Annotated in this window: 51 protein-coding genes (2 of these 51 running past the window's edge); 36 read left to right on the top strand and 15 right to left on the bottom strand. The window is 55.6% G+C overall.

Annotation, left to right across the window (positions count from 1 at the left end; translation table 11 throughout):
* From AACW87_RS00795 to AACW87_RS00765, 7 genes are all read right to left on the bottom strand, one after another.
* Positions 1-531: the 5' portion of an FRG domain-containing protein gene (locus tag AACW87_RS00795; protein WP_241326317.1), read on the bottom strand. The gene continues 192 nt to the left of window position 1, outside the view; 531 of the gene's 723 nt are visible here — the first part of the coding sequence; its start codon is at positions 529-531; its stop codon lies off the left edge, out of view.
* Positions 532-1,118: 587 nt separating this feature from the next.
* Positions 1,119-1,925, bottom strand: coding sequence for a tryptophan synthase subunit alpha (gene trpA / locus AACW87_RS00790; protein ID WP_241326316.1), 807 nt, complete (start codon positions 1,923-1,925; stop codon positions 1,119-1,121).
* Complete coding sequence (trpB, locus tag AACW87_RS00785; RefSeq protein WP_098983376.1) at positions 1,922-3,115, bottom strand: tryptophan synthase subunit beta; 1,194 nt, start codon at positions 3,113-3,115, stop codon at positions 1,922-1,924. Before trpB ends, trpA begins: the two co-directional genes overlap by 4 nt.
* A 47-nt stretch (positions 3,116-3,162) precedes the next feature.
* Entirely contained in the window at positions 3,163-4,683 is a 1,521-nt protein-coding gene (gene trpCF, locus AACW87_RS00780) for a bifunctional indole-3-glycerol-phosphate synthase TrpC/phosphoribosylanthranilate isomerase TrpF (RefSeq protein ID WP_241326315.1), read from the bottom strand.
* Positions 4,683-5,696 (bottom strand): anthranilate phosphoribosyltransferase, encoded by a 1,014-nt coding sequence (gene trpD / locus AACW87_RS00775; protein WP_043134228.1) that lies wholly within the window; start codon positions 5,694-5,696, stop codon positions 4,683-4,685. The genes trpCF and trpD overlap by 1 nt, the downstream gene beginning before the upstream one ends.
* Positions 5,697-5,706: 10 nt before the next feature.
* Entirely contained in the window at positions 5,707-6,306 is a 600-nt protein-coding gene (locus tag AACW87_RS00770; protein WP_005319135.1) for an aminodeoxychorismate/anthranilate synthase component II, read from the bottom strand.
* Positions 6,299-7,936: an anthranilate synthase component 1 gene (locus AACW87_RS00765; protein ID WP_241326314.1), complete on the bottom strand. Its 1,638-nt coding sequence runs from the start codon at positions 7,934-7,936 to the stop codon at positions 6,299-6,301. Before AACW87_RS00765 ends, AACW87_RS00770 begins: the two co-directional genes overlap by 8 nt.
* 424 nt (positions 7,937-8,360) lie before the next feature.
* Between AACW87_RS00765 and rnm the strand changes: the two genes are divergently transcribed.
* The 6 genes from rnm (at position 8,361) to tesB (ending at position 13,801) form a co-directional block, all read left to right on the top strand.
* Positions 8,361-9,242 carry an RNase RNM gene (rnm, locus tag AACW87_RS00760; protein ID WP_241326313.1) on the top strand — a complete coding sequence of 294 codons (882 nt, stop codon included), beginning with the start codon at positions 8,361-8,363 and terminating at the stop codon, positions 9,240-9,242.
* Between the two features lie 133 nt (positions 9,243-9,375).
* The gene (locus AACW87_RS00755; RefSeq protein ID WP_043134223.1) at positions 9,376-9,996 is read left to right on the top strand and encodes an L-threonylcarbamoyladenylate synthase; all 621 of its coding nucleotides are present in this window, start codon (positions 9,376-9,378) and stop codon (positions 9,994-9,996) included.
* Complete coding sequence (locus AACW87_RS00750) at positions 9,941-10,879, top strand: segregation and condensation protein A (protein ID WP_241326312.1); 939 nt, start codon at positions 9,941-9,943, stop codon at positions 10,877-10,879. Before AACW87_RS00755 ends, AACW87_RS00750 begins: the two co-directional genes overlap by 56 nt.
* 98 nt (positions 10,880-10,977) lie before the next feature.
* On the top strand, positions 10,978-11,541 hold the full coding sequence (scpB, locus tag AACW87_RS00745) for an SMC-Scp complex subunit ScpB (protein ID WP_241278349.1): 564 nt from the start codon (positions 10,978-10,980) through the stop codon (positions 11,539-11,541).
* A gap of 269 nt (positions 11,542-11,810) precedes the next feature.
* Positions 11,811-12,734: a 23S rRNA pseudouridine(2605) synthase RluB gene (rluB, locus tag AACW87_RS00740; protein WP_043134216.1), complete on the top strand. Its 924-nt coding sequence runs from the start codon at positions 11,811-11,813 to the stop codon at positions 12,732-12,734.
* A gap of 203 nt (positions 12,735-12,937) precedes the next feature.
* The gene (tesB, locus tag AACW87_RS00735) at positions 12,938-13,801 is read left to right on the top strand and encodes an acyl-CoA thioesterase II (protein ID WP_043556714.1); all 864 of its coding nucleotides are present in this window, start codon (positions 12,938-12,940) and stop codon (positions 13,799-13,801) included.
* Between the two features lie 64 nt (positions 13,802-13,865).
* On the opposite strand, the gene AACW87_RS00730 is transcribed toward tesB, so the two are convergent.
* The 3 genes from AACW87_RS00730 to AACW87_RS00720 all read right to left on the bottom strand — a co-directional run bounded on the left by AACW87_RS00730 (position 13,866) and on the right by AACW87_RS00720 (position 16,806).
* Positions 13,866-15,044, bottom strand: a complete 1,179-nt coding sequence (locus tag AACW87_RS00730) for a dicarboxylate/amino acid:cation symporter (RefSeq protein WP_241326311.1) — start codon at positions 15,042-15,044, stop codon at positions 13,866-13,868.
* Positions 15,045-15,161: 117 nt separating this feature from the next.
* Positions 15,162-15,734: a class I SAM-dependent methyltransferase gene (locus AACW87_RS00725; RefSeq protein WP_445206837.1), complete on the bottom strand. Its 573-nt coding sequence runs from the start codon at positions 15,732-15,734 to the stop codon at positions 15,162-15,164.
* 430 nt (positions 15,735-16,164) lie between these two features.
* Entirely contained in the window at positions 16,165-16,806 is a 642-nt protein-coding gene (locus AACW87_RS00720) for a TetR family transcriptional regulator (protein ID WP_241326309.1), read from the bottom strand.
* Between the two features lie 143 nt (positions 16,807-16,949).
* Between AACW87_RS00720 and AACW87_RS00715 the strand changes: the two genes are divergently transcribed.
* From AACW87_RS00715 to AACW87_RS00615, 21 genes are all read left to right on the top strand, one after another.
* Complete coding sequence (locus AACW87_RS00715; protein ID WP_043134209.1) at positions 16,950-18,131, top strand: efflux RND transporter periplasmic adaptor subunit; 1,182 nt, start codon at positions 16,950-16,952, stop codon at positions 18,129-18,131.
* 17 nt (positions 18,132-18,148) lie between these two features.
* Positions 18,149-21,298 carry an efflux RND transporter permease subunit gene (locus AACW87_RS00710; RefSeq protein ID WP_042870633.1) on the top strand — a complete coding sequence of 1,050 codons (3,150 nt, stop codon included), beginning with the start codon at positions 18,149-18,151 and terminating at the stop codon, positions 21,296-21,298.
* Positions 21,291-22,712, top strand: coding sequence for an efflux transporter outer membrane subunit (locus AACW87_RS00705; protein ID WP_241326308.1), 1,422 nt, complete (start codon positions 21,291-21,293; stop codon positions 22,710-22,712). Before AACW87_RS00710 ends, AACW87_RS00705 begins: the two co-directional genes overlap by 8 nt.
* Positions 22,713-23,446: 734 nt before the next feature.
* Positions 23,447-24,532, top strand: coding sequence for a dTDP-glucose 4,6-dehydratase (rfbB, locus tag AACW87_RS00700; RefSeq protein ID WP_241326307.1), 1,086 nt, complete (start codon positions 23,447-23,449; stop codon positions 24,530-24,532).
* Positions 24,532-25,419, top strand: coding sequence for a dTDP-4-dehydrorhamnose reductase (gene rfbD / locus AACW87_RS00695; RefSeq protein WP_241326306.1), 888 nt, complete (start codon positions 24,532-24,534; stop codon positions 25,417-25,419). Before rfbB ends, rfbD begins: the two co-directional genes overlap by 1 nt.
* 115 nt (positions 25,420-25,534) lie before the next feature.
* Positions 25,535-26,413 (top strand): glucose-1-phosphate thymidylyltransferase RfbA, encoded by an 879-nt coding sequence (rfbA, locus tag AACW87_RS00690; RefSeq protein WP_241326305.1) that lies wholly within the window; start codon positions 25,535-25,537, stop codon positions 26,411-26,413.
* 60 nt (positions 26,414-26,473) lie between these two features.
* Positions 26,474-27,043: a dTDP-4-dehydrorhamnose 3,5-epimerase gene (gene rfbC, locus AACW87_RS00685; protein WP_241326325.1), complete on the top strand. Its 570-nt coding sequence runs from the start codon at positions 26,474-26,476 to the stop codon at positions 27,041-27,043.
* The gene (locus tag AACW87_RS00680; RefSeq protein WP_241326304.1) at positions 27,040-28,152 is read left to right on the top strand and encodes a glycosyltransferase family 4 protein; all 1,113 of its coding nucleotides are present in this window, start codon (positions 27,040-27,042) and stop codon (positions 28,150-28,152) included. Before rfbC ends, AACW87_RS00680 begins: the two co-directional genes overlap by 4 nt.
* Positions 28,149-29,372, top strand: a complete 1,224-nt coding sequence (locus AACW87_RS00675; protein WP_241326303.1) for a lipopolysaccharide biosynthesis protein — start codon at positions 28,149-28,151, stop codon at positions 29,370-29,372. The genes AACW87_RS00680 and AACW87_RS00675 overlap by 4 nt, the downstream gene beginning before the upstream one ends.
* 32 nt (positions 29,373-29,404) lie before the next feature.
* Positions 29,405-30,322, top strand: a complete 918-nt coding sequence (locus tag AACW87_RS00670) for a glycosyltransferase family 2 protein (RefSeq protein WP_241326302.1) — start codon at positions 29,405-29,407, stop codon at positions 30,320-30,322.
* Positions 30,319-31,332: an EpsG family protein gene (locus AACW87_RS00665; protein WP_241326301.1), complete on the top strand. Its 1,014-nt coding sequence runs from the start codon at positions 30,319-30,321 to the stop codon at positions 31,330-31,332. The genes AACW87_RS00670 and AACW87_RS00665 overlap by 4 nt, the downstream gene beginning before the upstream one ends.
* Before the next feature lie 10 nt (positions 31,333-31,342).
* Entirely contained in the window at positions 31,343-32,422 is a 1,080-nt protein-coding gene (locus tag AACW87_RS00660; RefSeq protein WP_241326300.1) for a glycosyltransferase family 4 protein, read from the top strand.
* A gap of 1 nt (position 32,423) precedes the next feature.
* Complete coding sequence (locus tag AACW87_RS00655; protein ID WP_241326299.1) at positions 32,424-33,221, top strand: glycosyltransferase family 2 protein; 798 nt, start codon at positions 32,424-32,426, stop codon at positions 33,219-33,221.
* Between the two features lies 1 nt (position 33,222).
* A complete protein-coding gene (locus AACW87_RS00650; RefSeq protein ID WP_241326298.1) occupies positions 33,223-33,804 on the top strand; it encodes an acyltransferase in 582 nt (193 codons plus the stop codon).
* A gap of 9 nt (positions 33,805-33,813) precedes the next feature.
* A complete protein-coding gene (locus AACW87_RS00645) occupies positions 33,814-34,950 on the top strand; it encodes an NAD-dependent epimerase/dehydratase family protein (protein WP_241326297.1) in 1,137 nt (378 codons plus the stop codon).
* Positions 34,951-35,034: 84 nt separating this feature from the next.
* Positions 35,035-36,045, top strand: a complete 1,011-nt coding sequence (locus tag AACW87_RS00640; protein ID WP_241326296.1) for a hypothetical protein — start codon at positions 35,035-35,037, stop codon at positions 36,043-36,045.
* Between the two features lie 59 nt (positions 36,046-36,104).
* Positions 36,105-37,142, top strand: coding sequence for a UDP-N-acetylglucosamine--undecaprenyl-phosphate N-acetylglucosaminephosphotransferase (gene wecA / locus AACW87_RS00635; RefSeq protein WP_241326295.1), 1,038 nt, complete (start codon positions 36,105-36,107; stop codon positions 37,140-37,142).
* A gap of 79 nt (positions 37,143-37,221) precedes the next feature.
* A complete protein-coding gene (locus AACW87_RS00630) occupies positions 37,222-38,292 on the top strand; it encodes an LPS O-antigen chain length determinant protein WzzB (protein WP_241326294.1) in 1,071 nt (356 codons plus the stop codon).
* 112 nt (positions 38,293-38,404) lie between these two features.
* Entirely contained in the window at positions 38,405-40,120 is a 1,716-nt protein-coding gene (locus AACW87_RS00625; protein ID WP_241326293.1) for a PglL family O-oligosaccharyltransferase, read from the top strand.
* 145 nt (positions 40,121-40,265) lie between these two features.
* Positions 40,266-40,919: a YceH family protein gene (locus AACW87_RS00620; RefSeq protein ID WP_111587551.1), complete on the top strand. Its 654-nt coding sequence runs from the start codon at positions 40,266-40,268 to the stop codon at positions 40,917-40,919.
* A gap of 213 nt (positions 40,920-41,132) precedes the next feature.
* Positions 41,133-44,975 carry a DEAD/DEAH box helicase gene (locus AACW87_RS00615; RefSeq protein ID WP_241326292.1) on the top strand — a complete coding sequence of 1,281 codons (3,843 nt, stop codon included), beginning with the start codon at positions 41,133-41,135 and terminating at the stop codon, positions 44,973-44,975.
* A 180-nt stretch (positions 44,976-45,155) separates the two neighbouring features.
* Here the strand turns inward: AACW87_RS00615 and AACW87_RS00610 are convergent, their stop codons facing one another.
* Positions 45,156-46,049 carry a DNA replication terminus site-binding protein gene (locus AACW87_RS00610; protein WP_241326291.1) on the bottom strand — a complete coding sequence of 298 codons (894 nt, stop codon included), beginning with the start codon at positions 46,047-46,049 and terminating at the stop codon, positions 45,156-45,158.
* Positions 46,050-46,571: 522 nt separating this feature from the next.
* Between AACW87_RS00610 and AACW87_RS00605 the strand changes: the two genes are divergently transcribed.
* From AACW87_RS00605 to AACW87_RS00575, 7 genes are all read left to right on the top strand, one after another.
* The gene (locus AACW87_RS00605; protein ID WP_241326290.1) at positions 46,572-46,781 is read left to right on the top strand and encodes a DUF1127 domain-containing protein; all 210 of its coding nucleotides are present in this window, start codon (positions 46,572-46,574) and stop codon (positions 46,779-46,781) included.
* A 277-nt stretch (positions 46,782-47,058) separates the two neighbouring features.
* A complete protein-coding gene (astE, locus tag AACW87_RS00600) occupies positions 47,059-48,084 on the top strand; it encodes a succinylglutamate desuccinylase (protein WP_241326289.1) in 1,026 nt (341 codons plus the stop codon).
* Positions 48,085-48,357: 273 nt separating this feature from the next.
* Positions 48,358-49,452, top strand: a complete 1,095-nt coding sequence (gene pdhA, locus AACW87_RS00595) for a pyruvate dehydrogenase (acetyl-transferring) E1 component subunit alpha (protein ID WP_241326288.1) — start codon at positions 48,358-48,360, stop codon at positions 49,450-49,452.
* A gap of 102 nt (positions 49,453-49,554) precedes the next feature.
* Entirely contained in the window at positions 49,555-50,538 is a 984-nt protein-coding gene (locus AACW87_RS00590; protein WP_241326287.1) for an alpha-ketoacid dehydrogenase subunit beta, read from the top strand.
* Positions 50,535-51,635 (top strand): dihydrolipoamide acetyltransferase family protein, encoded by a 1,101-nt coding sequence (locus AACW87_RS00585; protein WP_241326286.1) that lies wholly within the window; start codon positions 50,535-50,537, stop codon positions 51,633-51,635. Before AACW87_RS00590 ends, AACW87_RS00585 begins: the two co-directional genes overlap by 4 nt.
* A gap of 205 nt (positions 51,636-51,840) precedes the next feature.
* Entirely contained in the window at positions 51,841-52,050 is a 210-nt protein-coding gene (locus AACW87_RS00580) for a cold-shock protein (protein WP_005331438.1), read from the top strand.
* 106 nt (positions 52,051-52,156) lie between these two features.
* Positions 52,157-52,462: a hypothetical protein gene (locus AACW87_RS00575; protein ID WP_241326285.1), complete on the top strand. Its 306-nt coding sequence runs from the start codon at positions 52,157-52,159 to the stop codon at positions 52,460-52,462.
* On the opposite strand, the gene AACW87_RS00570 is transcribed toward AACW87_RS00575, so the two are convergent.
* Complete coding sequence (locus tag AACW87_RS00570; protein WP_005320240.1) at positions 52,449-52,697, bottom strand: TIGR02647 family protein; 249 nt, start codon at positions 52,695-52,697, stop codon at positions 52,449-52,451. The genes AACW87_RS00575 and AACW87_RS00570 overlap by 14 nt on opposite strands.
* A gap of 251 nt (positions 52,698-52,948) precedes the next feature.
* Between AACW87_RS00570 and AACW87_RS00565 the strand changes: the two genes are divergently transcribed.
* Together AACW87_RS00565 and AACW87_RS00560 are read left to right on the top strand one after the other, a co-directional pair.
* Positions 52,949-53,506, top strand: a complete 558-nt coding sequence (locus AACW87_RS00565; RefSeq protein ID WP_241326284.1) for a hypothetical protein — start codon at positions 52,949-52,951, stop codon at positions 53,504-53,506.
* A gap of 94 nt (positions 53,507-53,600) precedes the next feature.
* Positions 53,601-53,993, top strand: a complete 393-nt coding sequence (locus AACW87_RS00560) for a DUF2750 domain-containing protein (RefSeq protein ID WP_042036410.1) — start codon at positions 53,601-53,603, stop codon at positions 53,991-53,993.
* A 127-nt stretch (positions 53,994-54,120) separates the two neighbouring features.
* Here AACW87_RS00560 and AACW87_RS00555 read toward each other — a convergent pair whose 3' ends face one another.
* From AACW87_RS00555 to AACW87_RS00545, 3 genes are all read right to left on the bottom strand, one after another.
* Entirely contained in the window at positions 54,121-55,971 is a 1,851-nt protein-coding gene (locus tag AACW87_RS00555) for an extracellular solute-binding protein (protein WP_241326324.1), read from the bottom strand.
* 132 nt (positions 55,972-56,103) lie between these two features.
* The gene (locus tag AACW87_RS00550; protein WP_241326283.1) at positions 56,104-56,997 is read right to left on the bottom strand and encodes an EamA family transporter; all 894 of its coding nucleotides are present in this window, start codon (positions 56,995-56,997) and stop codon (positions 56,104-56,106) included.
* Between the two features lie 141 nt (positions 56,998-57,138).
* Positions 57,139-57,671, bottom strand: partial view of a DeoR/GlpR family DNA-binding transcription regulator gene (locus AACW87_RS00545; RefSeq protein WP_241326282.1) — the 3' portion only. Its footprint extends 214 nt past the window's final position; the window shows 533 of its 747 coding nt (coding positions 215-747); its start codon lies beyond the right edge, outside the window; the stop codon is at positions 57,139-57,141.

Raw genomic sequence — 57,671 nt, 5'->3', positions numbered from 1 at the left:
AGTTGAACGCAAATATGTGAATTTACCGTGCTGATTTTTAATGCGTTCATTGTCAAATGATGGAACATTTACGATTTCGCAACCGTGGTCTTTATCCCAAATAGGATCTTCGGCATCAATAACCCAGATAGCAACCTTTTGATTATTTTCATGATTACGTGTTAAGTTGCTACTAAATGCAAAGAATGCAGAAACATAAGGGCTTTCGCTCCAGTCTAGTAGACGAGTGGGTAACCCAAAATGCTGACCTAAACTAAGCATGTTGATATCACTTTTCCGGATATCATCAGACAGTTTTTCTAGCTCGCATTCTTTTTTAAATTGTTCTAACAAAGCATCAGATGTCTTTACTTTGTTAGCTAAAGTACCCTTGTACCAACGGTCAAAAGAAGGGCTAAGAGCCCAACTTGCATCACCTTGCCCTCGAAACAAAAAACGCCCCTTTTTGAACCTACCACTAGGAAATAGATCATGTATGATTTTCGATTTAAATTCATTCCAACTTGAACAATCTACTTCGTTATAACTCATTATTTATCCTCAATTTTCGATTAAAATTAAATCTCGTTCTTTGGGCTAAAAATCGTAGGTTGGTGCTTCACGAAGTGAAGCCCAACGTTTACCGCGAAATATATCTGTAAATCTGTTGTACAGATCTGCCACATCTTTGTTTATCCCGATCTGGTTGGCGCAATAATGCTCGCCTGTTGGGCTTCGCAACGCTTTGCGTCAACCTACAAAAAACACGCTACCGCCCCTGAGTGACAGCTCCCAGTTCGCTGCTGTTAACCTGCGAGATAGCAACAATCGCAGCCATGGTGCGCTCCCGAGTGAGGGATTGTCGTTTGGCTATCTTAAGGGCGAGAGTGAATAGTTGAGAAGCGGGTTCTGGCGGGAATCTGTGCTGGATCAATAAATTAGTCATCAGTGACATTTGAGGTGAGAGATTTGCTTGGCTGGGTATGCCAGCCCTCTCCCGAAGGGAGAGGGGGCAACATGCCGGGAGCTGTCAGTGGGTACAAGCGAGATAAAAAGAAAGGGGGCGATCGCCCCCCATTTTTTGCATGGTTATGCTAACTCACAGATCAGGGCCACAAACAACTGACCCCAACCCGACCTTAACGATTGGTCGCGGCCTTCATCCCTTCCACAAACTCCTTCAGACGAGTGAGCATATGCTCCGGGTTCTTGTGGTGGGTCTCGATGATCTTCACCACGGCGGAGCCGGAGATGGCACCGGCGGCGCCGGCCTTGATGGCTTCACGCACCTGAGCCGGTTCGCTGATGCCAAAGCCGAGCAGGGCGGGGGGGGCGTTGAACTCACGCAATGTGTTGATGAGACCATCCACCGGCATGCCGGCCTTGGTCTCGGCACCTGTCACGCCAGCGCGGCTCACCAGATAGGTGTACCCACTGCCAAGCTCCGCCACCTGTTTCAGGGTCTCGGCATCGCCATTGGGCGGGGCGATAAAGATGCTGTCGATGCCGAACTTGTCGGCCGCCGCCTTGTAGGGGGCGCACATCTGCACCGGCACGTCGGCGACCAGCACCGAATCCACGCCCGCCTGCTGGCACTTCTCATAAAAACCGTCGATCTGGCGTACATAAACCAGATTGGCGTAGACCAGCAGGCCAATGGGCAACTGCGGGTACTTGGCGCGGATGCGGCCAAGCAGATCGAAACAGTCGTCCGGGGTGGTGTGGCTGGCAAACGCCCGCAGGGCGGCGCCCTGAATGGTGGGGCCGTCCGCCACCGGATCTGAGAAGGGAATGCCGAGCTCCAGGGCATCGGCGCCCCCTTCGACCAGGGCATCGACGATGGCCAGCGAGAGTTCGGGGGTGGGGTCACCCAGCATCACGAACGGCACGAAGGCGCCCTGATTGACGGCGTCCAGACGGGAGAAGAGTTGTGCGTAGCGATTCATGACAAGGTTCCTTCTTTCTCGAAAATGTCGGCGACGGTGAAGATGTCCTTGTCGCCACGGCCGGAGAGGTTGACGATCAGCACCTGCTCTTTCTCCGGTTCACTGCGGGCCATCTTGAGGGCGTGAGCTAGGGCGTGGGAGGACTCCAGCGCCGGTATGATCCCTTCGGATTTGGCCAGCTCCTGGAAGGCGTCCAGCGCCTCCTTGTCGGTGATGGAGACATACTCGGCGCGGCCGATGGAGGCCAGATGGGCGTGCTGCGGGCCGACGGAGGGGAAGTCGAGCCCCGCCGAGACGGAGTAGGACTCCTGAATTTGCCCTTGCTTGTCCTGCATCAGGTAGGAGTGCATGCCAAAGAAGACCCCCTTGCTGCCGTGACCCAGCGGGGCGCCGTGCTCACCGCTCTCTATGCCGTGACCACCTGGCTCGACCCCGATCAGACGCACCTCAGGGTTGTCGATAAAGTCGGCAAACATGCCGATGGCGTTGGAACCGCCGCCGACGCAGGCGATTACCGCATCGGGCAGGCGCTCCTCTTTCTTGAAGCACTGGGCCTTGGCCTCTTCGCCGATCATCTTCTGGAACTCCCGCACGATAGTGGGGAAGGGGTGCGGACCGGCGGCCGTGCCTAGCAGATAGTGGGCGTTGTCGTAGTTGGCAGCCCAGTCACGCAGCGCCTCGTTGCAGGCATCTTTCAGGGTGCTGGAGCCGGAGTGCACCGGTATCACGGTGGCGCCCATCAACTTCATGCGAAACACGTTGGGCTTCTGGCGCTCGCAATCCTTGGCGCCCATATAGACCCGACACTTGAGGCCGAGCAGGGCGCAGGCCAGTGCTGTGGCGACGCCGTGCTGACCGGCGCCGGTCTCGGCGATGATCTCGGTTTTGCCCATCCGCTTGGCCAGCAGCGCCTGACCCAGCACCTGGTTGGTCTTGTGGGCGCCACCGTGCAGCAAGTCTTCACGCTTCAGATAGAGGCGGGTCTTGGTGCCTTTGGTCAGGTTGCGGGTCAGGGTAAGCGGGGTCGGGCGACCGGCATACTCGGTCAGCAGCTCCTGAAATTCGGCGATAAAGGCCGGATCCTCCTTGGCATCGACGAAGGCTTTCTCCAGCTGGAGCAGGGCGGGGATGAGGATTTGGGGCACATACATGCCGCCAAATTCACCAAAAAACGGGTTGAGCAGGGTCATGGCTTCTTCCTTGTATTAGCTAAATCGAAACATCAAAAAGGGTTGCGTTACAGGTTGCGCAGGGCGGCAAAGGCGGCCGCCAGCTTGTGTGCATCCTTCTGGCCCGGGGCGCTTTCTACCCCGGAGTTGAAATCAAGGCCGAGGCAGCCGACCTGGGCCGCCTGCAGGGCGTTGTCTGGATTCAGCCCGCCCGCCAGCATCAACTTGCTCTTGTCGAGAGTGGCTAGCATGGCCCAGTCGAACGCCTGACCCGTGCCGCCGCTCTGGTTGCCGACTTTGGTATCCAGCAGCAGGCGATCCACCGGGAAGTCGAGGGCGGGCAGGGGTTCGCCGCTTTCTTTGCCGAGAGAGACGCCTACGGCTTTCCAGATCTGGCAAGTTGCCGGCAGCAGCGGGCGCAGGTTGTCGATATAGGCGGCGTCTTCCTCCCCATGCAGTTGCACCGCGGCCAGTCCCAGTGCCTCCACCGTCTTGGCGATGGTCTCTTGCTGGGCATTGCGAAATACCCCGACGTAAGAGAGCGGCGCGCCGGCCATCACGGTGCGGGCGGCGGGAATATCCACGTAGCGCGGACTCTTTGCCACAAAGATAAGGCCACCGAACACGGCGCCCGCCTGATGGGCGGTGGCGGCATCTTCGGCACGGGTCAGGCCGCACACCTTGTTCTGGCCCAGCACCAGTTTGCGTACCGCGGCCTCCAGATCCGCTTCCTCCATCAGGGAGGAGCCCACCAGGAAGCCCTTGGCATGGTGGCGCAGTTCGGCCACCTGGGTGCGATCCTTGATGCCGGATTCGCTGATCACAACCCGATCCGCCGGGATGCGGGCCGCCAGCTGCTTGGTGCGGTTGAGATCCACGCTCAAGTCCCGCAGATCCCGGTTGTTGATGCCAATCACGGGGGCGCCCAGCGCGATGGCCCGGGTCAGCTCCTCTTCATTGCTCACCTCGGTCAGCACGCCGAGACCCAGCTCCCTGGCCACCGCAAACAGGGCGCGATAGCCCTCGTCGGTGAGCACGGAGAGCATCAGCAGTATGGCGTCCGCCTGATAGTGGCGGGCCAGATAGAGCTGATAGGGGTCAATCATGAAATCCTTGCAGAGCACAGGCTGCTGGACGCGGGCCCGCACTCGCGGCAGGAAGGCGAAATCCCCCTGAAAAAACTTTTCGTCGGTCAGTACCGAGATGGCGGTGGCGTATTTGCCATAGATGCCGGCGATCGCCTCCGGGCTGAAATCGTCGCGGATCAAGCCCTTGGAGGGGGAGGCCTTCTTGCACTCCAGAATAAAGCGGGTGGAACCGGCCTTGAGCGCACCGACAAAATCCCGATCGCTTTGGGTCAGTTCGCCCTTGAAACTTTCAAGAGGCTGAGCCAGCTTGCGGGCGGCGACCCATTCCTGCTTGGCCGCCACTATCTTGCCGAGAATGGTCTGGTTGATGGAGGCCATGTTCAGGAAGGCATGGGGGGCAATAAGGTCTGACATCTCGTTATCCTTGCGAAACTGGGTACTGCCCTGCGGGCGATCTGAGCTAGTGCCTGAGTGAGTGCCGTGCTGGTTCATGGCTGACATCATGCCTCCTGATGGCTCAGGGTAGCGAGGCGAGCGGCGAGCTCAGCTGCCTTGCCGCTCGCCAGCACCGCCAGCACCTGGGCCGCCGCGCTCTTGAGATCCGCGGCCTTGCCTGCCATCAGCAGCAGGGGGGCCACGTTGGCGGCGATGGCGGCGTTGTGGGCCGGGGTGCCTTTCCCTGCCAGAATGGCGGCCGTGATGGCGCGGTTCTCTTCAGGCTCCCCGCCCTGAATGGCGCTGACCGGATAGGTCTCCAGGCCAAAGTCAGCCGGGGTGATCATGAATTCGCGGATCTCACCGTCACGGATCTGGGCCACCTGGGTCGGGCCGTGGATGGCAATCTCGTCGAGCCCGGCGCCGTGAACCACCATACCGGTTTTCAGACCCAGTGCCAGCAGGGTTTCGGCGATGGGGCGCACCAGCTCGGGGGCATAGACACCCATCAGCTGATAAGTGGGGCGAGCGGGGTTGATGAGCGGCCCCAGCACGTTGAACAGGGTGCGGGTCTTGAGGGCCTGGCGCACCGGCATGGCGTGGCGCACTCCGGCGTGGTACTGGGGGGCGAACAGGAAGCAGATGCCGAGTTCGTCCAGACAGTGGCGCGCCTGCGCCGGGCTCATGTCGAGCTTGATGCCCATCTTGTCCAGCAAGTCGCTCGAGCCCGACTTGCTCGAGACCGAGCGGTTGCCGTGCTTGGCCACTTTTAGGCCGCAGGCGGCGGCCACCAGTGCCGAGGTGGTGGAGACGTTGATGGTGTTGAGGCCATCGCCACCGGTACCGACTATGTCGCAAAACTCGTAGTCTGGACGCGGGAAGTCGCGCGCCTCCGCCAGCAGGGCTTCGGCAGCGCCGGCGATCTCCTCCGGTGTTTCCCCCTTGATCTTGAGGGCGGTCAAAAGGCTCGCCAGCACTATGGGGTCCACTTCGCCACGTACCACCTGGCCGAAGGCGTCACGGGTACTTTCACGGCTCAGAGACTGACCCTGATAGAGGGTGTTGAGATGATGATGCATGTTGGTCTCCTTACCGCACACTGCTAACTGGACGGGTGATATGGGCGAGCGCCTGGGTCAGCAGGCGGGCCCCTTCCGAGGTCATGATGGATTCGGGATGGAACTGGAAGCCCAGCACCCTGTCGTCCTGCTGCTCTATGGCCATGGGCATGCCCTGATAGTGGGCAATCACAGTCAGCTCTTCCGGTACATAGGTGGCCACCAGTGAGTGGTAGCGCGCCACCGGCAGCGGGCTCGGCAGGCCGGCGAAGGCGCCGTGGCCGTTGTGCTCGATGAGCGAACGCTTGCCGTGGACGATTTCACCCGCCGCGCCGACTGTGCCGCCGTAGGCTTCGCACAGGGCCTGATGGCCGAGGCAGATGCCGAGGATGGGCACCTGACCGCGGGCCAGCTTGATCAGATCGATCAGGCAGCCCGCCTCGTGAGGCGCACCCGGCCCCGGCGAGAGCACCAGCACCGCATCCCCTTCGCAGGCGGCGATCTCGCTCATGATGCGGCTCGCCGGCAGACTGTTGCGGTAGATCCGCACCGGATAACCGAGGGAGCGGAACTGATCCACCAGGTTGTAGGTGAAAGAGTCGAAGTTATCGAGCAGGAAGATGTTAGTCATGGCTCGCGTCCTTATGTTGCTCCTGCTGGGCGCTCAGGGCTTGCAGTGAGGTGCCATGGCTGGCGGCGATGGCGGCCAGCACGGCGGCCGCCTTGGCGCGGGTCTCGTCCGCTTCTGCCTGGGGTTTGGAGTCATACACCACACCGGCGCCGGCCTGCACATGGGCCACCCCATCTTTGACAAAGGCCGAGCGAATGACGATGCAGGTATCCATCTCGCCTGCGCCGTTGATGTAGCCGACGGCGCCGCCGTAGCTGCCGCGGCGCTTGCCTTCCACCATGCGAATAAGCTCGCTTGCGCGGATCTTGGGGGCACCTGTGAGGGTGCCCATGTTCATGCAGGCCTGATAGGCGTGCAGGGCATCAAGATCGGAACGCAAGGTGCCGACCACCTTGGAGACCAGATGCATCACGTGACTGTAGCGATCCACCTTGAGCAGCTCCTTGACGTAGCGGGTGCCGGGCTCGGAGATGCGGGCTATGTCGTTGCGGCCCAGATCCACCAGCATCAGGTGCTCGGCCACCTCTTTCTCGTCCTGGCGCAGTTCCAGCTCGATGCGGCCATCCAGATCCCGGTTGATGCTGCCGTCCGGGTTCAAGCCCCGGCGACGGGTGCCGGCGATGGGGTACATCTCGACATCGCGGCTGGCGGCACAGAACTTGACCGCGCTCTCCGGCGAGGCACCAAACAGGGTGAAGCCCTCATCCTGCACGTAGAACATGTAGGGGCTGGGGTTGGTCTGCTTGAGGCGGCGATAGGCGGCCAGCGGGTTCGGGCAGGGCAGGGAGAAGCAGCGGGACGGCACCACCTGGAAGATGTCGCCACGGCGGATGAAGCCCTTGAGCTTCTCCACCTCGGCGCAGAACTGCTTGTCGCCCTTGTCCACGCTCATGCCGCCGGTTAGGGGCTGGGTGGCCAGCTCGGCGCTCAGGGTTTGTTGGCAAATCTGTTTGAAGTCGGTGATCCGATCGCTCAGGCGGCTATATCTGTCTTCCACCTGGCTCTCATCGCTGTCGCCGCCAAAGATGCAGGCCAGCAACTGGGTTGAGCGCTCGATATGGTCGATTGTGATCAGGGTCTCGGCCACATAGAAGCAGTAGTCGGGGCAGTTGTTGCTCCCCTCCGGCACCTGCGGCAAATCTTCAAAGGAGGCGATCAGATCGTAGGCGAAGCTGCCTGCCATAAACAGGGCGTCGTTGCCCAACTGGCACTGCAGCTCCTGTTGCAGGGTGCGCAGCACGTCCAGCACGCTGCTCCCCTTGAGGCGAGAGTCTTCATCTTGTTCCCGATCGGAGGCCGGGAAGTCGAGCTGCAGCTCGCCATCCACCATGCTCTGCGCGACGGCGGCGGGCAAGCGTTCGGCCAGCAGGCTCTGCAACTGGGCGCCGTTGTCGTTGAGGGTGCGAACCCGCACTGTGCGGCCCCGGCATTCGATGCGCAGGCAGGCATCGACCAGCAGCAGGCTCTGCTTGCCCGCCTTGGAGTCGATCTCCACCGATTCCAGCAGCAGGTTGTTGGGGCGCCCCTGGCAGAGTCGGGTGTAGAGCGCCAGCGGGTCGGCCACATAGGGGGCGTTGAGCTTGAGGGTATCGAATTCACCCAGGGGCAAGCGAGTCGTATTGACGGTCATAGTGCGTTCCCTTGCGTGTGATGCGTGTTACCGATGTTCATGACATTGAATTCCTTGGAAATTAAATTGGTTTAGGCGGTTTCAGTAGGGTCGCCATCGCCAGGTCAGTGTTCTTGTCTGAATTCTCGGTTTCATCACAGGTCCATTTGCCGGATAATAAAAAAGCCCGCTGGGGTCAGCGGGCTTTTTCTTTGGGTTCTTAATTTGCTGTCAGATTACAGATACAGCAACGACCACACGCCCGCATGTCAGGGAGTGTGCCACCACCAGATGGTCAGGATGGAAGTCGTTTGCATGATAGAGTCCTGTAAAATTTTGTTTGCAATGAAGTGCCTACAGAAAACGATAAAGCCGCGGCCAAGTCAAGTCGCTTTTTAGCCTTCTTTCACCGATGGTGACCTGATCATGAGAGCGGAATAACCTGATGAGATTCGATCTTCACTGTCATACCACTGCCTCCGACGGTGTGTTGAGCCCGGCCGAACTGGTGCGCCGCGCCGCCGAAAAACAGGTAGAAGTGTTAGCGGTCACTGACCACGATACCCTTGACGGGCTTGATGAGGTGCGCCGCACCATAGCATCCGAACAGCTGCCGCTGCGGCTGGTGAGCGGGGTCGAGATCTCCACCGGCTGGGAGCATCACGAGATCCACATAGTGGCGCTGGGGGTGGATGAAAAAAATCCGCAGCTGGTGGCGTTTTTGGCGGGGCAACGGGCTCGCCGCGAGGCGCGCGCGCTGGAAATAGGGCGCCGTCTGGAGAAGTGCCTGATCCCCGGCACCTATGAAGAGGCCAAGGCGCTGGCCGGTGATGCCGCCGTGACCCGGGCCCACTTTGCCCGTGTGCTGGTGGCGCGCGGGGTGGCCGACAACATGCAGAAGGTATTCAAAAAGTACCTGAGTCGAGGCAACAAGGGTTATGCCCCGGCCGAGTGGCCCGAGATGAGCGAGGCCATCACTGCCATTCACGCCGCCGGTGGGTTGGCGGTACTGGCCCATCCCAGCCGTTACGATCTCACTGCCAAGTGGATCAAGCGGTTGCTGGTGGCCTTCAAGGCGGCCGGTGGCGATGCCATGGAGGTGTCACTGCCCCAGCAGAGCCCGCAGGAGCGGGCCAACCTGGGCCAGTGGGCGAAGGATCACGACCTCTATATCTCGGTGGGATCGGATTTTCACTTTCCGTCCAACTGGACCGAGCTGGGCCGCCACCTCTGGCTGCCCAAGGAAGGCATGCCGGTCTGGCTGGCCTATCCCGGCCACTTCGGGCTCACCACCGAGCAGCATGCCGCCCTGCTGGCCAGTCGCTAGCACGGGGTCGGCCGCCGGCCCTCTGCTGCATGGGAGGGCAAACCGGCGTCAAACAGGTTAAGGTAGCGTCATGGGTCTGGAACCCGTGACCATGAAGCGGGCACCGCGCGTGCCCCTATCGCGAGAAGAGCATATGAGTCAGCATTTTTACGTACATCCGGAAAATCCCCAGGCCCGTCTGATCGGTCAGGCAGTGCAGATCATCCAGAACGGTGGCGTCATCGCCTACCCGACCGATTCCGGCTATGCGCTCGGTTGCCAGATGGGTGACAAGGGCGCGCTGGAGCGCATCTGCCGCATCCGTCGCATCGATCCCACCCACGACTTCACCCTGGTGTGCCGGGATCTCTCCGAGATCTCCACCTATGCCAAGGTGGACAACACGGCGTTTCGCCTGGTCAAGGGCAACACGCCGGGGCCCTACACCTTCATCTTCAAGGCGACCAAGGAAGTGCCGCGCCGCCTGATGAACGAGAAGAAGAAGACCATCGGCATCCGGGTGCCCGCCAACAACATAGCGCTGGCCCTGCTGGAAGCCCTCGGTGAGCCGCTGCTCTCCACCACTCTGATCCTGCCGGGTTCGGAGATGGCGGAGTTTGACCCGGAAGAGATCTTCGACAAGCTGGGCAAGCAGCTGGATCTGGTGGTCAACGGTGGCTATCTGGGTGAGCAGCCCACTACTGTGGTGGATTTCTCCGATGACGAGCCCGTGCTGCGTCGTCGTGGTGCCGGAGACCCGACCCCGTTTGAGTGATGACCCTGTGCCCGTGATGGCCCCGCCTGCGTTGGGCGCAACCGGGGAGCGTGTCCTCCCCCAGGCCATCCCATCCCCCATAGCGCGTGTGCTGGGGCAGCCCTACCATGAGCTGCCCCAGGACTTGTTCATTCCGCCCGATGCGCTGGAAGTCTTCCTCGATACCTTCGAGGGGCCGCTCGATCTGCTGCTCTATCTCATCCGGCGCCAGCAGCTGGATATCCTGAACCTGCCGATCCTGCAGATCACCGCCCAGTACATGGAGTACGTGGAGCTGATGCAGGGGCTCAATCTGGAGCTGGCCGCGGAATATCTGCTGATGGCGGCCTGGCTGGCGGAGATCAAATCTCGCCTGCTGCTGCCCAAGGCCCCCGAGCTGGAGGATGAAGAGGAGGGGGAGGATCCCCGCGTCACCCTCATTCGCCGGTTGCAGGAATATGAGCGGTTCAAGGTGGGGGGCGAGCGTCTCAATGCCTTGCCACGGGTGGAGCGGGAGATCTTCATCGCCGCCGTCTTGCCGCCGGATTTTGGCTCTCTCAAGCCATTGACCCCCGATGTTTCGCTGGTTGAGCTCGCCCTTTACATGCAAAGTGTGGTAAAACGCGCGACTCATTTCGAACATCATCAGATCCGCCGCGAGCAGATCCCGACCCGGGTGCGCATGGCGGAGATCCTCGCCATGCTCTCGCTGGGCCGGACCTTGCGGCTGGAACAGGTGCTCAGAGCCGAAGAGGGGCGCATGGGGGTGCTGGTGACGTTTCTGGCCCTGCTGGAGCTGTGCAAGGAGTCCCTGATCTGGATCCTGCAGGCCGAGCCGCTGGGGCCGATCCACTTTGCCCTGGCGAGCCAAGATGAAAGCGGGGAGCGTGAACATGCACACTGAGTTGTTTTCTTTGTCCCGAGCCTGTTGCCCGCCTGCCGGGGTCTGTGTGCCTCTCCCGTTGGCCAGCCAGCCTGCAGCCATGAGCGGGGAGGGCAACCGTGGCGCTGCCCGCTGAACGGCTCAAGACGCTGGTCGAGGCCGCGATCTTCGTGGCCGGACGGCCATTAACCGTAAGTGAGCTGAAAAGCGGCGTGCTGGCGGATTACCCCGTCACCGGCCGCTATATTCAACTCTTGCTGGCAGAACTGCGGCAGGATTACAGCGAGCGGGGGGTGGAGCTCAAAGAGGTTGCCTCCGGCTGGCGCTTTCAGGCGCGTCAGGAGTATGCCGAGGAGCTCTCCAGGCTCTGGAGCGAGCGGGCACCCCGCTATTCCCGCGCCGTGATGGAGACGCTGACGCTGATTGCGTATCGGCAGCCCATCACCCGGGCCGAGATCGAAGCCATCCGCGGGGTGGCGGTGTCGAGCCAGATAGTGAATACCCTGAAAGAGCGTGGCTGGGTGCGCAGCGTCGGTCACAAGGAGGTGGTGGGTCGCCCCGAGCTGCTCGCCACCACCCGGGAGTTTCTGGATTATTTTAATCTGCAGAGCCTGGAGCAGCTCCCCGAGCTGGATCCTGAACTGCAACACCCCTTGCCCGGTCTGCCGGTCGAGGGCAGCTAGGCCCGGTTCAGGTCGCTGGCCTGTGCCGGCTGACCTGGCCTCTTGAACATCAGGGCGTGTCGGATGACCCATGCGGGATCCTGCACTGCCATCCCCTTGCCCGGCATGCCGGGCGAGGGCCGCGAGACCGGGTCCACTGTGCTGGCATGTGCCGGCTGACCCGATCTTTTGAGCATTGAAGCGTGTCGGATTGCCCGTACTGGGTTCGACACAGTAATAACCGTTGCCCGTTATGCTGGCGGGCAGCGATCAACAATCAGGTAACCCCGATGAGTGAAAAACTGCAAAAAGTGTTGGCCCGCGCGGGTCACGGCTCCCGTCGTGAGATGGAGGCCCTGATCACCGCAGGTCGGGTCAGTGTGGATGGCAAGGTCGCCACACTGGGAGATCGCGTCGAAGTGAACGCCGTGATCCGTGTCGATGGCCATACGGTCAAGACCCGTGCCGAGGAAGAGATGATCTGCCGCGTGCTGGCGTATCACAAGCCCGAAGGGGAGATGTGTACCCGTCACGATCCGGAAGGTCGTCCCACCGTGTTCGATCGTCTGCCCAAGCTGGAGAGTGCCCGCTGGATCGCGGTAGGCCGTCTCGACGTCAACACCTCCGGCTTGCTGCTGTTCACCACAGACGGTGAGCTGGCCAACCGCCTGATGCACCCGAGCCACGAAGTGGAGCGTGAATACGCGGTGCGTGTGTTTGGCGAGATCACCGAAGCCATGCTGCAACGCCTGCGCAAGGGTGTGCAGCTGGAAGATGGCATGGCCAAGTTCAACAAGATCAAACCGGCCGGCGGTGAAGGCCTGAACCAGTGGTTCAACGTCACCCTGACCGAGGGCCGCAACCGTGAAGTGCGCCGCCTGTGGGAATCCCAGGAAGTGCAGGTGAGCCGTCTGATGCGGGTGCGCTACGGCGACGTCACCCTGGATCGCGGCATCCCTCGTGGTGGCTGGCAGGAGCTGAAACTGCCGGAAGTGAACTACCTGCGCGGTCTGGTCAACATGCCGCCGGAGACCGAATCCAAGGTCGATCTGCAGCAGGATGGCAAGAGCACCCGTCACAAGCAGGCCGCCCAGATCCGTCGCGCCGTCAAGCGTCACAAGGACATGCAGGGCATGGAGCCGCGCGCCCGCAGCACCACGGCCCGCCGCAAGCCGACCTCCTCTACCCGCAACTCGGGTACCGGCAGCAAGTAAGCGTTGCGCTGAGCCTCATGGGTTCGCGCATGGAAAGGCCCGCCTCTCAGGCGGGCCTTTTTGTTGCTGCCGTCTGCCGTTTATTATTCCAATTCCTTCCTTGCTGAATTAAACCACCCGGCGGATCCACTGCGGGGGAGGGGCAAGGTTGCTCTGCCAGAGCGGGCTTGTTAGCCTTTGCGGCACTGATACAGGAGATAATAATGAGCAAGGTACTTGATGAGCTGCTGGCACTGCTGGCGCTCGAGAAAATCGAGGAGGGCCTGTTTCGGGGCCAGAGCCAGGATCTCGGTCTGCGGGCCGTGTTTGGCGGACAGGTAATGGGGCAGGCCTTGTCAGCCGCCAAACAGACGGTGGCCGCCGATCGTCAGGTGCACAGTTTCCACTCCTACTTCCTGCGCCCCGGTGATGCCAATCGTCCCATCATCTACGACGTGGAGAATATCCGTGACGGCCAGACCGTCTCCACCCGCCGGGTCAAGGCCATTCAGGGCGGCAAGCCCATCTTCTATCTCAACGCCTCCTTCCAGGTCGAGGCCGAGGGGTTCGAGCATCAGATCGCCATGCCGGCGGGGATCACCCCGCCCGAGCAGCTCAAGAGCGAGCTGGAGCTGGTGCGCCCCTACGAGCAGCAGATCCCGTCCGCCCTGCGCGACAAGATCATGTGCGAGAAGCCCATCGAAATTCGCCCCGTGACCCTGGTCGACCCGATCCGCCCCGATGTGCACGAGCCGCTGCGCCACGTCTGGTTCAGGGCCAACGGCCAGATGCCGGACGATCAGCGGGTCCATAAATACCTGCTGGCCTATGCCTCCGATTTCCACTTCCTGTTTACCGCCCTGCAGCCTCATGGCGTCTCGTACTGGGAGCCGGACATGCAGGTGGCCACCATAGATCACTCCATGTGGTTCCACCGGGACTTCCGGCTGGATGACTGGCTGCTCTACGTGGTGGACAGCCCGAGCGCCAGCGCAGGTCGTGGTCTGGTGCGCGGCCAGTTCTTCACCCGCGACGGTGTGCTGGTGGCGAGCACGGCGCAGGAGGGGGTGATCCGCCGGCGCGGTTGACCTCGGATGCCAGCCATAAAAAAACGGGAGCCACTGGCTCCCGTTTTTTTATGTGCTTGCTCTATCAGGCTGCGTCCTGCTCGGCGCCGAGCGCTGTCTCCCCGCGCTGGGCGAAGCGGTCGGCCCACAGGGCGATGACGCCGTCACCTGTGACGTTGCAGGCGGTGCCGAAGCTGTCCTGCGCCAGGTAGAGGGCGATCATCAGGGCGATGGAGGCCTCACCGAAGCCGAGCATGGAGGTGAGCAGGCCCAGGGCGGACATGACGCCGCCACCCGGGGCACCCGGCGCGGCTATCATGATGATGCCCAGCATCATGATGAAGGGCAGCATGGTGTCCAGTCCCGGAATGGCCAGGTGCTCGGAGAGGAACATGACGGCGGTGGCACAGGTCACCAGCGTGATGGTGGAGCCACACAGGTGGATGGTGGCGCACAGCGGCACGGTGAAGTTGGCTATGCCGTCGCTCACGCCGTTGTTCTTGCTGGCCTGCAGGGCCACCGGGATGGTGGCGGCGCTGGACATGGTGCCGAGGGCGGTGAAGTAGGCGGGCAGCATGTTCTTGATGAGCATGGCGGGTGAGCGACCCAGCGCCAGCCCAGTGCCGACGAACAGCACGGAGAGCCAGAGCCAGTGCATCACGATGGCCATCACCAGCACCACGCCGAAGGTCTTCAGGGTGGCGAAGACGGTGCCCTCGACCGTCATCTCGACGAAGACACCGGCGATGTAGAAGGGCAGCAGCGGGATGATCACCTTGGCCAGCAGGCGGTCTATGATGTCGCGGCCCTGATCGGCGACCCGGCGCAGATCGGTGGCCTGGGTGGCGCTGATGCCGATGCCGAACACGAAGGCGGCGGCCAGGGCCGACATGACCCCGAACAGCGGCGGTATCTCCAGGTTGACGTAGGAGCTGAGCTTGATGGCGGCCGCGGCCGTGGGCTCGGCGGCTGTGGTCAGGCGCGGGATCAGGTTGCTGGCCACGGCAAAGGCGAACAGGCCCGCCAGTATGGTGGAGCAGTAGGAGAGGGCGACCGTCTTGCCCAGCAGCTTGCCGGAGTTCTTCGGCAGGCTGGCGATGCCGCTCATGATGAAGAACAGGATGATGAGCGGAATGGTGAAGGTGATCAGCTGACCTATGACTGTCTTGGCCGTAAACAGCACGCGTGCGACCCATTCGGGGGCGTAGAGACCGAGCAAGAGACCGGCCAGGATGCCGGCAACCAGTTTGAGGACAAGTTTCATAAGTAAATCCAGGTGTTAGTGTCTGATTTGTTATTTAATTTTGATTTTAATGCCGCTTTTTAACACAAACGCCGCATCTTGTCTGCCATCACCTGGTTAACTCCGAGTTAAATATTGTTATCTGGATGATGGATCACGGGGAATGGGTCCCTTGAAGCGACGGCGGCGATATTGATGCAGGGTGGGGGCGAGCTCGGGGAGGCGGATCAGCAGGGCATGCAGGCAGCGGCCGTGCACGGCATCCTCGCTGCACCAGCTCTGATGCAGGGTAAACGGCAGGGGGGCGATCAGTTGTTGCAGGCGGGTCTCATCGAGGCGGGTCTGCAGCGGATATTCGTCTTGTGAGGAGGCCACGGCGCAGCTGTGCTCGCCCTCGTCATAAGGGAAGGAGCAGTAGAGCGGCGCCCGGGGTTTGAGCAGGCCGGCGAGATGCATCAGGGCGGGGGCAAGCTCTCCCTCGGCCAGGCAGGGCAGCGAACCGCTGGCCCAGATGCCGTCAAAGGGCAAGGCGCTGTGCATCTGCTCGAGGCGGCAGACCCGCACCGGTTGGCCGCTGCGGCGCGAGGCGAGCCTGGCCTGGGCCAGGCTGGCATCAAAGGCGGTGACCATGAGGCCTTGCTGCCGGAAAAAGAGCAGATCCTCGCCCGCTCCGCAGCCCGCCTCCAGCAGATGGGCCCCGCTTGCCAGCAATATCAGAAAGCGCTGACGGGCTGACAGGGTGTCGGCATCCGCCGCAGATGGCAGACTGGAGGAGGCATCGTGGTCGGGCAGCGGCGATGCAGATGGCTGACTGGGAGAGGCATTGTGACCGGGCAGCGGCGATGCAGATGATTGACTGGGGGAGGCATTGTGACTGGGCAGCGGCGATGCAGATGATTGACTGATGGAGGCATCATGATTGGGCTGTGGCGATGCAGATGGCTGACTGGGGGAGGCATCGTGGTCGGGCAGTGGAGATATGGACATGGCAGGCACCTTCTTTCGGGGGCGCTACTCTAGCAAATTTGGCGACGGGCTACCAAAGCGTCGTGCCGTGAATCGGTACTGCCAGGCAGGAGAGCGGTTCTGTGGTGGCGTGCGGGAGCAAGGAGCGGGGCCAGCGTCGGGCTGGCCCGGGCTATCAGCTGCGGCGGGTGGCCGGGCCGGTTGGCAGGGCTATCAGGGCAAACAGGCTGTCGAGCAGGAAGTCGGCCTCCCGGGTCAGGTCGATGCGCTCCGGGAAGTGCAGCCAGTTGATGATGTAGCCATCCAGGGTGCAGTGCAGCAGGGTGGCGGCCCGCTGCAGATCCAGTCCCCGGGGCAGTTGGCCGAGGCGCACCGCATTGGCCAGGGTGGTCTCCAGATCCCGGAAGAAGTTGGCGGACTGGCTGCGCATGTGCTCGCGCAGCGAGATGGCTTCCCCTTCCAGCGATTCGAGATTGAACATGATGGTGAACATCTGCTGGTGGGCAGGATTGGTGCTGATCTTCACCAGCACCTCCTTGAGGAAGCTGCGCAGCTTGCCGAGGGGATCCGGCTCCTGTTCGGCGACACAGGCGTCGAGCTGATGGGAGAGCGGTTGGCACAGCTCCTCCCACAGGGAGACGAACAGCTCCTCCTTGTTCTTGAAGTGCCAATAGATGGCGCCACGGGTCAGATCGGCGGCCCTGGCAATATCGGTCAGGCTGGTCTTGGCCAATCCTTGCGAACAGAACAGATTCAGGGCCGTACTCATGATGTGGCAGCGGGTCTGCTGCGCCTCTTCTTTGGTTCTTCTGGCCATCGACATCTGCGCCTTGTAAAAGTAAAAAAAGTCACTTACATACATTTATGAATGTATGTATATTGCCTCATCTTTCCGATTTTACCAACAGGGTCATATAAAACCTGTGGTTATTCATTGATTGACAGAGGCTCAGGTTCTTCATGCATAAACATATTCTCGCACGTTCGGTCGGCCTTGCCCTGCTGGCAAGCGGTCTGCTGACAGCTTGTGGCGAACAGGGCAGTGCCCAGCAAGGGCCGGGTGAGATGCCACCCGCCGCCGTGGATGTCGTCACCCTGCACACCATGCCGTTGCAGCTCACCTCGGAGCTGACTGGCCGCAGTGCCCCGCTGCGGGTCGCCGAGGTGCGTCCCCAGGTGAGCGGTATCATTCTCAAGCGCCTCTTTACCGAAGGCAGCGACGTCAAGGCCGGTCAACTGCTGTACCAGATAGACCCCGCCGTCTATCAGGCCAGCGTGGCCAGTGCCAAGGCCAATCTGGCCAAGGCGCAGGCCAACGAGCAGAGCGCCCGCCTCAAGGCCAAGCGTTATGCCGAGCTGGTGAAGGTGAAGGCCATCAGCAGTCAGGAGTACGACGATGCCGATGCCGCCTGGAAGCAGCAGCTGGCCGAGATAGGAGCCGCCAAGGCCGCAGTGCAGAGTGCCAACATCAATCTGGCCTATACCCGCATCACGGCCCCCATCAGCGGTCGCATCGGCAAGTCTGCGGTGACCGAGGGTGCCCTGGTGACGGCCCAGCAGGCCGACAGCCTCACCTCCATCCAGCAGCTCGACCCCATGTATGTGGATGTGCGTCAGTCCACCGCCGATCTGCTGCGCCTCAAGCGTCAGGTCGCCGCCGGCAAGCTGACCCAGGGCCAGCAGGATGGCGCCAAGGTGCGCTTCCAGCTGGAAGATGGCAGCAGCTACAGCGAAGAGGGCTCATTGCAGTTCTCCGACGTGACCGTGGATGAGACCACCGGCATGGTGACCCTGCGGGTGATAGTCCCCAACCCTCACCAGCTGTTGCTGCCCGGCATGTTCATGCGCGCCACCCTGCAAGAGGGTGAGCGGGCCGAGGGGCTGTTGGTGCCGCAAACCGCCGTGACCCGCACCCCGAAAGGCGGTGCCACCGTCATGGTGGTGACCGCGGACAACAAGGTCGAGCTGCGGGAAGTGCAGCTGAGTCGCATCGTCGGCAGCGACTGGGTGGTGGAATCCGGTCTCAAGACGGGCGAGCGGGTGATCGTCGCCGGTCTGCAAAAGGTAAAACCCGGGGTTGTCGTGGCGCCCACTGAACAGGCTGCCACCGAGCTGTCTGCCCAGACCCCGGCCAACAAGTAGGATGGAGTAGTCGCCTCATGGCACGATTTTTCATAGACAGACCCATTTTCGCCTGGGTGATCGCCCTGGTGATCATGCTGGCGGGGAGCCTGGCCATCATAGGCCTGCCGATCGCTCAGTATCCCAGCATAGCGCCACCCGCCGTCGGCATCTCCGCCAGCTATCCGGGCGCCTCCGCCAAGACGGTGGAAGACTCGGTGACCCAGATCATCGAGCAGAACATGACGGGGCTGGATCACCTGCTCTACATGTCTTCCCAGTCCGATTCGTCCGGCAATGTGTCGGTGACCCTCACCTTCCAGGCCGGTACCGATCCCGATATCGCCCAGGTGCAGGTGCAGAACAAGCTGCAGCAGGCGATGTCGTTGCTGCCGCAGGAAGTACAACAGCAGGGGATCCGGGTTCAGAAGACCTCCAGCAGCTTCCTGATGGTGGCGGCCTTCATCTCCAGCGATGGCAGCATGAACAACGATGACCTGGCCGACTACGTGGTGGCCAACATCAAGGAGCCGCTGAGCCGTCTGGACGGGGTCGGGGACATCACCTTGTTCGGCAGCCAGTACTCCATGCGGGTCTGGCTTGATCCGAACAAGCTCAACCGGGTACAGATGACCCCGATTGATGTGCAGACCGCCATCAAGGCGCAGAATGCCCAGGTGGCGTTCGGCAAGCTGGGCGGTACGCCTTCCGTGACCGATCAGCAGTTCACCGCCACCATCATGGGGCAGACCCGTCTCTCCAGCGTGGCCGAGTTCAACAATATCTTGCTGCGGGTGAATCAGGACGGCTCCAAGGTACGGCTGCAGGATGTGGCCCGGGTTGAGCTGGCGGGCGAAAACTACGACGCCGATGCGCTCTATAACGGCCAGTCCACCGCGGCTGTCGCCATCAAGCTGGCGACCGGTGCCAACGCGCTCGATACTGCCGAGAAGATCCGCGGCAAGCTGGATGAGCTCTCCGCCTACTTCCCGGCCAACATGGAAATCGTCTATCCGTACGACACCACGCCGTTCGTGAAGATCTCCATCGAGGAGGTGGCGCAGACCCTGATCGAGGCGATCTTCCTGGTGTTCTGCGTCATGTATCTGTTCCTGCAGAACTTCCGCGCCACCCTGATCCCGACCATAGCCGTGCCCGTGGTACTGCTGGGGACCTTCGGCGTCATGTCGGCGTTCGGCTTCTCCATCAACACCCTGACCATGTTCGGTCTGGTGCTGGCCATAGGCTTGCTGGTGGATGACGCCATCGTCGTGGTGGAGAACGTGGAGCGGCTGATGAGCGAGGAGGATCTCTCCCCGCTGGAAGCGACCCGCAAGTCCATGACCCAGATCACGGGTGCCCTGGTGGGGATAGCCCTGGTGCTGTCCGCCGTGTTCGTGCCCATGGCCTTCTTCGGCGGCTCGACCGGTGCCATCTATCGCCAGTTCTCGCTCACCATAGTCTCGGCCATGGTGCTGTCGGTGCTGGTGGCCCTGATCCTGACCCCGGCGCTCTGTGCCACCCTGCTCAAGCCGATCAAGCACGGCGAGTTCGGTGCCCAGCGCGGCTTCTTCGGCTGGTTCAACCGGGCCTTCGATGCCGGCGCCAACCGTTACCAGAACGGCGTGCGCAAGGTAGTCAAGCAGGGGGTGCGTTACGGCATCATCTATGCCGCCATGCTGGCGGTGCTGGCCATTCTGTTCATGCGCATGCCCACCTCCTTCCTGCCGGAAGAGGATCAGGGGGTCATCATGTCCATGGTGCAACTGCCGGTCGGTGCTACCAAGCAGCGTACCGAGGTGGTGCTGGCGGACATGCGCGACTACTTCCTGAAGAACGAGAAGGATAATGTCGAGGCCGTGCTGACGGTGGCGGGCTTCAGCTTCGCCGGTAGCGGTCAGAACAGCGGCATGGCGTTTATCAAGCTGAAAGACTGGAAAGAGCGCGACACGCCGGAGCGCAGTGCCAATGCCATCATAGGCCGCGCCATGGGCTACCTGTTCAGCATCAAGGAAGCCCAGGTGTTTGCCTTCAACCTGCCTCCCATTCCTGAGCTCGGGACGGCCACCGGTTTTGACTTCTACCTGCAGGATCGCGGCGGGCTGGGGCACGAGAAGCTGATGGCGGCGCGCAACCAGCTGCTCGGCATGGCGGCGCAGGATCCCAACCTGGTGCGGGTGCGCCCGAACGGGATGGAAGACACACCGCAGCTCGACGTCAAGATCGACTACGAGAAGGCGCTGGCGCAGGGGCTCTCCATCAGCGACATCAACAACACGCTGGCGGCGGCCTGGGGCTCTTCCTACGTGAACGACTTCGTCGATCGCGGTCGGGTCAAGAAGGTCTACCTGCAGGCGGATGCACCGTTCCGGATGAACCCGGAAGATCTCAAGCTCTGGTATGTGCGCAACAGCGCGGGCCAGATGGTGCCCTTCTCCGCCTTTGCCAGCACGGAGTGGAGCTTTGGTTCGCCCCGTCTGGAACGCTACAACGGTGTCTCCGCCATGGAGATAGTGGGTGAAGCGGCGCCCGGCAAGAGTACCGGTGACGCCATGGCGGCCATAGAACAGATGGTGAAACAGCTGCCGGAAGGTATAGGTATCGAGTGGACAGGTCTCTCCCTGCAGGAGCGCCAGGCAGGCTCCCAGGCGCCAGCCTTGTACGCCATCTCCCTGCTGGTGGTATTCCTCTGTCTGGCTGCTCTGTACGAGAGCTGGAGCATTCCCTTCTCGGTGATGCTGGTAGTGCCGCTCGGGGTGTTGGGCGCCATTCTGGCAGCGACCATGCGGGGGCTCGAGAACGACGTCTACTTCCAGGTGGGCTTGCTCACCACCATAGGGCTGTCGGCCAAGAACGCGATCCTGATCGTCGAATTTGCCAAGGAGCTGTATGACAAGGGGATGGGTGTCAGCGAAGCCGTGGTGGAGGCAGCCCGGTTGCGGTTGCGTCCGATCCTGATGACCTCGCTCGCCTTCATCCTCGGCGTGCTGCCGCTGGCCATCAGCTCGGGCGCGGGTGCCAGCAGCCGCAACGCCATAGGTACAGGCGTGATGGGGGGCATGATCAGCGCGACCGTGCTGGCCATCTTCTTCGTGCCGCTGTTCTTCGTGCTGGTGACGCGCTACTTCACCAAACACAGTACACGGGAAGAGCGTGCTGCCCTTGCCAAGGAGACTCATCATGACTAAGACGATCGTCGCCTTGAGCGTGACACTATTGCTGGGGGCCTGTTCCATGGCCCCCGACTATCAAAGACCCGCGCTGCCGCAAGGCGCCTCCTGGCAGAGCAACCAGGCGGAAGGGGTGGCGGTCGCCTCCCCCTGGCAGCAGCAGTTCCTCGATCCGGCCCTGCAGAAACTGATCGCTACTGCGCTGGAGAACAACCGGGATCTGCGTATCGCCGCTCTCAATGTCGAGGCCTATGAGGCCAGATATCGCATCCAGCGGGCGGCCCAGCTGCCGACCCTGGCGGCGAACGGCTCAGGCACTCGCCAGCAGGGGTCGGATGATCTCAGCAGCACGGGGCAGGGTGCCATCAGCAGCCAGTACGATGCCAACATCGGCATCACAGCCTATGAGCTGGACCTGTTCGGCCGGATCCAGAGCCTGAAGGATCAGGCGCTGGAGACCTATCTTGGTCAGATCGAGACCCAGCGCAGCACCCAGATTGCGCTGGTCGCCTCGGTGGCCAACGCCTATCTCACCCTGCTGGCGGATCAGGAGTTGCTGGCGTTGAGCGAGGCAACCCTGTCGACCGAGCAGGAGAGCTATGGCCTGACCGAGCACAAGTATCGCCTGGGCGCGGCCTCCGAGATGGAGCTGGCGCAGGGGCGTACCGCGCTGGAGAGCGCCCGGGTCAGCCTGGCCCAGTACCAGCGCCAGGTGAAGCAGGATCGCAACGGTCTGGCCCTGCTGCTTGGCAGCCAGGTACCGGCACTGGACGGTCAGCCGGCGACCCTGGCCGAGGTGCAACTGGCGGCCATCCCGGTCGGCGCACCTTCCAGCCTGCTGCAGCAGCGCCCGGATATTCTGGCCGCCGAGCACAGTCTGAAGGCGGCCAATGCCAATATTGGTGCGGCGCGCGCGGCCTTCTTCCCCTCCATCTCGCTCACCGCGACGGCGGGCACCGCCAGCAATCAGCTGAGCGGCCTGTTTGATGGCGGGACCGGGACCTGGTCGTTTATCCCCCAGATCAACCTGCCCATCTTCGATGGCGGCAAGCGCATTGCCGATCTCGATGTGGCCGAGGTGAGCACCAGGCAGGCGGTGGCCAGCTATGAGAAGAGCATCCAGACCGCCTTCAAGGAGGTTGCGGATACGCTCGGCACCCAGGCTGATTACCAGCAGCAGTTGCAGGCGCAGCAGGCACTGGTCGAGGCCAACCAGACCTACTTCAAGCTGGCGGAGTTCCGCTATGAGCAAGGTGTGGACAGCTACCTGACCCGGCTCGATGCCCAGCGTTCGTTGTTCAGTGCCAAGCAGGGGCTGATCAGCACCCGTCTGGCCCAGCTGACCAACCAGGTGGCGCTTTACAAGGCCGTGGGTGGTGGTTGGCAAGCCCCCGACGCAAGCGCGACGGCGAGTGTTCAGCAGCAGCAGTAGCCATCACCTCCCAGCTTGCGTTATCGTATAGCCACAGGGCGAACCATCCGGTTCGCCCTGTTTGTTTTCAGCAAAAACATATACATATGAAACTCAAGTGACATAATACGTCGTGCAGACAAAGTACCTGCAGGGAGCAGAAATTTGCGGAAAAGTTCAAAATTTGCGCATTCTTGGATGGGGTAATTGTAATAAAATGTTACATATTTACCTCAACGCCGGAGCAAGGTGACGCTCTTGTGATCAAATTCCACTTTGATGCGTCATTTGTCACTATTTTTACTTTGAAACCCCGCAGTTGAAAATGATGGCCAAACATTTTTGTCCGTCAACAGAGAGTTGAGCAACAGCAAAGCTGGTTGTAAATGACTTGTCTTGAGCAAGGTTGTTTTGGCTATTCAAGGTGCCGGGAAAGGCGCTAGAATCCAGACCCATGCCCTTGAGACATGGCATTTATATATGGCTTCAGCTTGTGTAATGGCCAAGTTGAAGGCAAAACAGGCAACGGTCTTGTCATCAGGGACGGGGGCAGAACAATCCTAAGCTGGAGGGCATCATGACCAACAGCACACACAATCTGGTTAAAAGCAGCAAACTGGGAGCTGTAACTCAGGGGCGGTAGCTATTGCTTTTGACTTGCAGAACATCAGACATCCGCTGCAAAGACGAGTATCATCGTTGCTTTCTAGCTTTTTAAAAAACGCAATTTTCTATTAATTTTCAAGAGTATAATTATGAAGATTCTTGTCACTGGTGGCGCTGGCTTTATCGGCTCGGCGGTTGTTCGTCATATCATTGGGCATACCCAGGATTCAGTCATCAACCTCGACAAACTCACCTATGCGGGCAACTTGGAATCCTTGGCCAGTGTCGCAAACAGCGAACGTTATGCCTTTGAACAGGTAGATATCTGCAACCGCGCCGAACTGGACCGGGTGTTTGCCCAGCATCAGCCGGATGCCGTGATGCACCTGGCCGCTGAGAGCCATGTCGATCGCTCCATCACTGGCCCCGCTGACTTCATCGAAACCAATATCGTCGGCACCTACATGCTGCTGGAAACGGCTCGCGCCTACTGGAACGGTCTGGACGAGGCTCGCAAGGCGGCCTTCCGTTTCCACCATATCTCCACCGACGAGGTGTATGGCGATCTACCCCACCCGGATGAGGTGAGCGCCGGTGAGGCGCTGCCGCTCTTTACCGAAACTACCCCTTATGCCCCCAGCAGCCCCTATTCTGCCTCCAAGGCATCCAGCGATCATCTGGTGCGCGCCTGGCGCCGTACTTACGGTCTGCCGACCATAGTCACCAACTGCTCCAACAACTACGGCCCGTACCACTTCCCCGAGAAGCTGATCCCGCTGGTGATCCTCAACGCCCTGGATGGCAAACCGCTGCCGATGTACGGCAAGGGTGACCAGATCCGTGATTGGCTCTATGTGGAAGATCACGCTCGTGCGCTTTACACCGTGGTAACAACCGGTGTCATCGGCGAGACCTACAACATCGGCGGTCATAATGAGAAACAAAATCTGGAAGTCGTTCATACCATCTGCGATCTGCTGGATGAAATGGTGCCCAAGGCCGGCTCCTACCGCGATCAAATCATCTACGTGGCCGACCGTCCCGGCCATGATCGTCGCTATGCTATCAATGCCAGCAAGATGAGCGCCGAGCTTGATTGGCAACCGCAAGAAACTTTCGAGTCTGGCATTCGCAAAACCGTGCAGTGGTATATGTATAACCAACAGTGGGTCAACAACGTGAAGAGCGGGTCTTATCAAACCTGGATTGAACAGAATTACGGGGAGCGTGCCTGATGCACATATTGCTGTTTGGCAAGAATGGTCAGGTTGGCTGGGAGCTGCAACGTGCACTGGCACCGCTGGGCCGTATCACAGCCATCGATTTTGACTCGACCGATTATTGCGGTGACTTTAGCAATCCGACTGGTGTGGCGGAGACAGTACGCCTGGTGAAGCCGGATGTCATCGTGAACGCGGCGGCCCACACTGCGGTAGACAAAGCCGAGAGCGAGCGGGAGTTTGCCGAGCTGCTCAACGCCACCAGTGTGGCTGCGATTGCCAAAGAAGCGGAGGCATTGGGAGCTTGGTTGGTGCACTACTCCACCGACTATGTGTTCGATGGCAGCGGTGAGCACCCTTGGCTTGAAACCGATGCGACCGCTCCGCTCAACGTCTACGGCGAGACCAAGCTGGCGGGTGAGCAGGCTGCGGCCCTGTGCTCGCGCCACCTGATCTTCCGCACCAGCTGGGTCTACGCTGCCCGCGGTGCCAACTTTGCCAAGACCATGCTGCGTTTTGGCAAGGAGCGTAGCGAGATGTCGGTCATCAATGACCAGTTCGGTGCCCCGACCGGTGCCGAATTGCTGGCAGATTGCACCGCTCATGCGATCCGCGTGGCGCAGAGTAAACCAGATGTTGCCGGGTTGTATCATCTGATAGCTTCCGGTACCACCACCTGGTTTGACTACGCCCAGCTGGTGTTTGCCAAAGCCAGAGAGGCCGGGGTTGAACTTGCGGTCACGCAACTCAATGCGGTGCCGACCAGTGCCTTCCCGACCCCAGCCAGACGGCCCCATAACTCGCGCCTCAATACCAGCAAGTTTCAGCGTACCTTTGATCTGGTACTACCGGACTGGACAGTGGGCGTTGAGCGAATGCTGACCGAGATCCTCGGCAAGTAAGTACTACCCTCAGTTACCTCAACGTAATAGGCGCTGGCCAACAGGGATAAAATGCAAAGATGTGGCGTAATACCCATCTTTGTGTCGTCATTTTAAAAATAAGAAATAACGCATCATGATCAAACGCAAAGGCATTATTCTGGCCGGCGGCTCCGGCACCCGTCTTTACCCCGTGACTATGGCTGTGAGCAAGCAGCTGTTGCCAATCTACGACAAACCAATGATCTATTATCCGTTGAGTACCCTGATGCTGGCGGGCATTCGCGATATTTTGATCATCAGCACCCCGCAAGATACACCCCGTTTTGAGCAATTGCTGAGGGATGGCAGCCAGTGGGGCCTGAATTTGCAATACAAGGTGCAGCCAAGCCCGGACGGGTTGGCACAGGCCTTTATTTTGGGTGAAGAGTTTATCGGTGCAGATCCCTGTGCGCTGGTGCTGGGCGACAACATCTTCTACGGCCATGATCTGCAGAAACAGCTGGAAGCTGCAGCAAGTAAAGATAGTGGTGCTACCGTCTTTGCCTATCATGTCCATGACCCGGAGCGTTATGGGGTGGTGGAATTTGATACGCTGGGCACCGCTGTTTCACTGGAAGAGAAGCCACTGGATCCTAAGAGTAACTATGCGGTGACAGGTCTTTATTTCTACGACAACAGCGTGGTGGAGATAGCCAAGGGTCTGAAGCCGTCGCCGCGTGGTGAACTGGAAATCACCGATGTGAACCGAATCTACTTGGAACAAGGCAACTTGTCGGTGGCCATGATGGGTCGTGGTTATGCCTGGCTCGACACCGGTACTCATGAAAGCCTGATTGAAGCGAGTAACTTTATTCAGACCATTGAGACACGTCAGGGGTTGAAAGTTGCGTGTCCGGAAGAGATTGCCTATCGCCAGAAGTTTATCAATGCTGACCAAGTACGTGAGCTTGCTGCTCCATTAGCAAAAAATGCGTATGGGCAATACTTGTTAAGAATGGTTGCCAAAGCCTGATGTGATATGGGAGGAGGGAATATTCCTCCCATGAATAGCGAATTTAATGTGGATATACAGATGAATATAATCAAGACAGCCATTTCTGACGTGCTTATTTTTGAACCAAAAGTCTTTGGTGATGAACGCGGCTTTTTCTTTGAGAGTTTCAACCAAAAGTTGTTTGAAGAGGCGGTAGGATATCCGGTTACCTTTGTACAAGATAATCACTCCAAGTCTTCGAAAGGGGTACTACGTGGCTTGCATTATCAGTTGCCTCCCCATGCTCAGGGCAAGCTAGTGCGTTGTGTGGCAGGTGAGGTGTTTGATGTGGCGGTGGATATCCGCAAAAGCTCACCTACTTTTGGGCACTGGGTTGGGGTACATCTTTCAGATGAAAACAAGCGACAGCTATGGATCCCGGAAGGATTTGCTCACGGTTTTGTAACACTGACAGATACGGCCGAGTTTTTGTATAAAACAACAAACTACTATGCACCTGCCAGTGATAGAGGTATCGTGTGGAATGATACGGCAATTAGTATCCAATGGCCAGAATTAGGGTGTGAACTTCTGACATCATCAAAAGATAAGTTGGCAATGACTTTTAGTGAATACTGTAATATATCCTCTGCGGAGGTACAGTTTTGACTAAATTTGCAACAATATTTAGAGATTTTGAAAAAATACATCTTACGAAAGATGTCGGTATGATTCCGATGGCCATGACAAAAATAACTGGACAGAAGTCGAGTCTATTTTATTGGTGTCGAAAGAATAATATTGATGTAGAACCTTTTCGTGATTTAGTCGAGCTGAGACCAATCAGCGCTTATGGACGATTGCATTTCATATTTAAAGTATTGATGGTGATAATTAAAGAAAATTTCACTATTGTAAACTTGTACCATCTAAAAAATGAAACTTTATTAATGTCGCTAATATTAAGGCTGTTATCAATAGATGTTTATTTGAAACTTGATATGGATACTACTGGTGTAGAACATTTAAAAAATAAACTGAATGGTGTCATATATAGAGCCGTCATACCATATATTTTTAAAAAAATAAGTTTTATCTCTGTAGAGTCACTACCGATATTAAATGAACTAAAGAAATTAAACTGTGGTTTTGCTCGTGCAAAAATTATAACAAATGCAATTTTAACAGAAACCGTTCTTGCTCCTCGAACTGACTTTAGTCATCGGGACAATATAATTTTAATTTCTGGGCGTATAGGTGTTCATCAAAAAAATCATGAGCTAATCTTATCAAGCTTGGAGCATATTAATGATTTGATGAATTGGGATATTGTATTTGCAGGTCCAGTAGAAGATGATTTTTTGAGACTAATAGAAAAAAGCAAAATAGCTTCAATTGTAAAAAATAGAATAAAGTTTGTCGGTGAGTTAAATAGAAAGGAAATTTTTGAGCTTTATGCGAAAACCAAAGTATTTCTTTTACCGTCAAGACGTGAAGGTTTTTCATTAGCCTTGCTAGAGGCCGCTTTTATGGGGTGCTATATTGTTGCAACAGATGTAGGCGGGGTCAGAGAAGTCACCAAGGATGGATATTTTGGTTGCATTTTTCCTCAAGAGGGCGTGCTCGAACTTTCTAATGTAATTGCGGCGATAGTAAATAATGAACTAGACATTGCCAGTAATTATAGTGGGCGAGTTTCATATATAGAGGATACATTTAATATAGAACGTAATCTTAGGAAGATTAACTTGGATAAAACAAATGGTTGTCCAATATGATCAGAAAATTAGGTTATTCATTTTCACTGAATATCTTAAATGCAATATTTCCGTTACTGACACTACCAATAGTATTTCGTGCACTAAGCCCTGAGCAATATGGCGATTATGTTATCGCGAATATATTATATCAATTGACGATTGTTTTTTTTAACACCGTATTTGTGCAATATTTTATCCGAGAGTATAGCAGTAAGTGGTTAGCAGAGAGGGATACTGATAGCTGTAGATACATATGTGGAGAATATATATGTGTGCAGATGTATTTTATATTATTTGCCTGTGCCTTTTATATTGGATTGATATTTTTGTTCCATTCATTTGCCAATGTTAGATTCGATATTGCTTTATGGTATTTCATTCCATTAGTGTTGTCATCATTTAACGTGGAGTGGTATTATTTTGCTACACAAAACTATAAGGCTCTATTTTATAGAACAATTTTTATAAAAATAATGTTGCTTTTTTTTATTTATTTTTTTGTGAAAAATAGTGATGTTGTTTCATATGCTGTAATTATGGCGCTATCGTATGGACTAACATATATTATTGGCTACTTAAATATTAGTAAGCTTGTCCATTTCAGAAAAATCTCTTTAAGAGAGCTATCTCTCTATGCTGTAAAAGTGAAACACTTTGCGCTAAACTCTATTATTGGAGTTGGTTATCAATACGGAGACCAGTTATTATTAAGTATAATCCTCGGGAAAAAAGAACTTGCCATACTAAATATACTCAAGCAAATCTACGCAATGGCAATGATGGTACCAACAACTTGGTGTCGTTTTTTTATGCCTACGGCAATTCAGTCGTATAAGAATTTTAGTAATAATATGTTCCATAAAAAATATGGACTTATGTATGCAGCTATAAATGGCGTCATATTTTTATTCTTGTGTGTTCTCGGCACTACATTTTTAATATATTTCGCAGGTGAAGAATATCACTTCAACCATATTGATATCATCTTGTGTGCAATGTGTGTGATAAGTACAGCCGCCGCAGTATATATTGATACTCAAATCAGTATTCCTCAAGGATTAGAAAGTATTACTACAAGGTCTAATCTAATCGTGTTGAGCATATTCCTGGCCACGTTATATCTTTTTGTGAACTGGGTTGGGTATTCTGGGGCACTCATTAGCATCTTTATATCTGAGACATGTGGTGTGTTGATGATGGTGTATCTGCATTACAGGCGACATATTAAAAATAATTGATTGACTATTTATTATTTATTGGTAAATTTTTTATGATAAAAGTAAGTGTTATTTTGGTAAGCTATAATACCAGAGAGCTAACAATCAACGCGATTAGATCTATTTATGATCAAACACAGGATGTCATTTTTGAAATTATATTAGTTGATAATGACTCTCATGATAATACCGTGGAGCATGTTAGCGGAATTTTTCCCGACGTGACTTGTATCAAAAATGAAAAAAACTACGGATTTGGATACGCGAATAATGTTGGAGCAAAAGTAGCTAAAGGGGAGTATATATTTTTACTAAATACCGATACTATTTTAATGAATAATGCTATAAAAATATTGGCAGATTATCTTGATATTCATTCGGCGAAAGATAATATAGCGGCAGTCTGTGGTAATCTGTATGATAAAGGCCACTATCCTGCCACCTCTTACTCAACGTTTTTTCCTGGCCTGATACTGGAATTTAATTCGCTTTTCTTTAATGCTATGCATCATATAAAAGCAATAAATTTTCATTTTAACTTCTCGAATAAGCCTATTCATTTTAAAGGTACATTATCTGGTGCCGACAGTATGTTGGTAAAACGCCATTTCGATGCTGTACATGGATTTGATCAAGACTTTTTCTTATACTACGAAGAAACCGATTTATTTTATCGATTAATGAAAAAAGGTTTTGTGGTTGCATCTGTACCTCAAGCAAAGATCCTCCATCTAGAGGGGGCATCTGAACAGTTGCAAGAAAAAACACTGCAGAGATCATTTTTAAGCAAGTCTATATATTTCAAGAAACATAAGAGTAGGTATATATATAGTGTCTGTCATTATATATATCAATGCACTGCATTAAGTAGGGTGTTATTATTCTATATGTTAGGAAGGGAAGATAAGCATAAATATTGGAGTCTTTTGCGAAGGATAGAAAAAGAAGTTTATATGGAACATAACGCATGAGATTATCCTTTCAGTTGAGAGCGTTAATCATTTTTTTTTGTGGATTAATCTTAGCAATTACTGCCGGTTTAAGAGGTGGCAATGACCCTGATTACCTAAATTACTATGATATATACGTATCATCACGATATGGTGATCTTAGTACGGTAAATGTTGAACCATTTTATTTTTATTTTAATAAGGCTTTCTCTTCAGCAGGCATTCCATTTGTATTCATTATGCTGTTGATGGCTATTCCTGCAGTATTATTGAAAATGTACGTTGTGTGTAAGCATAGCCACTCAGCCTTGCTCTCTATCATTCTATATTCACTGACTATTTATATTTCTTTTGACTTGATAGCGATAAGACAAGGGCTTGCTATTGCATTTGTAATGCTTGCGACTTCGCTTTGGTGCCATAAAAAACTACTTGCAGTTACGCTGATATTAGTTGCTTCAATGTTTCATTTTTCAGCCCTCATTGTATTACCTGTATTGTATGGTATGTCATCCCGATGGCATAAGGAGATAATAAATGTATCTCTTTTTATTGCTTTTTTTGTTTCTATATCCGGCGTGAATATTAATATATTTGAGATAGTGAAACAAATTCCATTCATACCCAGTTTTATTATTTATAAACTGGAGATTTATGCATCATATCATCAAGAGGGTACAAACTCACTGAAGCAGCTCCTTGTATGTATTGTAGCTTTTTGGTTATATAGAGTGGAATCTAAGAATGCGTTTATCAAGACTGTTTGCTTTTTGTATGTTATAGGATTTTTAATATCTATTTTATTATCTTCAATCGGTGATATTTCGTTTAGGGTAAAGTGGTATTTTTTCTGGGGAGAAATTTTCTTTATACCTTATGTATTGATCACTCTTATTCGACGAATAAAAAACAGGAATGCTATCCCATTAATGGTTACTCTATTTTTGCTAGCAGTGACAATTATGTATCTATATCCGGCCATTAATTTTATAAGTGATGTATCTAGTAGAGGCAATAGCTTAATATTGTAAGGGTTTCGGTGTGAAAAAAATACTGATGTATATAAATAGTATGCAGCCGGCAGGGGGAATTGAACGAGTTGTGTCAACATTGGCAAATGAGTTATGCCAAGACTACCATGTAACTATACTTGTCAAAGATGAGCCAAAATCGTTTTATTTTCTTAATGAAATAATAGACATACAAACGATAAATACATGTCTAAAGTTAGATATGACGAATCGTTTTAAAAGGGCATGCAGCTTGTCTTATAGCTTGTTCATATCTGCCTTTAAACTACGATCTCACTTTTCTAAAAATAACTATGATTATGTTTATGTAACTACACCATTATCTTTTCTTGAGTGTGCTTTCACATTTAAGGTTGGTAATAAAATGATTGCCTCAGAGCATGGTGCAAGAGAAAATTATAATAAAATATACAGAATAATTAAATATATATATAAGCTAGCTAAAGTGTATATATTGCCTACAACCGATGATTATAATTACTATTTATCTAAAGGGTTCCCGGTTGTTTATATCCCACATTTGAGACCTTCACTCCCATATATTAAAACTAATGTAAGACAAAGGCAGGTTATTAGTATTGGCCGGTTCACTGCCGATAAAAGGCAGGATTTATTAATAAGGATATGGTATAGAATTATAAATAACAATCCAGAGTTGCAGGATTGGGTGCTCTTATTAGTTGGTCAGGGTGAATTGAAGGAGGAAATTGAAGATTTAATTAATGAGTTGTCAATTTCTGAAAATGTTAAGCTGTTACTACCCCAAAAAAATGTCCAGGAATTATATACCCAAGCTTCTATTTTTGCTTTGACATCCAAGAGTGAGGGGTTTGGTATGGTACTATTGGAGGCGCTATCATTTGGGCTACCTACAATCTCATTTGATTGCCCTGCTGGCCCAAAAGATATCATAGATGATGGAAAAGATGGTTTTCTTATAAAGAATGACAACATTTCTCTCTATGAGTCCAAGTTAATAGAGTTAATGACTAATGAAGATCTTAGGTTGTCCATGTCTGATTCTGGTTTTTTAAAAGGGCAATCTTGGAATGGTAAAAAAATTTTAGATAAATGGAAAGGGTTGTTTTAATATGCTATCAGTTGTCATTCCGGTATATAACTCTGAGAAAACAATAATACAATGTCTGAATTCAGTCGTTGAACAAGGTGATGTTGGAATAGAACTAGAAATAGTGATAATTAATGATGGTTCTACAGATAACACGGACTCTCTGATTAAAGAGTTTATTGAAAAACATCCTGGAGTCGTCATTAAATATAAGTGCAAAGAAAACGGTGGTGTCTCTAGAGCCAGAAATTTAGGGATTCAACTTTCAAGTGGTACTTGGATTGCATTTATTGACTCTGATGACATTTGGCTTCCAAATAAGCTATTCTCACAGTTGAATATAATTCATTCCTCTTCCTTTAATATCGATTTTATCGGTTGCGCCAGAAATAATGAAGTGCTGAGTATCTTTGGAAAAAAGATCATATCTTTACACAAGGCAACTATAACTGAACTGTTAATAAAGATGTTTCCACAAACATCGACCGCCATTGTGAGGCGAGATCTATTGATTCAGGTTGGATGTTATGATGAAACAATGACACATGCCGAGGATGGTGATCTATGGTTAAGATTATGTCAAAATGGAGATTTTTATTATATGCCAGACTCATTGGTTGTCACTGGCAATGGAAAACACAATTATGGTGCATCAGGGCTGTCTAGTAATCTGATTGCAATGCATAAAGGCACACTACGTACCATCGATAAATTGGTAACTTCAAAAGAGATATCAAAATCCAAAGCCATGCTTTTTAAGGCTCTCTACTTTTTAAAATATATTCGGCGTGTTATTACTGTATATGTTAGGGCCGATTGATATGTTATTTAAAATTAAATGGTTACTAAGTGCTTTATTTTTGTCTCTCTTCTTAAAGAAAATCAGATTTCCGACATATTTCTCATTTCCTATTTTCTTTATGGGGCTAAATAAAGTTTCTATTGGAAAGCGAGTAAGAATCTTCCCTGGTTCTAGAATTGAGGTTCATGGTGATGGTGAAATTATTATTGAGGATAATGTTGCGATAGGTCAGTCTTTTCACATCACATCAGCATCAAAATTAGTAATCGGTCAAGGAACAGTGATATCAGCTAGGGTCTTTGTAACTAATATTGATCATGAATATGGAGAAATAGATACTCCGATACTTGAACAAGGGCTAAAAATATCTGAAACCAGCATAGGTAAAAATTGTTTTATAGGTATGGGGGCAGCAATTCAAGCTGGGACTAAGTTGGGCGATAATGTGGTTGTTGGGGCAAACAGTGTAGTCAGAGGAGATATTCCTTCTTACAGCGTTATTGCTGGGGCTCCTGCTAGAGTTATTAAGCGGTATGATAAGCTACGTGGCGTTTGGCGCCGAACTGACGCTTATGGTGTATATATTGAAGATAATGCATAGGAAGTAAAAATGAGTAAAAGAATTTTAATTACAGGTGGCGCAGGCTTTATTGGTTCTAACTTGGCACTGAAGCTGATCAATTCTGGCTATGTTGTAACAGTTCTAGATAACTTATCACAACAAATCCATGGCGATAATCCTGATTTATCACCTCTCTATGTAGCAATTAAAGATAAAGTTACCTTTGTTAAAGGGACTGTTGAATCTAAAGCCGACTGGTTGTCGGCCTTGGAAGGCGTTGATTGTGTGGTTCATTTGGCTGCTGAGACTGGTACTGGGCAATCAATGTATCAAATTAAACGCTACAGTGATGTAAACATTGGCGGTAGTGCAATATTGTTAGATATACTGGCAAATGAAAAATTAAATATTAAGAAGATGATTATTGCCTCATCTCGCTCTATATATGGGGAGGGTAAATATTCTTGCCAAGAACATGGTATTGTATATCCGATAGCTCGTGATAATGCTGCAATGCAACGTGGTGATTTTAACGTCAAGTGTCCTGTTTGTGGGATGAATGCACAATTGCTGGCAACAGATGAAGATAGTAAAATACATCCCTCATCTATTTACGGTGTTACCAAGCAGGTGCAGGAGCAGATGTTTTTGATTACGGGAAACAGTATAGGAATTGATACTGTTGCATTACGTTTTCAAAATGTATATGGAGCTGGACAGTCTCTCTCTAACCCCTACACCGGTATATTGTCTATTTTTTCCACAAGAATAAAAAATGGCAATGATATTAATATATTCGAGGATGGTCTAGAAAGCCGCGATTTTGTTTATATTGATGATGTCGTTGACTCAATAATTCTTGCTATTGAAAGCAAAGTTGCAGCTGGGAAATCTTATAATGTTGGTTCTGGTGTTTGTACCGATGTTTTGACAGTTGCTGAAACTCTGAAGTCTATCTATCAAAGTAATTCATGTATAAAAATTAGTGGAAACTATCGTATCGGTGATATTAGGCATAACTATGCCGATTTAACCATGATAAAACGTGACCTTGGTTTCAATCCAAAAATATCCTTTTCTCTGGGAATGAAAGAATTTACTGACTGGGTCAATTCTCAAGACATTAAAGATGACTTGTATGATCAGTCTATAGATGAGATGAAGAAAAAAGGTTTATATAAATAACCATATTCACGGTGGTTATTGTATATGTTTAGTTATTTTGAGAAACGTAACCACCTTAACTGATAATATGAAAAAAGATTTATTATGAGTGACTTTGTCGGGAAAAAAGTGCTTTTCATATGCCCTGCATTTTTCGGTTATGAGAAAGAGATTCAAGCCGAATTAGTTTCTTTAGGGGCTACTGTGGATTTTTATGATGAACGACCATTCCGCTCATCAATACTAAAAATTATCAATAGATTGAATTTCAAGTTTTTGATTAGAAAAATAATAAATGATCACTACAACAACATACTTACTGTTGCTAATATAAAAAAATACGACATATTGTTTGTTGTTAATCCAGAGACTATGTCTGTTGATTTTTTAAAAAAAATTAATAATCTTTGTCCGAATTTATACAGTGTTATTTATTTGTGGGACTCAATAAAAAACAAAAGACATGCTCTTAGTCTTATTAACGAGTTTGACCGTGTCTTTACTTTTGATAAAGGTGATATCGATATTCATGGTAGTATAGAATTTTTGCCATTATTTTTTACACGAACTTATGATCGTCGTTATTATAATGATGAGCCTCCCTGTTCACATCTCAAGTATAAAGCAAGTTTTATTGGAACTGCGCATAGTGATAGATTTAATCTTGTAAAGATGTTGATGTCTCAGATTTCAATATTGTCATCAAAAAACTTCCTTTTTCTATATTGTCCTAGTAAATTGCTTTTCTTTTTAAAGAAATATATAAGCCGAGAGTATCAAGGGATATTACTCAGTGATGTATCTTTCAGATCAATGAATTCAAGCGAGATTTCACATGTGCTGATGAATTCTGAGGTTGTTATTGATATTGAACATCCAAATCAAAGTGGATTGACAATGCGAACCATTGAAATTTTAGGGTTGCAAAAAAAATTAATAACAACAAATAAAAACATTATAAATTATGATTTTTACCATCCTGATAATATATGTGTAGTGGATAGAAGCAATCCTTGTATAAATGAGGGGTTTATGTTCTCTAGATTTAAATCAACAGATGTTGAGATCCTAGAGAGGTACACCTTATGTCACTGGTTAAAGACATTGTTACTCTAAAAATATCATAATTAATTTTTGCAACGTCATACATAGATAATCCTCGGTGGTGCACATATATGGAATACGTTTCATTTTTTATAACTGCATTTTTTCTTTTGTTTTTCTTGAGGAAAATAGCAAAAAAAATAAATTTGGTTGATCGTCCTAATGAACGTAAAATTCACCAAGGGGCGATTCCACTTGTCGGTGGGATTTCAATATATATAACAATCATGCTGGCACTATGGTTTAGGCCATACTTGATAAATAATGCAGAAATATACGTATTATGTGCTTCTGTTCTAGTTATTATGGGGGCTATTGATGATAAATATGATGTTGACTATCGTATTCGTTTGGTTGTGCAAATATTAATATCATGTACAATGATTTTTGGTGCTGGATTATCCCTCAAAAGCTTAGGTGGATTGTTATTTGGGCATGAATTAATATTGGGACCTCTAGGTTATATCGTGACCGTCTTCGCCGTATTAGGGGCTATTAATGCTTTTAATATGGTTGATGGTATTGATGGTTTATTAGGTGGTCTGACACTAACCACGTTTGGTGGTTTGGCATATCTCAACTATGTTGATGGTCAATTATCGTTAGCTCGCTTTTGCATATTAATGATGATTGTTGTTGCTCCTTATATCATTCTCAACTTAGGCTTTCCTTTTGGAACTCGGCGGAAGGTCTTTATGGGAGATGCAGGAAGCATGCTAATTGGATTTACAGTAATATGGGTGTTGTTACAAGGGACTCAAGGGCCAAGAGCTCAAATGTATCCGGTTACAGCCCTCTGGCTTATTGCTGTACCTTTGACTGATATGATATCGATTATGGTAAGGCGAGTGAGAAAAGGACATTCGCCTTTTAAGCCTGATCGTGAACACTTACATCATATTTGTCTGCGAGCAGGATTATCTTCTCATCAAGCTCTATGTTTTATTTGTTTCCTCGCTGGAATGTGTGCGGCTACAGGTATTCTCCTCGAGTCTATGAATGTTCCTGAATTACTAAGCCTTGTGTTTTTCTTGACATTTTTTTCATTGTACTTTTGGGGAGTAAATTCAATCTGGCGCTTTTTAACGTGGTTTCGCCGTGTTTGGTAATTGATTGTTGAAAATGTATCTTTTTTGTAAGATGATTTGAGAATCAATACCTACTTCTTTAAGTCAGAAGAGATTAAAAATGGAAGATAAGACCTCTAACATACCTGCATGGCTGGAGCGGGAAAATAATCATCATGATATTGACTTACGTGAGTTGATTTTAATGTTTTGGCAGAATAAGCTGCTGATATTGTTGATTTCAATAGGCTTCGCTCTCATTGGTGGAATATATTCTTTCCTTGCTCCTCAGGTGTGGGTTAGCGAAGCTGAGATTACACAACCTTCGCTCAAAGAGATTGAGCCGCTAGAATTTGATATAAGTCAACTTATTAATGCCAAAATTCCAGCGGAAAATCTCTCAGATCTTAGTAGAAAAAGAATTTATAGTGACTTCGTAAATAGTTTCAACAGTCCAGACAACAAACGTCAATTTTTTATTGAAAGTGGTTATCTTGATGCCGAAGCCAAGATTCGTGGTGTGACGGATGAAAGAGGAAAACTCTTTTTGCTCAATAGTATCATGGGCAAAATCAGTGCCAAAGTACAAGGTAAATCAAATGATAACATTACACTGTCCTTTTCAGAAAATAACGCTTCTGAAGCCAAGGCTCATTTGGTAAATTATATCTCGTTTATTCATCGAAGGGAGCTTAATAGTAAACTTAAGGAAATAAGGTCTATATACGACAATCGAGTTGAGATACTTCAAGCTCAGTATGAAAGTATGAGGAAGGATACACTGAAACAGCTGCAGGATGATATTTTGCGTACTGAGTATAGTTTACGTATTAGTCGCGCAGCAGGAATAGATAATCCAGTCGAGAATTTAAATGTTCGTGATGGTTTTGCTATCGAGTTAGGTTCTCGAGCACTTGCTGAAAAGCTACAGGTTCTCAAGGAAATCGGTAGCCCTGATATTTTGAATCCAGCTTTGAGTGGATTACGGTTAGAGTTAACTACACTCACTGCTCTCAAACTTAAGTCTCAACCATTTCAATCATTCTCCTATGTTTCATCACCTGATGAACCATTATTCAGAGACAGCCCTAAGCGTTCACTGATTGTAGTATTGGCTGCGCTACTCGGGGGGGGGGTGGGAATCGGAATTGTTTTGACCCGATATGCTTTTCGCCGACCAGAGCAGGCATGATGGCCAAATGAAATAAGGAACGGGGGGCTATGGCCCCCCCCTTTTTTTCAGTATTTTCGTCGCGCCGCTGACCTATGAACACGGCTCAACAACATAAAGGGGATCAAGGAAGATGAGCAATAAGGTTCTCTTTGCTGCCGTCTGCGCTCTGTACTGGCTGCTGGGCATGCATTTTTTCATGCACAACCCCGGCGGGGCCGGGCTCTATCTGCCATTCAATGCCTGGGGCTGGATCTTTGCCACTCTGGTCATCGGTCTGGGACTGTGGCTAGTGACGTTGCAGCAGAGGTTGGTGTTCTCCTCTTTGCAGGGCTGGCTCTGGCTGGGGGGGGGGTTGTTGCTGTTGCCAATGGCCTATCCCGGCTTTGAACTGAAAGACTATGCCATTCCCCGTTTGCTGGGGTTGTTCGCCGGTCTGCTGTTTCTGTTTTGTCTCTACCAGTGGCAGCTTGCACGTGCGTCCTGTGACCGGCTGCTCTATCTGCTGCTGGGGGCTGTGGCCATCGAGGCGCTGCTTGGCTTGGTGCAGTACTACCTGCTGACCCCCGGCAACTGGCTCGGTTATGACACTCGGGTCAATCGCCCCTACGGCATCTTTCAGCAACCCAATGTGATGGCAACCTTCATGGCGACCGGGCTTGCGTTGGCCAGCTGGCTGGAGCTGCGCGGCAATGCCAATGCCTGGCTCAGAGGGCTGCGTTATGGGGTGATCCTGGCGGCCAGCCTGTTGTTGGTGGGGTTGCAATCCCGGGTAGGGCAGCTGGGTGGCTTGCTGGCCCTGCTGCTGCTCGCGCCACAACTTTATCGCCAGCAACAACTGCGCTGGGTTCTGGGGTTGGTTGGGTTGGGCATCGCCTTGGGGCTGATATCTCAATACGGGATCAGCGGTGTCAAGCGCGGGCTCGAGGTGTATCAGTCCGGCGGCATGCGTTCCATCTACTGGCCCTACGCCGCCAAGCTGATTGCCCAGTCTCCCTGGGTTGGCTGGGGCTATGGCAGCTTTGAAGCCACCTTTCTGCACCACTACATGGCCGACAAGGCGCTGAACCCGGCCATGGTACAGATTGAATACAACCTCGATCACCCCCACAACGAGTTCCTCTACTGGGCGGTGGAAGGGGGGTTGGCCCCCATGATCGGCATGGCGCTGATGGGCGGTGCTTTGTTGTGGCGCTTGACCAAGGCCGGTTGGGTCAAGGGGGCGGCGCTGCTGGCGCTGGTGACCCCCATACTGCTGCACACCCAGACCGAGTATCCGTTCTATCATGCCATCGCCCTCTGGTGGGCTCTGCTGCTGCTGATCCATGTGCTGGATGCGGAGGTAGAGGAGGGGCTGCAGGCCTCGGGCCGTGCCAGCTGGCGCGAATATGTCTATCGCCCCTGGCTGTTGCTGCGCTTCGTGGCCATCACGATCCCTCTGCTGGTCGTGCCCTTCATGCTCACCGCCATTCATACCGCTTGGGTGGTGACCAAGTATGAGCGTGGCGGCTACAAGGAGCCGACCCTGTTGCTCGACATCGTCAATCCCATGGCCTGGTTGACCCGGGTGGAGTTTGACGTGAACTCGGTGCGACTCATGGTGGGCTTGCAGGCCGACAACAAGGCGGAGCTTGAAGCTTATCTCGACTGGGGTCAGGCCTTTGTGCGCCACACCCCCAGATCCAATATCTACGCGAACATGGTGCTCGCGCTCGGCGCGCTGGGGTGGCAGGAGGAGGCAAGGGCGCTGCGAGCGCAGGCCCTGATGCTCTATCCGGGTGATCCCTTGCTGACCGGCTCGGCCGCCAGCTCAGTGGCCACGGCGCTTGAGCGCAAGCCCTCCTCCTGATGTTGGCTGTCGTGGAGCGGCCAGGTTGTGCGATGTTTCATCAACCGCCTCACGGCTTCGCAAAAATGGTTGCCTCTGCTGGACGGCAGAGGCGCCATGGCTAAGATAGTGGCCTCAACGTCTTGTTTTAGAAAGGGAGTATGAAATGGAGTTAGTGCTAGGCCCATTGGAGGCCCGAGTGATCGGCGCTCTGATCGAGAAAGAGATCTGCACGCCGGATCAATACCCCCTCTCCCTCAATGCCCTGGTCAATGCCTGCAACCAGAAGAGCAACCGCGAGCCGGTACTGGAGCTCTCCGAGCTGGATATCCGCGCCGTGGTCGATGAGCTGATCCGCAAGCGTCTGGTGGTCAACACCGCCGGTTTCAACGCCCGGGTGCCCCGTTACCAGCACCGTTTCTGCAATACCGAGTTCGGCACTCTCAAGTTCAGCGAGCAGGAGCTCGGCATCGTCTGCGAGCTGCTGTTGCGCGGCCCGCAGACACCGGGCGAACTGCGCTCCCGTACCAACCGCCTGTGCAGCTTCGATGATGTCACTCAGGTGGATGCGGCGCTGGCCGCCCTGATTGAGCAGGGGCCCTATGTGGTCAAGTTGCCCCGTGAACCGGGCAAGCGTGAATCCCGCTATGCCCATTTGTTCAGCGGCGAGGTGGATCTGCAGGCGCTGGCCGAGGCATCCCCTGCCAGCAGCTATGCGTCCCCGGCGGCGGACAGGTTGAGCGCGCTGGAGGAAGAGGTCGAAACCCTCAAATCACAGTTGCAGGCGCTGGAAGCCCGACTGGCGCAGCTGGAAGGCTGATACGTCGGCACGTTTACCCCCAAAGAGGCGCTGCGGCGCCTTTTTTATTGTCATTTCGCCGAGGTTGCCGCCTCTTGCCATCCCTCGGCGCTCAGCCCTGCTCGCTGAGTTCTATGAGCCAGTCGGCTTTTTTTGAGTTATTTCACGGTTAAGGGTCGAGCCGCCGCCGCTTTCCCGTTAAAATTCCGCTTTTGCACCTGCCCGTGAGTCTTGATGTCTGCGTTCACCCTCTCTTCCGATTGTTATGCCCTGCTCAGTGAGCTGCAGTTGCAGCGCACCGCCAGTACCCGCTATTTGCAAGAACAACTGCAAGCACAGCAGCCGCTCGGGCGGGCCTTGATCGACAAGCTGAGCCAGTTGCAGTTGCAGGGGCTGGTGCGGCTGCGCGGGGAGCAGCAGTGGAGTCTGACGGCAGAGGGAACCCTGGCGCTGATCCTGGCGGTGCGCTCGGGAGCCTGCCCCATGCCGAACTGGGCACGGGTGCCCTCGGTGACCGGCCAGGAGATGGCCCAGGCCCTGGTGCGCGAGCTCTGCCTTGGGGAGGCGGGTCAGGTGCCGACCTACTACCTCGCGGCCGATCTGCTGAGCTTGCTCGACGTGCCCGAGGCCCATCGCCTGCTGCCGGGATCCAGCCCGCAATGGCAGCAATTGATGCTGATGCACTTCGCCCTGCAAACCCTGCTCGATGCCGAACCGGGTGAGCAGTGGCCGCTGGCATCGGTCGCCAGCGCCTGTGCCCCCGAGCTGACCCGCCTGAGCGAGGGGTTCGCATCCGAGTGGCAATGGCTCTGTGGCGACCTGGCAGGCGAGGTAACCACTCACTGGCCCGCCTTGCAGCAGCTGGCGGAGCAGGGGGCGGAACAACCTCTTGCCGAGCGGTTGCTCGGTGCCCTCGGGCAGTGGCAGGCGCAGGGCGGCCAGGGTCAGTGGCCGCTGATGTTCGGCGGTCTGCTCTGGCTCGGCTGGCTGCAACAAGCCGACCCCGTCATTGCCAGCGAACAGCGCAAGAAGTGGCAGCGCAGCCTGGGCAACCAGTTTCCGCTGCTGGCGGATCTGCTGGGCCAGTGGGCCGGCGATCGTCACGGCCAGGCGGTCGGTCTGTTCGATACCCTGCAACTGCCGCTGGAGGAGTTGCACTGGGGTTATCTCTGGCTCGATCTCTGCGCCCTTGCCCGGCATGGTGAGCAGAGCCCCCAGGTTGCCATACTGCACAAGTGGGATCTCTCCCACGTGCTGGAGGCCGACCCCCATCACAGGCTGATGGCCTTCTGTCAGGATCTGCTGCGGCTCCTGCTGGGGCAGGGGGCGCAGCGTGCACCGCTGCAACAGCTGCGCGCCGCCAACGGGGAGGAAGAGACGGACGAACAGGACGAGGAGGACAAGACGCCCGCCTCGGCCAGCTGGCTCAACTGGCTGCAGGGGCTGGGACGCTCCAGCGGCGTGCGCAAGGCGCAGGAGCGGCTGGTGTGGCTGCTGCATGCCGAAGGGCCCGAGCTGGAGTGCAAGATCCAGAAGCAGAGCACCAAGGGGGAGTGGACCGCCGGTCGCCGGGTCGATCCCGCGCTGCTCTCCACCCAGTATGCCGCCCTGCTCGACGAAGAAGACTGGGCGCTGGTGCGCACCCTGCCCCGGGTCATGGGCCACTTGCCGCGGGAGGCCTGGGCACCGCTGGCCAACCATCCGCGCCTGTTCAATGCCAAGGGACAAAAGCTGCAACTGGCCATCAGTGCGCCCCTGTTGCAGATCGTCACCCTGGAGCAGGGCATGGGCGCGGTACTGAGCCCGGCCGCCGCCGCGCGCGGGGCCCACATACTGCCGCTGGCGCAGGACTTGTGGCAGCTAATCCTCACCCCCCAGGCGCTGCTCGATCGCCTGCCCGCGCTGGAATCCATCCCCCCCTTATCGGCCGAGGGCTTAAGCGAATTGCAGCGTACCCTGGATGCCATCCCAGGCCTGCCCTGGCACAGCCAGGTGGCCGGCCTGACAGGCAATGCCGAGCTGGCTCCCTGGCCTGGCGTTCCCTCGGTCCAGCTGGATTGGCAGGATGGCCAGCTGGCGGTCAGGCTGGTGACCCGTCAGGGCGAGTTGCCGCCCCTGCCCCTTGGCAAGGGGGAGGCCATAGTGCGGCAGGGGATCAAGGATTATCACTACTGGCAGAGGGACCTGGCCGCCGAGAAGGTACAGGCCCAGCAGCTGCGCAATTCGCTGCCCATCGGCCTGCCCGGCAGTGAGTGGCTACTTCAGGGGGAGCAGGCGCTGGCACTGGTCAACGCCCTGCCCGAGCTGGTGGATGCCGGCGTGGTCATTCACTGGCATCAGGACAGCGCCCGCCTCAAGAGTCTGGATGAAGCGGCCCTGAGCCTGCGCATCGAGCGGCGGCAAGACTGGTTCCAGGTGGAGGGGGCTCTGGCCCTCGATGAGCACCAGATCCTCGACCTGCGCTTGATCCTGCGCCAGATGACGCCGGGCCAGCGCACCGTCCAGCTCGACGAGAAGACCAGCCTGATGCTGAGCGACAAGCTGGTGGAGCGGCTCACCATGCTGGGCGCCATGCTGGATGAAGAGCAACGCATCAACAACAAGCTGGCCTATCCGCTCACCCGCCTGCTCTCCGTCATCACCACTGAGGGGGATGACGCCTGGCACTCCCTGCAACAGGAGTGGCAGCAGGAGGTGGAGTGTCCGCCCGAGCTGCTGACCCCGCTGCGGGATTATCAGAAGGACGGGGTGCGCTGGCTGGCGACCCTGGCCCATCATGGCTTCGGTGCCTGTCTGGCCGATGACATGGGCCTGGGCAAGACCCTGCAGGCGCTCATAGTGCTGCGCATGCGCCAGCACCTGGGCCCGGCGCTGGTGGTGGTGCCAAAGTCAGTGGTCACCAACTGGCAGGAAGAGGTGGCGCGCTTCGCTCCCGAACTCGAGGTGGTGGTGTTCGAGAACCCCGCCGAGCGGGAGGCACTGATCCAGGACGCCAAGCCCGGCCAGGTGATCCTGATCAACTACGGCATGCTCGGCAGCCTGGCGGAGGCGCTCAAGTCTCGCCGCTGGTCCAGCATGGTGCTGGACGAGGCGCAGCAGATCAAGAATGCCGGCACCCAGCGTGCCAAGCTGCTGTTCCAGCTTGAGGGCGATTTTCGCCTTGCGCTCTCCGGCACCCCCATCGAGAACCACCTGGGGGAGCTGTGGAGCCTGTTTACCTTTATCAACCCGGGTCTGCTCGGCAGCCTGGGCGAGTTCAAGCGCCGCTTCGGCAAGGCGGTGAAGGATCCCCAGCACATGGCGCTGCTGCGGGCTGTGATCAGCCCCTTCATCCTGCGCCGCCTCAAGCAGCAGGTGCTGACCGAGCTGCCGGACAAGACAGAGATCATTCATCACATCAGCCTCTCCCCCGAGGAGCGCCAGTTGTATGAGGCCACTCGGCGCGAGGTGGTGCAGCAGGTGCAAAGTGCCGATGGCCGTGCCCTGATGCATGTGCTGAGCGGTCTGACCCGGCTGCGTCGGCTCTGCTGCTCCCCCGAGCTGGTGATGCCCGAGTGGTCCCAGACCAGCAGCAAGCTGGACGAGGCGATGGCCCTGCTGGACGAGGCGATCGGCAACGGTCATCGGGTGCTGGTGTTCAGCCAGTTCGTCGATCTGCTGAGCCTGCTGCGTGCGCGCATTGAACAGAAAAAGTGGGATTACTGCTATCTGGATGGCGGCTGCTCCGCCAAGTCCCGCCAGGACTCCATACTGCGCTTCCGGCACGAGCCGGTGCCGCTGTTCCTCATCAGCCTCAAGGCGGGGGGGACGGGTCTCAACCTGACCCAGGCCGATACTGTGTTGCACCTGGATCCCTGGTGGAACCCGGCGGTGGAGGATCAGGCGAGCGATCGGGCCCACCGCATGGGGCAGACCCAGCCGGTGACGGTTTATCGGCTGGTGTGCGAGCAGACGGTGGAGGAGAAGATAGTCGCTCTGCACGACGAGAAGCGGGCGCTGGCCGATGGCCTGCTGAGCGGCCAGTCCGAAGTGCGCGGGCTGGATGTGGAGAGCCTGCGCGCCCTGCTGATGGGCTGATCAGGCGGAGGTTGTGCACAAGGGGGGATCGCCGGCAGGCGATCCCCCCTTTGTTTATGTCTGTGGCTGTGCAGGAGCTCCTGTCAAAGCGGTGGCCGCCTGGCCAGGCCAGCGGCGGCGGATTGGCATCTTGCCGTGCTATCCGCAGAGGCGGGGCAAGGGGAGTCTGCCGGCTTGCGGCTACCCCTGATAGAGGTAGAGGTGCAGCCGCTCTATGATGGGCTCACCGCCAATCTTGCGATCCCGCCGCGCCTGCCGCAGTTTCGGCGGATAGTGGCCAAGGTGGGTGACGGCGGGCTGGGTGTCCGAGCAGAGCAGCAGGGGCAGGCTCGCCTTGAGCTGCTGCTTGCGGGGCTCCCTGTCCTGCCAGAGCAGGTTGATCATGGGATGGGTCTTGACCGGTCGCCGGATCCTGAGCTCGGCATCGGCAGGCAGGCGGCGAAGGTCATAGACCTCCTGATCCACCATCTTGCTCCACTCCTCGTTGTTGGAGAGTGCCGGAATGTAGCGACGGCTGCGCTCCAGCATCTCCAGTACCTGCTCCCGGCTGAGGCGGTTGATGCTCTGCTTGTCGGCCCAGGTAAAGCCGAGGGAATGCAGCTCTCCTTCCAGCAGGGTCAGCTTGCGGTAGACCTGCAGGGTGATCACCCCGGGCAGGGCCCGGTGTACCAGCTCGAACTTCTCATCCCGTCCGCCAGCCTGCTGCACCAATTCCTTGAAGGCGAGCTTGCGGGTGTTGACCTCTTCGATCAGCGGGCGCAGCTGGCTGGCGCTGGCGGCAGAAAAGCGCAGCCAGCCCGGCAGGCGGTGGGTGGCCTTGGTGGAGCAGCCGGGGCGAGCACTGTGATCCCGGTAGGCCGCCAGGGTGGCCGCCAGCGCCGCCTCACCGCCCAGATAGCCCACCTCTATCTGTTCGATGGGCTCGTGCTCCTGCCCCTGAGGCACGGCGGGGAGGGGATAGACGTGGGCCTCCAGCAAGGGGAGCTGCGCCAGTTGTCGGGCCAGGCGGGCCAGCGCCTCTTCGAGCGCGTCCATCTGTTGACGCAGGGCGGCAGTCGGGGTAAATGTGTCCATCGGCGTGTCCTGTGGTCGCCCCTGTCACACCCTCATACAGGGGCTGGCAGAGACGTGGCTAAACTACTGTATAAATAACCATACCAGTATGCCGAAAGCGCGCCAAGCGTCTCCTTTGCGGTGCGCCTGGCGAGGGTCAAAAGCGATAGCCATTTGAGTGTGTTTATTTTGTATCTATCTGTTAAATAAGGATCAAGAAAAGATCTCTTGATTAACAACTGGATGTAAACCCCAGGTTGCCAGCCTCGCCTTGAGATCCCGTGACTGCATAGCCAAGACAAGAAACTGCATAGTTAGAGGTGCGCCATGCAGGAGAATATGCTGCCGGTCTTTCAGACGGAATAAAATGATTATTTAATAGTTTAAAATCAATCTGTTAGGTTTTACAGATTGACGATATTCACCATTAGTTTTACTAATGCCTTGTATCAAAATTCGTCAATTGAGTCGGTTGTCCCTCCTGACTAAGCTTTGCGCAACAAATTCGCACCCCGCGCAGACATCATCAAGAGGAGCCACATCATGGCCAACATGACTTATACCGAGACCGGTTACCAGCATTCCAGCCAATCGAATCTGGTTGCTCGCGTCAAAATGACAGTGCTGACCTGGCTGGAACGCAGCCGCAGCCGTCGCCAGCTCTCCGAGCTACCCGAGTACCTGCTCAAGGACATCGGCCTGAACGAATCTGATCTCTATCAAGAGACCACCAAGCCGTTCTGGCGTGGTTGATCAGCCGGGCATGGATGCCTCGTTTTTCTGCTGATCCCGATCTTGCTGTGTCAACCGGCCTGACGCCGGTGCTTGAATGATTGCCCGATATTTTCTCGTCCCTGTCGCTTCATTTCCCCTTCTCGCCGCTCCCTCGTTCACCCCATGCCCGCCGACTTGTCATTAACTGTCGCCACATTTGTATCCTTACTGTTTGAATTTGTTTAAAAACTGATTTTAAGCCCTCACGCCTTGCGTATAATCCGCCCATAGCGTTCCTGACAAAAGGGTGAGATGGATGATTCCCCAGCATGACTTTTTGGCCCTGACTCGTCGCCATGAGTGGCAGCTTGAGCCCTTCACATTTGACCTGCCCGGTGGCACCCGGGTGAGCGTGTGGGATACGGGCGTGCTCTGCCTGGAACCCGCGAAAGGGGCCGATGATAGGCCGGGGGGGCGCAAGGACATAGTGCTCTCCTGCGGCATTCACGGCAACGAAACCGCCCCCATCGAGATCTGCAACCAGCTGCTGACCCGGCTGCTCAGCGGTGAGCTCAGCGCCCGTCATCGGGTGCTGTTCCTGTTTGGCAACCCGGCCGCCATGAACCTGGGGTTGCGGGAGGTGGAGGAAAACATGAACCGGCTCTTCTCCGGTGCCCACAGCAAGGGGGAGGGGCTGTGCAATCAGGAGCGTATTCGCGCCATGCGCCTGGAGCAGTATGTGAGCCGCTTCTTTGCCGATCCCGCCCGGTCCCGTTATCACTACGACTTGCACACCGCCATTCGCGGTTCGCGCCACGAGAAGTTTGCTGTCTACCCCTTCCCCCATGAGCGGCCGCACTGCAAGGAGCAGGTGCAGTTCCTCGGTGCCTGCGGGGTGCGCACCATTTTGCTCTCCAGCGGCCCCACTACCACCTTCAGCTATTACAGCTCGCATTGCCACGGTGCCCATGCCTTCACGGTGGAGCTGGGCAAGGTGCGTCCGTTTGGTGAAAACGACATGACCCGCTTCATCGAGACCCGTCAGGCGTTGCAGGAGCTGGTGACTCAGGATGAGGTGGTGCTAGAGCCCTGGCAGGCGGATGACTTCACCATTTTTGCCATCGACCGGGTGATCAACAAGCGTTCGGAGCAGTTTCGTTTCCTGTTTGCCAGCGATGTGGACAATTTCACCGAATTTCCCCAGGGTTTCGTGCTGGCCGAGGATGGGGAGCTGCGCTACACGGTAGAAAAGACGCGGGAGGCTGTGGTCTTCCCGAACGCCAATGTGGCCATAGGCCAGCGCACCGTGCTGCTGGTGGTACCGACCCGCTTGTGGGAGTGAGCTGAACCCTCTCTGCGCCCTCTGCCAGCGCGCCATGCGGCTGGTGGCGCCCCTTCATCCTCGTGGGATTGATCCCGCAACCGCCCGAACAGGGAGCCCGAAGCGGCTCCCTTTTTCGTCTCTGTTCAGCCGAAAAGTTCAATGTCTTTCTGAAATTAAAGAAGTTTCTACTGGTCTTACCTGGTTAAATCACATTGCTCTTTAGTTAACATCTTATTTACATTCTAAGGGTCACCTCATGGTGGTGACGTTGACAACGGCAAGGAGCCAGTTATGACCCATGTCGACATCCCTTTCCTTCGTTACCTCGATGAGGAAGGGCGCCCGGTCGCGACACTGCCGACCTGGCTGGACAAGGCGATACTGCACACTTTCTACCGCAACATGGTGATGGTGCGCAGCTATGACAAGAAAGCAATCGCGCTGCAGCGAACCGGCAAACTCGGCACCTTTCCCTCCCATCTGGGAGCCGAGGCGGTCGGGATAGGCGTCGGTCTCGCCATGCAGGAGCAGGATGTCTATGTGCCCTACTACCGGGACATGCCCACCCTCTACGTGCGGGGCGTGCCCATGGAGAAAAACCTGCAATATTGGGGCGGGGATGAACGGGGCTGTGTCTTTTACAAGGCCGATGGCGAGCTGTCGGAGGACCTGCCCATCTGCGTGCCCATCGCCACCCAGATCACCCATGCCGCCGGCATAGCGGCGGCCTTCAAGTTGCGCAACCAGCCTCGCGTCGCCGTGGTCACCATAGGCGACGGTGGTACCTCCAAGGGCGACTTCCTGGAGGGGCTCAACTGTGCCGGCGTCTGGCACCTGCCCATGGTGATGATCATCAACAACAACCAGTGGGCCATCTCGGTGCCGCGCAAGCTGCAGTCGAGCGCCCCCACATTGGCCCAGAAAGGCATAGGGGCCGGCGTGCGCAGCATTCAGGTGGACGGCAACGACGTGGTCGCAGTTTATGAGGCCACCCGTAGTGCCGTCGAGCGCGCCCGCAGCGGCAAGGGACCGACCCTGATCGAGGCGGTCAGCTATCGGCTGGGGGATCACACCACGGCCGACGATGCGACCCGTTATCGGGAAGCGGCCGAGGTGGAAGCTGCTTGGGCCAGGGAGCCGGTCAAGCGGCTGCGCCAATTCATGTTTGAACAGGGCTGGTGGGACGAGCATCAGGAGCAGGCGCTGCTGGCCGAGGCGAGCCGGGAGGTCGATCGCGCCGTGGCTGCCTATGAAGGCACGGCCCCGCAGGCACCGGAAACCCTGCTCGACTATCAGTTTGCCGAGTTGCCCAAGGATTATCGCGGGCAGCGCCAGCGGATCATCGCCAAGGGCATGCAGCGCCACGCCGGGGAGGAACGCTCATGATGGATGAGATGAGACTGCAGGATGCCATCAAGCCAGCGTGGCGGGATGACATGACACGCAATGGGAATGGGGTGGCTGATGACGCCGCGTTGGGGAGGCTGCATGAGTGAAATGACACTGCTCGAGGCGATCAATCTGGCGCTGCATCACGAGATGGAGCACGACCCCGATGTGGTGGTGCTCGGTGAGGACGTGGGGGTCAACGGCGGGGTGTTTCGCGCCACCGTCGGTCTGCGCGACAAGTTTGGTTTCAAGCGGGTGATCGACACGCCGCTGGCCGAGGGACTGATTGCCGGGGTGGCGGTCGGCATGGCGACCCAGGGGCTCAAGCCGGTGGCCGAGTTCCAGTTTCAGGGCTTCATCTTCCCCGGCATGGAGCAGATCATCTGCCAGGCGGCGCGGATGCGTAACCGCACCCGTGGCCGTCTCTCCTGTCCCATCGTTTACCGCTCTCCCTATGGCGCCGGCATCCACTCGCCGGAGCACCACAGCGAGAGCGTCGAGGCCCTGTTTGCCCATATTCCGGGCCTGCGGGTGGTGATCCCCTCCAGTCCGAGACGGGCCTATGGCTTGCTGCTCTCGGCCATTCGCGCCCCGGATCCCGTGATGTTCTTCGAGCCTGATCGCATCTATCGCTCCATGAAGTCGGACGTGGTGGATGACGGTGTCGGACTGCCGCTGGACGTCTGCTTTACCCTGCGGCCAGGACGGGATATCACAGTGGTCGCCTGGGGGGCCTGCATCCAGGAGGTGATGCGAGCGGCGAGCCTGCTGGCTGAGCAGGATATCCAGTGTGAAGTGCTGGATCTTGCCACCATCAAGCCGCTGGACATGGAGAGCATTCTGGCCTCGGTGCGCAAGACGGGCCGTCTGCTGGTGGTGCATGAGGCGTGCGGCAGCTTCGGGGTGGGCGCCGAGATAGTGGCGCGGGTGACCGAGGAGGCGTTGACCTCCCTCAAGGCACCGCCCAAGCGCCTCACCGGGGTGGATGCCGCCGTGCCCTACTACCGCAACGAAGAGTATTACCTCATCACCGAGCAGGATATCGCGGACGCAGCGCATCAGCTGATGGAGAAGTGGCTATGAAATTTTTCAAATTACCGGATCTGGGCGAAGGCTTGGCCGAGGCCGAGATAGTCGAATGGAAGGTGAGCGCCGGCGATACGGTGAGTGTCGATCAGGTGTTGTTGTCGGTAGAAACCGCCAAGGCTCTGGTGGATGTGCCCTCGCCGGTGGCGGGGGTGATCGCCAGGTTGTGCGGGCAGGAGGGAGACATACTCCACATAGGCGCGCCGCTGGTGGAGTTCGAAGGGGGCGAGGATGACGGCACAGTCGTGGGCAAGGTCAGTGCCCATCAGCAGCATATCGAGGATCACTTCGTGGTGGGTGCCATAGCCCCGGGGGGCAGCCTGGTACAGGCCATGCCTGCCGTGCGTCTGCTGGCGCAAAAATTGGGGCTGGACATAGACCGGATCAAGGGCAGTGGCAGCGCCGGCATGGTGACAGAGCAGGATGTGCAGGCGGCATTCGAGGCTCAGCAAAGCAGCGGCAACGAATTCCTCAAGGGTTCGCGCCGGGCCATGGCCAAGGCGATGGCGCTCTCCCATCAGACTGTGGTGCCGGTCAGCATCACCGACGAGGTGGATCTGCGTCACTGGCGGCCGGATGAGGATGTGACGGTACGCCTCATCAAGGCCATAGGCATCGCCTGTCGTGCCGAGCCCTCCATGAACGCCTGGTTTGACGGCGATACGCTCTCAAGGCGGCTGTTCAGCGAGGTCAACGTCGCCATTGCGGTGGATTCCCGGCATGGGCTCTATGTGCCCGTGATGGAGAACGTGGCTGAGCGGGAGGGGGCAGACATCCGGCAGGGGCTGGATCGCATGATCGCCGATGTGAAGGCGCGCGCCGTGCCGCGGGAGATGCTGCAGGGGGCGACCATCACCCTCACCAACTTCGGTGCCATCGCCGGCCGCTATGCCAGCCCGATAGTGACGCCACCTCAGGTGGCCATCATAGGCGCCGGCAAGTTGTTCGAGAAGGTGGTGTTCATCCACGGAGAGGCTCGTCCGGTCAGGGCACTGCCATTGTCGATGACGTTTGACCACAGAGCCTGCACCGGCGGCGAGGCTGCACGCTTCCTCAAGGTACTGGTTCAGGCACTGGAAGCACCCGCGCTATAAACCCTTGTGCCCTGCCGTCGGCAGGGCACAAATTTGTTTGCGTAATCCCCAAAGCCACGTATAATCTAAACCAGCTTGAAAGGGCGAAAGTTATGTCAATGAATATGATGTTTTACATCTTTTCCTGTTGTTCATAAGTTAATCCCGTTTTTGAGCTTTATCCGCTGAAAAGCATAAGTAATTATTTTGAATACAGGTTATAGATATGTCTAACATGATCACCGGTACCGTTAAGTTTTTCAACGAAACCAAAGGTTTTGGCTTCATCCAGCAAGAAAACGGCCCGGACGTTTTCGTTCACTTCAGCGCTATCAGCGGTAACGGTTTCCGTACCCTGGCTGAAGGTCAGCGCGTACAGTTCTCCGTGACCCAAGGTCAGAAAGGCCCGCAGGCTGAGAACGTAACTGCTCTGTAATTCTTACAGAATTTAAGAAAGCCGTGGTACCTCTGGTTCCACGGCTTTTTGTTTATGGGTACATTTTAGACTTGTATCGATTTCACTTTCGCCGCCATATCTCACCATGACCCCATCACTCTTGCTGGCCGCCAGCCTGCTCATCTCCACCAATACCCAGGCTCAGAATGTTTTTGCCACCGAAGCGAAAGCCGTGTGTCAGCAGTTTGTACAAGTTCGCCTGGGAAGCACAATTGTGCCCGATGAGATCAAGGCGCAGCCTTTGCCGAAACGGGAAGGCGAATGGATGGTCGATGGCAAAATAAAAGGACCCGAAGGTCCTTTGCTGTTTGCCTGTCTGTTGCGGCAGGGCTCGCGCTGGGAGTTGCTCAACTTTTCACTCTGGGCCCCGCAGGCGATCAAAGCGGTTTGAGTGCGACTATCAGATGCTGCAGATGCTCAACCATGGTCATGCCAAAAGGAGTCAGGTAGCCGCCATCTTCTGCGCTGATGAGACCTTGCTGATGAAGGCGTACTGCCGCCTGGCACAGCTCGTCGGACATGTCACTGCGCAACTTGATCCCCAGGCTCATGTTGGCCGGATCAAAGCATGCCAGTATTTTCAAGTCGTTTACAAAGTCGTTAGAAATCTGGTCGATCCCAATCATGAATGCACTCCTTACGCTAAAGATGTATGCAAACTAGCATTCCCGGATCCACTTTAGTGGGCGCTGGTTCAAACTATTGGGCTTTCTCTGGCGCCACCCTGCCTGAACGCTGTTTTTTTGGGCATTGCCCTCCGATTTGAGCCGTGAAAATGTGAGTCCGCTTGCTAGCGTTCAAACATGATAGGATAGGGCCCTCCTTTGTCTTTCTGGCCGAGCACAGCATATCGGCCTTCCAGTTCAAGGCGCCCCTCATGGTAAAGATCACGCTAGTATCACTGCTTCACTCTCTTGGCCCCCGTTTCCCTGTTTATCCCACCTCCCTGTTGCTGCCGCTGCTCGACCAGCATCAGGGCGATATCTGGCTGCCCGCGATCAAGGGCGCTGATGTGGCTGCCTTGCGTCAGCATGGCAAGGGGGCGGCTGCGCAAACCCTGGCGTCGCTGACGGCGGGCTGGTGTGACTTTGCCGCCAGCGATGTCGGGGCGACCCCCGAGCTGGATGCCCTTGCGAACTATGACACCGAGATGATGGACAACCTGCTGATGTACTGGCATAGCCCGGCCAAGATAAACAGCCCGATCACCGATAACCTGTTCGAGCTGCGCCGCGAGGTAGTGGACGAGGCCCACGGCAGCAAACTGGCCAGCGCCTGGGAGCAGCAACAGCAGTTGCGGTTCGAGCAGATCATGCAGGGTGTGCAGGCGGGACGGGATCAACTCTGCTTCGTCGAGGTGGAATCTGCCTACTGGTTGCGCCAGCGTTGCTGCGAGACGGTGGAGATCACTCTGGTGACGCCTGAGCTGGGCTGATATCGCCGAAAAATAGGTGACCGATCTCTCATACTGGACAAGCTGCCGGCAAGATGTGAACATGGCGCCCTTTATTGAAAGAGAGACTTGGCCAATGAGCTATGAATTGAGCGAAACCGAGCGCAATGCTGCGCTGCAACTGAACGCCGACTACCGCTACGAGCACTTCATCAGCAAGCTGGTCGAGCACGAAGAGCTGTTCGTCCTGACCGACGAGCACGGCGTCATGATGCTGACCACAGACGATGAAGATTGCATCCCGGTATGGCCGCACCCCGAGTACGCCCAGGCGTGGGCCGAGGGTGAGTGGGCCGAGTGCAAGCCGCAATCCATCACCCTCAAGGTGTGGTTGGAGCGCTGGGTCGACGGCATGGAGCAGGACGAGCTGTGTGTTGCCGTGTTCCCGACCCCGGATCAGGAAGGCATAGTGCTGGAGCCGGCCGACGTGGCCGACGCCATTGCCGAGAAGCAGGCCAAGCGCGCCTGATCGCTCCTGAGCTTCCTTTGCGACCCTGGTTGCAATAAAAAGACCCCGCCAACGTGCGGGGTCTTTTGTTTTCGGCCCCGATGGGCTGTGTCCTTTTGGGGACTAGGCCATGACAGGGCGAGCCGCCTCAGCGCTGCTGGTAGCTTGTGTCTGTCAGGGTGACGGCGGGGAAGGTCTTGCCGCTCTCGATGGCCGCCCTGGTTTCTGCCTTCGCCTGCTCGTCAATCCAGAACTGGCCGCCATAGCTGTAGCCGCTATTTCCGCCATCGAGGGGCCAGTAGAGCAGCTCGCTCTTGGGGGGCGCCGGCACCTTGGGCAGTTTTATCCAGCGCCAGGCCCCTTCCCGGGTATAGGGCACCTGATAGGCGGGCACGAAGCTGGCCAGCTCATAGAGCCGCTGCTGGATCTGCCGTGACAGGGCCGCCTTTTTGGCAAAATCGAACTCCTTGTCGTACTGCTCCACCAGTGCCGTGATGGCCCCGTCATCTATGTTCATGATGTTGTTGGTCTGGGGCTTGTTGGCATTGACCTTGTGAAAATGCTCCCAATAGGCGGGATAGCGGCCGGAGCTCCAGCCCATCCAGGCACTCTGGTGCTTCTTCTCCAGCATGGACTTGAAGCCGGCCGAGGCATCCATCAGGTTGAGTTCGAGATTGAGCCCCGCCTTCTTGGCCTCTTCTCGCAGCAGGGTGAGGCGTTGGGCATGCTCCGCAATGGTGTAGGTGATGCTCAGGGTCAGCGGCTGCCCCCGCTCGTTTTGCAGGGTGCCGTCCGGTCCTGCGTTGGTGAAACCGGCCTTGGCGAAGTAGTTGCGCGCAAGTTGGGGATCGAACGGGCGAGCCTTGAGCTCAGTGTTGGTGAAGGCGCCCTGGCCAGATCCATAGCTGTTGAGGCGCTGGTAATCCCCTCGCAACAGGGTGGCGAGCATCTTGTCGAGGTTGAGGGCATGCTGGATGCCGAGCCGCACATTGATATCCTTCAGCAGCGGGTCGGCTGTGTTGAGATAGAGTCCCATGGGGGATTGGGGGGTCTGGTTGTAGAACCAGCGCCGCTCGATATAACCCTTCTCGAACTCGGCGGTTTTGGTCTTGTCGTGCCACCAGTTGGGCATGACCAGCGGGAAGGTATCCAGCTCGCCGCGCAAGAAATGCTGCCAGGCGATGTTCTGATCCCGCAGTACCTTGATTTCTATCTTGTCCGGATTGAAGCGGTGCTGGAGGTAGCGTTCATCGTTGCCCCACCAATCCTGGATCCGCACCAAGCTGACCGACTTGCCCTTCTTCACCTCGCCGAGCTGATAGGGGCCCGTGACCGGCAATATCTTCCAGTTGTACTCCTTGACCCAGTTGGCGGTGAGCTTGATGGCGTGGCTCGGCTCAGGGCTGAACGGCAAGGATTCCAGCAGATCCTGGCGGCTCTTCTCGCTGCCGCTGGTGATGGCCAGGGTGCGGTCATCGAAGCGGGTCACGTCGGTTATCTGGGTGCTGTAGTAGTTGTTGTACCAGGGGTCGCTTATCTCCTTGCTGCGCATCATCTTGAGGGTAAACACCCAGTCACCGGCGGTGACGGGCTGGCCATCCGACCAGCGCGCCTTGGGGTTGATGCGAAAGTAGAGCGTCTTGTTGTCGGCACCGAAGGCCCACTCGTTTGCCAGCATGGGCATGGGGTTGCCAGTGACTGGATGGGTGCTCAGCAGCGGCAGGTTGGTCTCCCTGACATAACCGGCAAATCCGCCGTTGGAGTCGGGGCCGAATTTGCGCAGGGTCAGGGGAAAGCTGGTCATAAAGGTGTGGAAGGTGCCGCCCCGTTTGGCGGCCGGATCGGCGTAGACAGGATCCGCGTTGTTGCTCTCCCACTTGAGATCCGCAGGCAGGCTGGCGCTCCAGCCAAGCGGGCTCCAGCACAGGATCAGGGTGATGGCGGCAGTACGAATAAGGGATGGGACCGGGCTCACCCCGGCTGAGGCTGTCGATGGCATATCCATGCTCTCTCCTGATGGTCTGCTTCCTGCAGGTCACGCTCTGGTGACGCCAGTCCCGATGGGGACTGGCTCATGATGGAAATTTTCCCCAGCCGGGTCAATGGCGGGCGGAAAATAACCGGGTGACCATCAAGGTGCCGTCTCTTGCTTGAACCAGCGCAGCCGGCCACCCAGCAGATGGACCACGAAGCCGAGCAGCACCAGGCCGGAGCCCAGCCACTGCAAGGGGGTCGGGTGTTCGTCGAGCAGCAGGGCAGCCGCCACCATGCCGACACAGGGCACCAGCAGGGAGAGCGGCGCCACCTGCGCCACCGGATAGCGCATCAGCAGCCGCCCCCACAGGCCGTAACCCAGCCAGGTGGCGACAAAGGAGAGATAGAGCACACACAAGAGCCCCTGCCAGCTGAAGTTGAGCAGGCTGCTGGCAATCAGCGCCGGCCCTTCGAACAACCAGGAGAGCGCGAAGAAGGGCGCTATGGGCACCAGACCGCCCCAGGCGATAAGGCTCGGTAATGGTGTTTGATAACGCAGCCCAATCTGGCGGTTGATGACGTTGCCAAGGCCCCAGCAGGCGGCCGCGCACAGCGTCAGCACGAAGCCGATCAGGGTCAGGTTACCCTCGCCATGGGTGGCGATGAGATAGAGGCCTGCCCCCGCCAGCGGCAGCGCCACCCAGTGGTGGGGCTGCCAGCGCTCCCCCAGCCAGAGCATGGCGAACAGCAGGGTGAACACCACCTGGGATTGCAGTACCAGCGAGGCCATGCCTGCGGGCATGCCGAACTTCATGGCGCAAAAGAGGAAGGCAAACTGACCCAGGCTGATGGCGCCGCCATAGGCCAGCAGCCAGCGCCAGGGCATGGCGGGTCTTGGCACCAGCAAGATGGCGGGAAAGACCACGCCTACGAAGCGCAGCGCCCCCAGCAGCAGCGGTGGTATCCCCTCCAGCCCCCACTTGATCGCCACGAAGTTGAGTCCCCAGCAGAGGATGACCAGGGCGGCCAGACACTTATCCTTGGTTTGCATTCAGCTTCCTTGTCATCAGAGGAATGGCGATCCGCATTGCGCGGGCGGATCGGCAAGGGGACGAGCATACCCTTGAGAGGGTGGCTGGCGTCAAGCCGCCAGGCGGGGCATGGCTTTAGGCTGCGAGCCGCAATGACAGGTTCAGGCGGTGACGCAATGCAGGGTTATGCCGCGAGCCGCGATGGCAGCCAGCATGGGGGCGGGCAGGGCATCGTCGGTGACCAGCACGCCGATCTGACCCGGTGTGCCAAGCTGGCTGGGGTGGATGGCGCCAAACTTGCTGCTGTCGGTGATGACCACATTGGTCATCCCCTTGGCCAGCACGCTGTTGACCACGTCGGCCCGCATCATGTCGCGGCTGGTAAAGCCCACCTCGGGGTGAAAACCATCGACCCCGATGAAGGCCTTGGAGAAGTGCACCTGCTCGATACAGAGGCGCGTCAGCGGCCCCACCACGCTCTCGCTCTGGTGCTGGAACAGACCGCCGAGCAGTACCACCTGGGCCGGCGTGTCCTTGAGCAGATGGGCGATATAGCTGCTGATGGTGATGATGGTGACCCGTTTGTGCAGGGCCAGGTGGCGGGCCAGCATGGCGTTGGCGCTGCCCCCTTCGATAAAGACAGTCTCGCCGTCTTCCACCAGCTGGGCGGCCCGCTCGGCGAGGCGCTCCTTGA

This window comes from Aeromonas sp. MR7 (genome assembly GCF_963899385.1).
In the GTDB taxonomy this organism is placed as follows: Bacteria; Pseudomonadota; Gammaproteobacteria; order Enterobacterales; family Aeromonadaceae; genus Aeromonas; species Aeromonas bestiarum.
This window is presented reverse-complemented; position numbering and strand designations above follow the sequence as displayed.

What these genes read in the sequence shown, in the direction of transcription:
- trpA (WP_241326316.1), bottom strand. Translation starts at nt 1,925, where the DNA reads ATGAATCGCTACGCACAACTCTTCTCCCGTCTGGACGCCGTCAATCAG.
- trpB (WP_098983376.1), bottom strand. Translation starts at nt 3,115, where the DNA reads ATGACCCTGCTCAACCCGTTTTTTGGTGAATTTGGCGGCATGTATGTG.
- trpCF (WP_241326315.1), bottom strand. Translation starts at nt 4,683, where the DNA reads ATGTCAGCCATGAACCAGCACGGCACTCACTCAGGCACTAGCTCAGAT.
- trpD (WP_043134228.1), bottom strand. Translation starts at nt 5,696, where the DNA reads ATGCATCATCATCTCAACACCCTCTATCAGGGTCAGTCTCTGAGCCGT.
- AACW87_RS00770 (WP_005319135.1), bottom strand. Translation starts at nt 6,306, where the DNA reads ATGACTAACATCTTCCTGCTCGATAACTTCGACTCTTTCACCTACAAC.
- AACW87_RS00765 (WP_241326314.1), bottom strand. Translation starts at nt 7,936, where the DNA reads ATGACCGTCAATACGACTCGCTTGCCCCTGGGTGAATTCGATACCCTC.
- rnm (WP_241326313.1), top strand. Translation starts at nt 8,361, where the DNA reads ATGAGATTCGATCTTCACTGTCATACCACTGCCTCCGACGGTGTGTTG.
- AACW87_RS00755 (WP_043134223.1), top strand. Translation starts at nt 9,376, where the DNA reads ATGAGTCAGCATTTTTACGTACATCCGGAAAATCCCCAGGCCCGTCTG.
- AACW87_RS00750 (WP_241326312.1), top strand. Translation starts at nt 9,941, where the DNA reads ATGACGAGCCCGTGCTGCGTCGTCGTGGTGCCGGAGACCCGACCCCGT.
- rluB (WP_043134216.1), top strand. Translation starts at nt 11,811, where the DNA reads ATGAGTGAAAAACTGCAAAAAGTGTTGGCCCGCGCGGGTCACGGCTCC.
- tesB (WP_043556714.1), top strand. Translation starts at nt 12,938, where the DNA reads ATGAGCAAGGTACTTGATGAGCTGCTGGCACTGCTGGCGCTCGAGAAA.
- AACW87_RS00730 (WP_241326311.1), bottom strand. Translation starts at nt 15,044, where the DNA reads ATGAAACTTGTCCTCAAACTGGTTGCCGGCATCCTGGCCGGTCTCTTG.
- AACW87_RS00720 (WP_241326309.1), bottom strand. Translation starts at nt 16,806, where the DNA reads ATGGCCAGAAGAACCAAAGAAGAGGCGCAGCAGACCCGCTGCCACATC.
- AACW87_RS00715 (WP_043134209.1), top strand. Translation starts at nt 16,950, where the DNA reads ATGCATAAACATATTCTCGCACGTTCGGTCGGCCTTGCCCTGCTGGCA.
- AACW87_RS00710 (WP_042870633.1), top strand. Translation starts at nt 18,149, where the DNA reads ATGGCACGATTTTTCATAGACAGACCCATTTTCGCCTGGGTGATCGCC.
- AACW87_RS00705 (WP_241326308.1), top strand. Translation starts at nt 21,291, where the DNA reads ATGACTAAGACGATCGTCGCCTTGAGCGTGACACTATTGCTGGGGGCC.
- rfbB (WP_241326307.1), top strand. Translation starts at nt 23,447, where the DNA reads ATGAAGATTCTTGTCACTGGTGGCGCTGGCTTTATCGGCTCGGCGGTT.
- rfbD (WP_241326306.1), top strand. Translation starts at nt 24,532, where the DNA reads ATGCACATATTGCTGTTTGGCAAGAATGGTCAGGTTGGCTGGGAGCTG.
- rfbA (WP_241326305.1), top strand. Translation starts at nt 25,535, where the DNA reads ATGATCAAACGCAAAGGCATTATTCTGGCCGGCGGCTCCGGCACCCGT.
- rfbC (WP_241326325.1), top strand. Translation starts at nt 26,474, where the DNA reads ATGAATATAATCAAGACAGCCATTTCTGACGTGCTTATTTTTGAACCA.
- AACW87_RS00675 (WP_241326303.1), top strand. Translation starts at nt 28,149, where the DNA reads ATGATCAGAAAATTAGGTTATTCATTTTCACTGAATATCTTAAATGCA.
- AACW87_RS00670 (WP_241326302.1), top strand. Translation starts at nt 29,405, where the DNA reads ATGATAAAAGTAAGTGTTATTTTGGTAAGCTATAATACCAGAGAGCTA.
- AACW87_RS00665 (WP_241326301.1), top strand. Translation starts at nt 30,319, where the DNA reads ATGAGATTATCCTTTCAGTTGAGAGCGTTAATCATTTTTTTTTGTGGA.
- AACW87_RS00655 (WP_241326299.1), top strand. Translation starts at nt 32,424, where the DNA reads ATGCTATCAGTTGTCATTCCGGTATATAACTCTGAGAAAACAATAATA.
- AACW87_RS00650 (WP_241326298.1), top strand. Translation starts at nt 33,223, where the DNA reads ATGTTATTTAAAATTAAATGGTTACTAAGTGCTTTATTTTTGTCTCTC.
- AACW87_RS00645 (WP_241326297.1), top strand. Translation starts at nt 33,814, where the DNA reads ATGAGTAAAAGAATTTTAATTACAGGTGGCGCAGGCTTTATTGGTTCT.
- AACW87_RS00640 (WP_241326296.1), top strand. Translation starts at nt 35,035, where the DNA reads ATGAGTGACTTTGTCGGGAAAAAAGTGCTTTTCATATGCCCTGCATTT.
- wecA (WP_241326295.1), top strand. Translation starts at nt 36,105, where the DNA reads ATGGAATACGTTTCATTTTTTATAACTGCATTTTTTCTTTTGTTTTTC.
- AACW87_RS00630 (WP_241326294.1), top strand. Translation starts at nt 37,222, where the DNA reads ATGGAAGATAAGACCTCTAACATACCTGCATGGCTGGAGCGGGAAAAT.
- AACW87_RS00625 (WP_241326293.1), top strand. Translation starts at nt 38,405, where the DNA reads ATGAGCAATAAGGTTCTCTTTGCTGCCGTCTGCGCTCTGTACTGGCTG.
- AACW87_RS00620 (WP_111587551.1), top strand. Translation starts at nt 40,266, where the DNA reads ATGGAGTTAGTGCTAGGCCCATTGGAGGCCCGAGTGATCGGCGCTCTG.
- AACW87_RS00615 (WP_241326292.1), top strand. Translation starts at nt 41,133, where the DNA reads ATGTCTGCGTTCACCCTCTCTTCCGATTGTTATGCCCTGCTCAGTGAG.
- AACW87_RS00610 (WP_241326291.1), bottom strand. Translation starts at nt 46,049, where the DNA reads ATGGACACATTTACCCCGACTGCCGCCCTGCGTCAACAGATGGACGCG.
- AACW87_RS00605 (WP_241326290.1), top strand. Translation starts at nt 46,572, where the DNA reads ATGGCCAACATGACTTATACCGAGACCGGTTACCAGCATTCCAGCCAA.
- astE (WP_241326289.1), top strand. Translation starts at nt 47,059, where the DNA reads ATGATTCCCCAGCATGACTTTTTGGCCCTGACTCGTCGCCATGAGTGG.
- pdhA (WP_241326288.1), top strand. Translation starts at nt 48,358, where the DNA reads ATGACCCATGTCGACATCCCTTTCCTTCGTTACCTCGATGAGGAAGGG.
- AACW87_RS00590 (WP_241326287.1), top strand. Translation starts at nt 49,555, where the DNA reads ATGAGTGAAATGACACTGCTCGAGGCGATCAATCTGGCGCTGCATCAC.
- AACW87_RS00585 (WP_241326286.1), top strand. Translation starts at nt 50,535, where the DNA reads ATGAAATTTTTCAAATTACCGGATCTGGGCGAAGGCTTGGCCGAGGCC.
- AACW87_RS00580 (WP_005331438.1), top strand. Translation starts at nt 51,841, where the DNA reads ATGTCTAACATGATCACCGGTACCGTTAAGTTTTTCAACGAAACCAAA.
- AACW87_RS00575 (WP_241326285.1), top strand. Translation starts at nt 52,157, where the DNA reads ATGACCCCATCACTCTTGCTGGCCGCCAGCCTGCTCATCTCCACCAAT.
- AACW87_RS00570 (WP_005320240.1), bottom strand. Translation starts at nt 52,697, where the DNA reads ATGATTGGGATCGACCAGATTTCTAACGACTTTGTAAACGACTTGAAA.
- AACW87_RS00565 (WP_241326284.1), top strand. Translation starts at nt 52,949, where the DNA reads ATGGTAAAGATCACGCTAGTATCACTGCTTCACTCTCTTGGCCCCCGT.
- AACW87_RS00560 (WP_042036410.1), top strand. Translation starts at nt 53,601, where the DNA reads ATGAGCTATGAATTGAGCGAAACCGAGCGCAATGCTGCGCTGCAACTG.
- AACW87_RS00555 (WP_241326324.1), bottom strand. Translation starts at nt 55,971, where the DNA reads ATGCCATCGACAGCCTCAGCCGGGGTGAGCCCGGTCCCATCCCTTATT.
- AACW87_RS00550 (WP_241326283.1), bottom strand. Translation starts at nt 56,997, where the DNA reads ATGCAAACCAAGGATAAGTGTCTGGCCGCCCTGGTCATCCTCTGCTGG.